Raw genomic sequence first — 57671 nt, 5'->3', positions numbered from 1 at the left:
AAATATTCACCGGAAGGCGGGACGATCCGCTTCGATGCCCATGCGACAAGGAAACAGCTGCGCGTAAGCATCAAAGATGAAGGGATCGGGATGCCGCCGGATACGGTCGATAAGATTTTCGATCGTTTCTACCGGGTCGACAAATCCCGTGCCCGGGAAATGGGCGGGACCGGTCTCGGGCTCGCTATTGCCCGGGAAATGATTGAAGCCCACCACGGGAAGATCTGGGCGGAAAGTAAAGAAGGAAAAGGGACGACAGTCCACTTTACGCTGCCGCTCATTCAGAAGCGGAGGGGACAATCGTGAAGAGAGAAACGATGAAGACCGTCGTTTTGATTATATTGATCGCTTTTAGCCTCGTACTGACCGTTGCGCTATGGAACTATCAGCCGGTGGCGGAAAGTGACGACAGTGAAAATACGCTTATCGACGACACGACACTCGACAATCTCGGTCAGGAACGGACATTATCGGAACTGATCGAACCGGAAAAGGTCGTCTTCCATGATCAGGGGAACTTCTATGCCTACAAAGAGGAGCTGGAACGCTCGTCCTTTTATAAAGATATGCAGGAGTGGACGCTCAACAACTTGAACGTCAATCCGAAGGAAATATCGGCAGACCAGCAGAAGGATGCGGTGGAAGTCATTTTCCCTGCCCAGGTACCGGTCAAAGTGATCGGGGACCTTTTCCAAGTGGATAAAGAGCAGATCGAGAACGTCCGGCAGAAGTTCGACCGTGTCTTTTTGACCGCTCCTCAAGGGGAAAAGGCACCCAGTTATCAAGTGTGGTTCGTCAATACGGAAGAACAAGCTCCTGTGCTACGGGCTACAATCAACTCCGCTGATGGTGACCGTGCCTTTCGTGAGCTGGAAGACGAGCAGAAGCTGAACAAGCAGCTACGTCTCTCCGATGCTTTTCCTAATGCGGATACTTCGGCGTATGACCATATTTATATCCCGGAGAAGCGTAAGAACATCGAAGAATATGTGCTTCAGACCGATCCTGTACCGATCGCTACACTGAGGAATGCATTGTTTCCGTCGACTTCCCTTGTATCCAGGTACAAAACAAGCAGCGGGGAACCGAGATTCCGGGCTTCCGAAGGGCGTCGCCTTGATGTATTGGACGGCGACCGGCGGATGGAATATCTCTACATGATTCCGAACTCGGTCAATTCCGGCAACTTGGACGGCTATGAGCTGCTGCGACGCAGCATTACGGACGTCAACGGCCACCTTGGCTGGACGAACCAGTTCCAGCTCGTCTCCAATTCTTCCGATATGGTCCAGTACCGGATGAAATACAATGATATTCCGGTCATGGAAGGGCAGGGGACCTATCAGCTGGCGACGATCGCCCTATCGTATGAGCAGGACGAGATCCAGCGCTACATCCGTCCACTTGTTAAATTCAAGACGATATCGGAAACGATCGGAGCGCTGGAATCCGGAGAAGAAGTCGTTCGTTATCTGCAGAACAATAACATCGACTACGCTTCCATTCAGGATATCCGGATCAGCTACACGCTGGAGGAGCGGACGAACAGGCTTGCTTATAATCTGATTCCGGAATGGTATATCCAGACGTCTTCCGGATGGCAGCCGTTATTTGAAAGGAACCAAGGTCAGAATGAAGAGATTTCTTAAGCAGGGAGGCGGAGAAGATGCAGTGGGGTCAAATTAAATTGTTATTCATTCTCAGCTTCCTTGTGCTGGACATCTTCTTGTTCACCCAGTTCCTTGATAAACAGGAAGAAACCGAGCTGAGTCAAATATCAACAGAATCCGAAAACGCGGAAGAAGAGCTTGCTTCAAACGATATCACCTTTGCCGACGATGTACTTGCGGAGGAGGTGCCTAACGTAGAAGGGCTGCAATCGCGGATTAATGACGAACTGTTGGAGGAGATCGACTCGCAGGTGGAGGAGATCGATAAAGATGAACAGTCGGTCGAGGTGGAAGATAACGTCGTCCGCGGCACCTTCAATGAACCGATCGAAGTGACGAAGGATGATATTCAAAGCAAAGTGAATGAACACATTCCCTTCGGGTCCCAGTATTCGTTCTGGGGTTGGAACGAGGAGCAGGGGGTCGCCCTGTTCTTCCAGAAGGCGAATGACAGGACCGTCTATTTCAATGAGGGCGGCTACCTGCTTGTCGACGTCTCGGGAGGAGACATGAACGGCTATGTCGCCGCCATGCTTTCGTTCGGGGAACCGGAAGCCGGAGAGGCGAGTCAGGGCGGCGACGTTATCGGACCGGTCAACGCCGTCAAGAAGTTGTATGATGCCGGTGAAATCAGCTCTGGTGATGAAATTACAGCGATGAGTATCGGTTACCACAGCAGCTTCAATCTCGAGCCCGGCGAAGACTATGGCCCGCAGATGTTTGCACCGACGTGGAAAGTGACGGTCAATGAAGAAGACAACAAGTTCTTATATGCGTATTCCGGTACGATCATCGACATATCGGAGTCGGATTTCATCGAAGGGGTCCTGTCGAGATATGATCTCAACGAAACCCCTTCAGAAGAATCAGATGGACAGGGAGATTAAGGAGAAACGAATTAAATGGAGTGTATCGAATGACATTACGTTTTAGTGTACTTGCTTCGGGCAGTACGGGGAACGCGTTTTTTATTGAATCAGGGGAAGAACGGATTCTGGTGGATGCCGGGCTGAGCGGTAAGAAGATAGAGGGTTTGTTCGATCAGGTCGGCGTCGATCCGAGTACGCTTTCGAGAATCCTCGTCACCCATGAGCACAGTGATCACATCAAGGGTCTTGGGATTATGGCACGGCGCTACAACCTGCCTGTGTATGCGAATGAAAAAACGTGGAAGGCGATGGAAGGCCATATCGGCAAGCTGTCGGTCGATCAGAAATTCGAGTTCAAGATGGAAGAGACACAGACGTTCGGCGGCTTGGATGTCGAGTCGTTCTCCGTTTCCCATGATGCGGCCGACCCGATGTTTTACACCTTTCATCAGGACGGCAGAAAAGTGGCACTCGTCACCGACCTCGGCTATGTATCCGAACGGATCAAGAAAACGGTAGAAGGTGCGGATGCTTATATTTTCGAATCGAATCATGACGTCAGCATGCTGCGGATGGGGCGCTATCCATGGAACGTGAAACGGAGGATCCTCGGGGATTCCGGCCACGTTTCGAACGAAGACTGTGCGCTTGCGTTGACGGATATCATCACAGATCAGACGAAGCGGATCTACCTGGCACACCTCAGTCTCGACAACAACATGAAGGACCTGGCACGTATGTCTGTGAAGAACGTATTGGAAGAGCGGGGATTCGAGCTTGGATCGAGAATTCAACTCCATGACACCGACCCTGAACAGGCGACTCCTATCTTTGAGGTTTAAATGGTTTGAAGTTGCGAAGAATAAGGTAACAATACTTTACAAACCCATGAGGAAAGGCCAGGTGAAGAGGTTTGGGCTATTATGATGATCATTCCCAGTCCGGGCGTGAGAAGAAGCAGCGCAGGCGCTGGGTCATGCCGACGGTCGTCGGCGGCATCCTTGGCGCGGTACTGGTCCTGCTGGCGCTGCCCGCGCTCGTTCAGACGGACTTATTGCCATATGACATCACTATTCCGGAAGATGAAAGCGGACTGGTTAACGACGACCAGGAACTGACCGGGGATACGCAGAAGAATGTCGAACTGGATGTAACGACCCAGATCACTGATATCGTCGGTAAAGTGACACCGTCGGTCGTCGGCGTTGTCAATCTGCAGTCGCAGGAGAACTTCTGGCAGCAGGAAGGCGGCCAACAGGAGGCCGGTGTCGGTTCCGGAGTCATTTATAAGAAAGCGGATGGAACGGCCTATGTCGTGACGAATAACCACGTCATCGAAGGGGCGAATGAAATCGAAGTCGTCTTATCCGATGACACCCGCATCCAGGCAGAGCTGGTCGGAAGTGATATATTCACAGACCTGGCTGTGCTGGAAATGCCGGGAGACCAAGTGGAGCATGTAGCGGAAATCGGGAGCTCGGATGCGCTGAAAGTCGGCGAACCGGCCATTGCCATCGGTAACCCGCTCGGACTCAGCTTCGCAGGATCCGTCACTCAGGGAATCATCAGTGGGAAAGAACGAGCCATTCCGCAGGATTTCGATGGAGACGGCCTGGATGACTGGCAGTCGGAAGTTATTCAGACCGATGCTGCCATTAACCCGGGGAACAGCGGAGGCGCCCTGATCAACATCGACGGTCAGCTGATCGGCATCAACTCCATGAAGATTGCGGAATCCGCTGTGGAAGGAATCGGCTTTGCCATTCCGATCGATGCGGCGAAACCGATCATCGATGAGTTGGAAGAGTTCGGACAGGTGAACCGCCCATATATCGGTGTGGAGGCTTATGGATTGAATGAAGTACCGACATCCGAATGGAGAGGCACGTTGAATCTTCCGGAGGATGTAGAAGGCGGCCTTTATATCCGCAGCATCCGTCAAATGTCTCCAGCTGCCAAAGCAGGCTTGGAGCCGCTTGATGTCATCACGGAATTGGACGGCAATGGAGTCGAGAATATCATTGACCTCCGGAAATACCTCTATGATGAGAAGGATCCGGGAGAAGAGTTGGAAGTCACGTACTATCGTGATGGAGAAAAGAATACGACAACCGTGACCTTAGGATCACAAGAGTAAAGTACCCACAATCGGGTGCTTTTCTTTTGTCATCATTCGATAATTTTCGCTTTTATTCCACAGAAACTTATCCACACCCTGTGAATACTTCTCTGGATAAGTCATATATATGGTATAAGAATCTATGTTCGCCACCATATAGCTGAGGCGCTTGTGTATATGTGGATAAAATCTGTGTATAACCTGTTTATAGTGTGGGGTTACCTGTGAATATCAGAAAATTAACAAGTTTTGTGCATAAGTCTGTGGACAAATGTGGGTAACTATTTCCGTTAGCGGAATTTTTCCACATGTGAATAATAAATTGGCTTTTTCTTTCTTGAAAAAAGAGCGGAAATTCACGGACAGACCCGCTGGATTTTGTCTAAAAGTAACGTCCCCCGATAGTAGGCCGAAAAAAACCGGACGCTCCCGCCTCTCTATGGAGAGGACGGACAAGCATCCGGTTTTTTCCGTTTATCCGATCGTTTTGTCTTCTTTCCACGTCTTCTTGATCAGCTTCGTCAATGCCAGGACGGCAATCAAGTTGGGCAGGACCATCAGAGCGTTGAAGGTGTCGGCCATTTCCCAGACGAAATCGACTTGCACAAGCGCACCGAGGACGATGCAGACAAGGACGATGGCGCGGTAGACGGGAACCCTTTTCTCCCCGAACAGGAACTTGACGTTGACTTCTCCGAAGTATGCCCAGCCGAGGATCGTCGTGAAGGCGAAGAACAGCAGGCAGACGGCGATGAACGGGACGCCGAATTCGCCTAAGCCGCGGGCGAAGCCTTCCTGAGTGATGGCGCTGCTTGCGAGACCGGAATGATGGGCATCGGTGACGAGGATGACCATCGCCGTCATCGTACAGATGATGGCTGTGTCGATGAACACACCGACCATTGCGACAAGTCCCTGCTGCGACGGCTTCTTCACATTCGCGACTGCGTGCGCGTGCGGGGTCGAACCCATTCCGGCTTCGTTGGAGAACAAGCCGCGGGCAAGGCCGTAACGAATCGCTTCTTTGATCGTTGCACCGAGAACACCGCCGCCCGCTGCTTCCGGACTGATGGCCGATTCAACGATCAGGGCGATCGTCGGCAGGACATGATCCCAATATTGGATGAGAATGACGAGACTTCCGATGATGTACAAGAGAGCCATGACGGGAACGACGTTACCTGCGAAGCTTGAGATCCGGTTGATGCCGCCGAACAGGATCAAGCCGATCAACACGGCGATGACGACGCCGATGATCAGGTTGACGAATGGCGATGTGGTCCCTGTCGCCTCGTTCATCGCTGTCGTAATGGCATTCGACTGAACCATGTTGCCGACGAATCCGAGAGCGATGATGATCGCGACCGCGAAAAAGCCGGCCAGCCACTTGCTTCCGAGTCCGTCGCGGATGTAGTAGGCAGGGCCGCCGTGCACCTGATCGCCCTTCTTCACTTTATAGAGCTGAGCGAGTACGGCCTCTGCGAAAATCGTGGCCATCCCGAAGAATGAGCTGATCCACATCCAAAAGATCGCTCCCGGACCTCCGGCTGCGATGGCTGTCGCTACACCGGCGAGGTTACCGGTTCCGACCTGGGCGGAGATGGATGTCGCAAGGGCTTTGAATGAATGGATGCCTTCCTGCTTCTCTTTCTTGAACAGGGGAGCGAACGTCTGCTTGAACCCCTCTCCGAGATACCGGACCTGGATGAAGCGGAGCTGGAGCGTGAGCCATACGCCAGTGCCAAGAAGGAAAATGAGCATGACCGGGCCCCATAAGAAACTATTTATATGAATGAATACGTCTGTTAATCGTTCCAATTTTCTGTCCCTTCCTTTTCTAATGTACGAGTATAGGGACGAGTATCGCACGTGAAAACGTTTTTCAGCAAGGATTATTTCCCGGAAATCGAACGTTGGCAGGAATTTGGAAGGGAATTCGGCAGGTTTTATGAAGAAAATGGAGGAGATGGGATAGAGAAGAAAAAAAGAAACCCGTTACGGGTTTCTTTTTGGGAGTTCTGTAAGAAGAGACGGACCTTTACAGCAAGCCATCACAGCCCTGTTTGATCGACACCATATTCTGCTTGTTCCGGAGTGAATCCGTCGAACTCCAGTTGATCGACCAATTCACTTCTTGAAAAGGACATGACGTCCAGGTATTCCTGTGCTTTCTTGCCGGCCTGTTCGTTCCAGTCGACATCCAAGCTCTCGACAGCCATGGTCGCTTCCTCATTGGAGAACCCCTCGAACTCTAATTGTTCGATCAACCCGCTCTTCGAAAAGGCCAATATGTTGATGTATTCCACGGCTTTTCCGTCCGCGTTTTCTTGGGAAACAGAGGCGTCTTCTGCTGCTGCTTCCTCCACAGGTGCTTCTTCCTGAGCAGCTTCTTCCGTCGGCTCCGTCTCGCTTGTAAGAGGTTCTTCCAAAGCAAAATCTCCCGTGTCTGTGATCAAAGACGCATCCCCTACACCAGCTGCAATTCCCCCGGCAACTGCAACAGCCATCCACAAAATCCACCAGTCCTTGTAAATGTTCATGGTTCCCCTCCAAATTATTCCTTTGTCATTTCAAGAACTATATTACCATTAAAAGGGGAAAAAGGTGTACAACGACCTATCGAATGTGTTTTTCTTTATAGGATCTACGGACCGGATCGAAGCGGGGGGAAGAGATAGACTTGCGGAAAGGGCTGACGGTGAACGCTCCGGAAAATTATTTCTTCCTATTAAAGGCTTTATCCTTAATCTTTTTGAACGTCTCGGACGATGTATCGACGGTCTTATCGAATGCTTCTGTCCCTTTCTCCGACGCTTTCTTGATGATGTTGCCGGAGGAATCAAGGGTCTTGCCGATCAAGCCGCCTTCTCCGGTGATCGATTTAATGATTTTTCCCGAGGTGTCGACGGTGTTTTGGACGACGTGGTTGGCTTCCTTGGACACGCTTTTGAAGAAGCTGTCTTTTCCTTCCGGGCCTTGTTCCTTATCCTTAGAGTTGTTGTTCGGACTCATCTGATCATCTCCTCTTTGGAATGGATGGTACCGTCTATATGTATGTGCAGGACCGGGCATTATGAGTGAAAAGAGGACCGGCGACAGGAATTCTGCCCGTCTATGTAGTATGGATAGGGATAGCACAGAAGTTCTAAGCGTACCGGGGAACTCGTACAATGAGACGAGTCTTACTTTCCAATGGAGGTGGAGAAGTGAAAAAAAAGTTTCTCACTTGGACCCTTATTCTATATGCCGTTTACGGCATCTTCCTGGCTCTTTATTTCTTTCAGTGGAGCGACATCGGCGTCCCTGCCGCCTATGAGGGGACCGCGGCGGATCCGAAAACGTTCATGAGCGATCGGGAGCTCCTGCTCAGTCAGGAATACTCGCGTTATCAGAATTTCCTTTCCTTTCTGGCCGAGCCGCTGGAGTGGATCATCTACCTCGGCGTGATGATTTTCGGTGTCTCGAAGGCCTTCAAGGAATTCGGCAGCAAGGTCTCGCGGTTCACTATCATCCGCGTGCCGTTGTTCGTACTGCTGCTTTTGACGTTGACGACGATCCTGACGTTCCCGTTCGACTACGCCAGACGCCGGCTTTCCGTCGAATACGGCATCTCGACACAGTCGTTCTCGAGCTGGATGCGGGATGAACTGATCGGTTTCTGGATCGGCTATCTCATCATGGCGCTCCTGATCACCGTCCTCTATTTCCTGATGAAAAAGTTCGAACGGCGCTGGTGGCTGATCGCCTGGTTCTTGATGATTCCGTTTCTTTTCTTCATGATGTACCTGCAGCCGGTCGTGATCGATCCGTTATATAACGATTTCAGCGAGCTGCAGAATAAGCAGCTCGAGGAAAAGATCCTCACCCTTGCCGATGATGCCGGCGTACCGGCGGAGCGGGTGTATGAAGTGAACATGTCGGAGAAGACGAACAGCATGAATGCCTACGTGAACGGCATCGGCTCCAACCTGCGGATCGTCCTGTGGGACACGACGTTGAACCGGCTGAAGGAGAACGAAGTGCTGTTCATCATGGCCCATGAAATCGGCCACTATGTGATGAACCACCTGTATTGGAATCTGGCGGGCGTCATCGTCTCCACCTTCTTCGGACTTTTGTTCACGTACCATTTAATGAAGACAGCCGTCCGCAAATGGGGCAGGAAGCTCGGCTTCGATCGAGTCTCCGACATCGCGAGCCTGCCGATGTTCTATCTGCTTCTGACGCTGCTTTCGTTCCTAGCCAATCCGATCGAACTCGCTATTTCAAGAAATGCCGAGACGGATGCGGACCGCTATGCGATCGAAATGACCGAGGATACCGAGGCGGCGATCGGTTCGTTCCAGGAACTCACCGTCAACGGACTCAGCGACGTCGATCCGCCGGCGCTCGTGAAGTACCTGCGCTACGGCCACCCGACGATGATGGAACGGATCCATATGTTGGAGACATACGGCAAGGATGTGGAGAAAACGGAATGACGGGAAGGACGCCCTGCACAAGGGTGTCCTTTTTTGAGCTGGTTCCATTTCTGAACATTTGGTAAAATTGGAAATGACGGTTATTGGAAACGCTATCAAAAACGGAGGCGGAGCAGATGCTTTCATTGGAAAACCAACGGAACCACGTATTGGAGACACTGTTCGGAAATGTCGAGCACTGTATCGTCGTTGTCGATAAGGAAGGGCTCATCTCTTATATGAACGAAAGCTACTGCCGGTTTCTCGCGGTCGATCAGGCGAAGGTCGGCGGCAGGCATGTGACGGAAGTGATCGAGAACACGCGGATGCACATCGTCGTCGAGACCGGCGAGGAGGAGATGGCGGACCTTCAGCAGATCCGCGGCGACTATATGATCGCCCACCGGATTCCGCTTTATGAAAACGGCGAGATCATTGGTGCGCTCGGCATGGTGCTTTTCCGTGATACGGATGAGTGGAAGATCATGAATTCCCATATCAAGGACCTTCTTTTGGAATTGGAGACATACCGGAGTCAGATGCAGCAGCTGAACGGGGCGAAATACTCGCTGCACGATATCATCAGCCAGTCGCCCGGGATGCTTGCGCTGAAGGAGAAGATCCGCAAGACCGCCCACAGCGACATCTCCATTCTCCTGCGCGGCGAGAGCGGAACGGGCAAGGAGCTGTTCGCCCACAGCATCCATCACTTGAGCGAACGCAGCCATAAGCCGTTCATCAAAGTGAACTGTGCCGCCATTCCGGAGCATTTGATCGAAGCGGAGCTGTTCGGCTATCAGGAAGGCGCCTTCACGGGGGCGAAAAAGGGCGGCAAGCCGGGCAAATTCCAGCTCGCGAACGGCGGGACGCTTTTTCTTGATGAGATCGGGGACATGCCGATGCATGCTCAGGTGAAAATCCTCCGCGTGCTTCAGGAAGGAGAGGTCGAAGCGGTCGGTGCCGTCCATCCGCAGGACATCGACGTCCGGATCATCGCTGCGACCAACCAGTCGCTCGAGGAGATGATCAAGAACCAGACGTTCCGGGAAGATCTCTATTACCGGATCAACGTCGTCCAGATCGATATCCCGCCGCTCCGGGCCAGAGGCGATGACCAGCGCGTCCTTGCGAAATACCTGCTGCAGAAAATCACCGCCCGGACAGGGAAGCGTATCCGGGAGTTCGATGAAGCGGTCGAAGCCTTATTCACGTCCTACCCTTGGCCCGGGAACGTCCGCGAACTCGAGAACGTCATCGAGTCCGCCGTCCACATGGCCGACGGGGAGAAAATTACGCTGATCGATCTTCCTTCCCATCTCACCAGCATGCAGGAAGGGCTCGACGGGGAGCAGTCGCTCAAGCACGTCGTCGAGCATGCGGAGAAGCAAGCCATCGCCCGCGCACTGGACGCCTGCGGCGGTGACAAGACGAAAGCCGCCGCGAGACTCCGGATCGGCAAATCAAGCTTCTATGACAAAGTGAAAAAATACGGCCTCTGATGCCTTCCACGATTCCGGAAACTGTTCCGGAATGATGGAAGGCTTCTTTTTTGCCCTTTTTGTAAGGGTTTTCATGAATATTCATTCAACTATTCCGGTATTCTGGAAAAAGGAATCTGTCGAACGGCGCAGATCCGGTGGTTCGGAAGTTGGCATGGAACTTGCATGTATAAGGGTGAAGGGAGTGGAAAACACATGAAACAAATTTATTCATCTTATCAAGAAGCGGTCAAAGACATAAAAGATAATGCCACGATCATGGTCGGAGGGTTCGGGCTCGTCGGTATTCCGGAGAACTTGATCCTCGCCCTCGTCGAATCGAACGTGAAACACCTCACCGTCATCTCGAACAACTGCGGGGTCGACGATTGGGGACTCGGGCTTCTGCTTAAAAATAAACAAATCGATAAAATGATCGGCTCCTATGTCGGGGAGAACAAGGAATTCGAACGCCAGGTGCTCGCAGGGGAGCTCGAGGTCGAGCTGACGCCGCAGGGGACGCTCGCAGAACGAATCCGTGCAGGCGGCGCGGGTATTCCGGCCTTCTACACACCGGCGGGCGTCGGAACACCGATCGCGGAAGGCAGGGAAGTGCGGACGTTTGGCGACAAGGAGTACCTCATGCAGACAGGGCTCACCGCCGATTTCAGCCTCGTGCGTGCCTGGAAGGGCGACCGCTACGGCAACCTCGTCTATAACAAGACGGCGCGTAATTTCAACCCGATGATGGCGACAGCAGGAGCCGTCACGATCGCCGAAGTCGAAACGCTCGTCGAACCGGGGGAACTCGATGCCGATCGTATCCATACGCCGGGCATTTACGTCCAAGGATTGATCGAAGGCGCACAGGAGAAGCGGATCGAACGCCGTACCGTCACACAGGCATAATACGAAGGAGGAGAAACAATGGCTGTACAACTCGATAAGAAGCAAGTGAGAGAAATGATCGCAAGACGTGCCGAACAGGAAATTGAAAGCGGTTACTATGTCAATTTAGGGATCGGGATGCCGACGATGGTCGCGAACTACATCCAGGAAGACAAAGAAGTCGTCCTCCAGTCAGAGAACGGACTGCTCGGCATCGGCCGCTTCCCGACCGAAGATGAAGTCGACCCGGACCTGATCAATGCAGGCAAGGAAACGGTCACTGCATCCGTCGGTGCATCCTACTGCAGCAGCGCCGAATCGTTCGCGATGATCCGCGGCGAGCATTTGGACTTGGCGATCCTCGGCGGCATGGAAGTCGCAGAGAACGGCGACCTCGCCAACTGGATGATCCCGGGGAAAATGATCAAAGGCATGGGCGGCGCGATGGATATCGTCCACGGCTCGAAGAAGGTCGTCATCATCATGGATCACGTCAATAAACACGGCGATCCGAAAATCCTGAAGTTCTGCAGCCTGCCCCTGACCGGTAAAGGCGTCGTCGACCGGATCATCACCGAACGTGCCGTCATGGACGTGACGGAAGAAGGGCTGAAGCTCGTCGAAATCGCCGAAGGCTGGAGCGTCGAAGAAATCCAGGCATCGACAGAAGCAGCACTCATCATCAGCGATGAGCTTGTAAAAATGACTACGTAACCCGGTAGAGGAGGAACCCCCATGGTCAACAATAAAATTGTTTTCATCACAGGAGCAGCAAGCGGAATCGGCTACCAGCTCGGTGCCGCCTTCGCAAGACAAGGAGCGAAGGTCGCCCTCAGCGACATCAACAAGGAGAAGGTCGAACAAGCGGCCGCAGGCTTGAAGGAGGAGGGACTGGAGGCGATCGGACTCGTCTGTGACGTCACGAAGGAAGAGCAGATCAAGGCAGCGGTCGATCGGACGGTCGACACATACGGCCGAATCGACGTCCTCATCAACAACGCGGGACTCCAGCACGTGGCGTCCATCGAAGATTTTCCGACGGAGAAGTTCGAGCTGATCACGAAGATCATGCTTGTCGCGCCGTTCATGGCGACGAAGCACGTCTTCCCGATCATGAAAAAGCAGGGCTTCGGCCGTATTCTCAACATGTCCTCGATCAACGGCCTGATCGGATTCGCCGGAAAATCCGCCTACAACAGCGCGAAGCACGGCGTCATCGGCCTGACCAAAGTGACGGCGCTCGAGGGGGCAGAGCATGGCATCACCGTTAACGCCATCTGCCCGGGCTATGTCGATACGCCGCTCGTCCGCAACCAGCTGGAAGATCTCGCCGCCAACCGCGGCATCGAGCTTGAAAAGGTCTTGGAAGAAGTCATTTACCCGCTCGTTCCACAGAAGCGTCTGCTTGAAGTCGAGGAGATCGCCGATTACGCGCTGTTCCTCGCAAGCGACCAGGCAAAAGGAATCACAGGCCAGGCGACCGTCATCGACGGCGGCTACACGACCCAATAAACGAAAGGAGAAGATCCTATGAAATCTGTTTATATCATCGAAGGAGCACGTACCCCGTTCGGGACATTCGGAGGTGCGCTGAAAGACGTCGATCCGACGACCCTCGGCGTCACAGCCGGTAAGGAAGCATTGAAACGGAGCGGCATCCGGGCGGAGGACATCGATTTCAGCGTCATCGGCAACGTCATCCACTCCTCCCAGAACGCCCCGTATTTAGCGAGACACATCGCCTTGAAAACAGGCATCCCGACGACGAGTCCGGCACTCGCCGTCAATCGACTGTGCGGCTCCGGCCTCCAGTCCGTCATCTCCGCTGCCCAGTCGATCCAGCTCGGTGAAGGCGACACCGCACTCGCAGGCGGCGTCGACAGCATGAGCCTCGCCCCCTATGCCTTAAGGGGAAGCCGGTTCGGGACGAAGCTGTCCGCACCGAAGGTCGACGATACGCTCTGGGCCGCGCTGACCGATGAGTACATAGGTGCCGGTATGGGCATGACCGGGGAGAACCTTGCCGATAAATATGAAATCAGCCGCGAAGCCCAGGACGAATACGCCGTCCGCAGCCACCAGCTCGCAGCCGAAGCGCGCCGGAGCGGCAGGTTCGAGGAAGAAATCGCCCCTGTCGAAGTGAAAACGAGAAAAGGCACCGTCACCATAAAAGAAGATGAACATATCCGTGAAGACACCGACGTCGAGAAGCTCAGCCGCCTGAAGCCCGCCTTCAAGAAGGACGGGAGCGTCACCGGCGGCAATGCGAGCGGCATCAACGACGGAGCGGGGGCCGTCATTTTGGCAGGCGAAGACTATGTTTCCAAGAACAGCGTCCAGCCGATCGCGAAGATCCTCTCCTGGTCCGTCGCCGGCGTCGATCCCGAATACATGGGCATCGGACCCGCGCCCGCCATCCATGATGCCGTCGAAAAAGCCGGTCTGAGCCTTGCCGATATGGACCTGATCGAAGTGAACGAAGCGTTCGCCTCGCAGTATCTCGCGGTCGAAAAAGAACTCGGCCTCGATCGAGACAAAACCAACGTCAACGGCGGCGCCATCGCCCTCGGCCATCCGGTCGGCGCGAGCGGAACCCGCGTCCTGTACACGATGATCAAAGAACTGAAGCGGAGCGGCAAGCGCTACGGCGTCGCTTCCTTGTGCATCGGAGGCGGCCAGGGAATCGCCATGGTCGTCGAAGCCCAATAACAGAAAGAGGAGGAACCCTCGATGCTAGGAATATTTCTCGGACTCGCTGTCCTGATGGCCCTCGCCTATATCGGCTGGTCGATCATCTGGGTAGCCCCGATCGCAGCAGGAGTCGTCGCCATCACCGGCGGCCTCGACCTGCTCGATGCCTATAAAGATACGTACATGGGAGGCTTCGTCGCCTTCGCCAAAGACTGGTTCCCCGTCTTCATGCTCGGAGCCATCTTCGGAAAACTGATGGAGGACACCGGCATGGCCCGCTCCGTCGCGGTCGCCCTTACGAAGCTGATCGGAACGAAACGCGCCATCCTCGGCGTCCTCGTCTCGGCAGCCGTCCTGACCTACGGAGGCGTCAGCCTGTTCGTCGTCGTCTTCGCCGTCTACCCGCTCGCTCTGTCCCTGTTCCGCGAAGCCAACATCAGCAGGAAGCTGATCCCGGCGACCGTCGCCCTCGGTGCCTTCACCTTCACGATGACGGCCCTGCCAGGTTCGCCGCAGATCCAGAACCTGATCCCGATGGAATACTTCCAGACGAGCGCCACCGCCGCACCAGCCATGGGAATCATCGCAGCCATCATTATGGCCGTCGGAGGCTACTTCTACTTAAGATGGCGGGAGAAGAAGCTCACCCAAAAAGGGGAAGTCTTCACAGAACCACAAGAGAAGAAAGAAACCGAGAAACAGACGAGAATGCCGAACTTCTTCCTGTCGCTCCTGCCGTTACTGACCGTCTTACTTACTTTGAATCTGTTGGACTGGGATATCGTTATCGCCCTTATATCAGGAATCGTACTGATCATGCTCTTGAACATCACGATGTTCAAGAAATTCATCCCGTCCATCAACGGCGGCGCATCCGGCTCCGTCATCGCCATCATCAACACGAGTGCCGCCGTCGGCTTCGGTACCGTCGTCCGTGAAGTACCCGGCTTCCAGAGCCTCACCCAGGCCCTGATGAGCATCAAAGGCAATCCGCTCATCTCCGAAGCCATCGCCGTCAACGTCCTCGCAGGCGCCACCGGCTCCGCATCCGGCGGCATGGGCATCGCCCTCGAAGCCCTCGGCTCGAAATATTACGAAATCGCCATGAACACAGGCATCAGCCCGGAAGCGTTCCACCGCGTCGCTTCCCTCTCATCCGGCGGACTCGACGCCCTGCCCCACAACGGCGCGGTGCTCACCCTGTTCGCCATCACGGGCATGACCCACAAAGACAGCTACAAAGACATCTTCGTCGTCGCTGTCCTCATTCCGGTCATCTCCGTCGCCGCCGTCATCCTTTTGAACACGATCGGCATTCTATGAAAACAATCCCCGCAGCATGCCTGCGGGGATTGTTTGTGTGATGCCCCGGTCTCTGCCCATACACCTCTCCCCGCGAATGACGAGGATTCGTGATACACTAAAGGCAGAAAAACGAGGAGACGGAGGAACACCAATGAAACTAACGATCGTAACAGTCGGAAAACTGAAAGAAAAATACTTGAAGCAGGGCATCGCCGAATACACGAAACGCCTCGGCCCCTACGCCAAAGTCGACGTCATCGAAGTCCCCGACGAAAAAGCACCCGAAAACCTGAGCGAAGCCCAAATGCTCGAAGTGAAGCAGAAGGAAGGCGAACGCATCCTTGCGAAGATCTCCCCGGACACCTACGTCATCACCCTGGAGATCGAAGGTAAACAGCTCACCTCCGAGAAGCTGGCGAAGAAAATGGACGAGCTTGCGACTTACGGGAAAAGCAAAGTGGCCTTCGTGATCGGCGGATCGCTCGGATTGAGTGATGAGGTGCTGGAGCGGAGTGATTTCGGGCTGTCGTTCTCGAATATGACCTTCCCGCACCAGTTGATGCGGTTGATGCTGGTGGAGCAGGTGTATCGGGCGTTTAAGATTAATCGGAATGAACCGTACCATAAATAGAGGCAAAAAAAGTTGAAGATAAGGTGGAATGTTGTTGTCTGAAACGGGTAGTGGAAGAAAGGTTTCATCTTCTATATTCGTTTCACGATGCAACATGTGGATTAGTGTAAATGTTTTAGATATGTCAACTTCTGTGAAATCAAAATCCAGCTCAATTTTATCAACTACTCTTGAGCGTTCCTTTAATTGTTTAATCGTGATTTTGTCTATAAGAAGTTGGAGCAAGTGCTTTTGTTTGTTCCTGGAGGCAACCTTATAAGTAATTAAAAACTTTTCCAAGAGGCTTTCTATAATTTCTGGCTGTATTACCCTTGTGTCGGTAGAACCAATTTGGAAATTAAGCTCATTTTTTCTTTGTTCCAACTCTTCCTTTTCATTCGCAACCTTGTGCAGCCTTTCCTTTAATATGTTTGTTGGGAGGGTGTTCATCTCGAAAGCCTCCATATAACGGTCTTGAAGTAATTTCTTTTCAGATAGTTTTTCTTCAGTATGTTTTAATTCATCATGAAGATTCCGTAAAGAATCTAGAGAATCTGAATTTATAGATTGAAGTGTTGAACGAAATTTTTTCTTATCATCAAGAAAAGTTTCAATCTTTTTAATTACTTTGTCTTCCGCCTCATATGCTTTGACTGCATTTGATTTACAAGCGGAAGATCCTTTATTGTGAAAGTCGGAACAAACATAATATCGATGCTTCCGCTTAGATCCATCCTTCCTTGTATAGGTAGTAATAGCTGGGACCATTCCTTGGCTACAATCCGGACAACGCAAAAGTCTACTAAGTAAAAATGGTTCATGTGACTGACGCTGCTTAAATGATTTGCTTTTTCTTCGTGCTTGAACAACTGCCCAGAGCTCGTCTGGAATAATTGCAGTGTGTTTTCCTTTAACTAATATGGGATTTGGATTCTTTCCCTTCCTTCTTTTAGTATCCCAATTCTCTACCTGTAACCAACGGATTTTCCCGTTATACACATGGTTGTCAAGAATTGTTGCTATACCGTTTATGGAGAAATGTTTATTCCGTTTAGTTCTATATCCTGACTTATTTAGGTGATTGGCAATGGCTTTTAAACCTTTCCCCTCTGCGTACATGTTGAATATATATGTAACTAATTGTGCTTCATCCGAATTCACTATCAACTCTTTTTCGATAGAATCATAGCCGAAAACAACCCCGCCATTCCAATAGCCTTCCCTGGCTCTTTGGGTCATTCCAAGTTTTACATTTTCACTTAATGTGTTTCTCTCCATTTCTGCAATGGAGGCCATTAATTGAACAACTAGTTTTCCTATGGGACTACCAGTGTCGAAGTTTTCTGAATAAGAAATGAACTTCACATTATTTTCCTCGAACATATCCAAAAGAGTTAGGGTATCAAGCATGTTTCTTGATAAACGTGATATCTTCCACACTAGGATTGCTTGAAAGTTTTGTGTTTTCACTTCTTCGATAAGTTGCTTTATCGCAGGCCGATCTTTAATGTTCTTTCCAGATATTCCTTCATCAACATATTCTCCGGCGATCTCCCATCCATACATTTGTGCATACTGGCGTAGGGTTTGTAATTGAGCGGATATACTGTATCCATCCACCGCTTGTTCTTGTGTGCTTACTCTGCAATACAAAGCTACTGATTTAATATCATCCATAAAATTCCTCCTTTAATTATGATTTTAGTCTTAAATAGAAAAAAGAGAAAGGATAATATCCTCTCTCTTAAGCACTCTTATTTATTTCGGAGATATGGTCTACAGTGAATTTGAAGTTAATTTCTCTAACTGTTCTTTCTTTTGGTTTTTTACCTGTATTTATTTGTATGCTATCAAGCATATAGTGGAGCACTTCCTTTTTATCTTTCTCCGACAAAACAGAAAAGAACGAATCTGGCTCTGCGAATATTTCTGCAATATTCTTACATAAATCAGCGTTTTTTCGTTGATTTACCTGCATGTTTAATATTTCTAGATTTTGTTTTAGATTTTCTTCTTCCGTTTTGAGTTTGCTCATCTCATTTCTAAAAGTCATTTCACTAAGTACATCATCTGTTCTCCATTCAATAAGGCTACTTCTTTTTTCTTCAAATTGACTTAGATCATTCTTTATATGACTAATTTTCTCTTCAATAGGTTCAACTTCACTTGAAAGAGTGTTTAATGTGGTGTTTAAGATGGGGGATGATAGGTTCATAGATTTCAAGGAGTTATATAGATGGTGGAATACATATTCCTCAGTATGATTCTTATTTACAAGGTTAGAAGAACACGCACGTTTTCCAGAGGCTTTATTTCGACTGCATTGATAATACTTATACTTCTTTCCACTATTACCTTGGACCATGGGGGCTCCGCATTCTGGACATTTTAACAGACCGGATAGGGGGTAATTACCAGGGTGAATCTTCTTAGGCATGTAACTTTTTATACATAGAGTTTTCTGCGTTTTTTCCCATAGCTCATCATCTATAATCCCCGTATGGTTACCTTTATGATACGTCCCTTTCCATTTTACGTACCCTATATATATTTTATTGTTTAAAATGGTTTTAACTGAAGTGACATTCCAAAGGTTCTTGTTCTTTGTTCTAATCATCTGGTCGTTTAAATTTGAAGCAATTTTTCTGTACCCCCACTTATCATTTGCATACTTTTCAAATATGTATTTTACTACTCTAGCTTCATTAGGATTTAACTGTAGTTTTTTGTTCGAAACGTCGTAACCGTAAACTGCTCCACCGTTAAAGTTTCCGTTTTTTGCGTTTTTTTCCAGTCCGGTGGATGTTCTAAACTTTATGAAATCACGTTCTAGATCTGACACAAGTGACATTAAGTGAAAGACTAGTTTTGAGTTATGGTCACGAGTATCAATGTTATCAGCAATGCATATAAGGTGCTTATTGGCGTCAGTGATCATTTTGAATAAAATCCCTGCCTCAGTTTGTTCCCTTGATATACGATCTGATTTAAAGGTAATTAGATAATCAATACCTTGCTTCGGATCAAAGAGTTCTCTATACATTTCCATGAATTTCTTTCTTTCTGTAAACGGACCAGCAGAATGGGCACCTTCATTGAAGATGTTAACGAGGGTTAGTTGATTTTGGAGGCAATATTTCTCTATTTCTTCTTTTTGTTTCTGAATTGAGGTGTTTTCTAATTGTTTGTCTGTACTTACACGTACATAGCCTACTGCTTTTGGCATCGTTAATCTACTCCTTATCCTTTAAAAGTTTTTCGAGTTCAGGCTCATATTTCAGGTACATGTCGGATAAAAAGCTGATAAAAGCATCTGCTCTATTCTTATCCAATTCTTCTTCTGTGAGTAATTGTCTTTCTAGCTCTTCTTGATAGTTAAGTATCTTGGTATTCATATAATCTTCCTTTCAGTTTTGATAATAATGAGGAGTTAACTAATTTTCAGGAGATATAACTGAGGTTATTTGTGTCTTCTAATTTTATTTTATAGAAGGTTCATTCGATAAAGCAAAGTTATTTGGTTCGAGCTATAAAAATTTTTTATTCATCCTTTATTTAACGAATGACCTTTTGTATGAGGATTAAAAAATCCTATATTTCTCTATAGTAAGGCCATTGAACACATAGAAGCCCTCAGAGCTTTTCGGCTACTCTGAGGGCGGTTTTCTTTTGGATTATTTGGAATGGGTGTTAAGTAGTCTCTTTGATCTTATGGCAACGATAAATGTCTGACTGAAGCGACAGGGGAAAAAGTTTGAAAAGAGTCAACCTCCCTCTAGGCTAAGTTAAAGCCCTTAAAGGGAGGTTGATACTCATTCTTATTTCTTGCTATTTTCTTTCCATCTTTTTCTGTTAAAAACCCATACAGAAAAGAATATAATTATAGCAGTTCCGATTGATGTAATCGTACTGTTATCAGTCAAATTAATTAAGATAATCATTAATATTATAGATAAGATAACTGATAGGGTAACTCTCATTCCATTGTCCATTTTAGTCACCTCAATTTTTTTTACTGCGGTTGTATGTCCCAAGTATGGAAAGGTGGTAATAATGCTATTTTGAAGTAAACAGCTTCAGCGATACCTTCAGCAAGAAATTCTTGAATTGAACCACCTATAATAGAACCAGCGATTGCTCCGGCTAGCTTGCCTGAAATACCTCCAATTGCTGTGCTTAATGCTGAAGAACCTATTTTTATTGTACTTTCAGCTGTGGATTTAGATATCCATACTTCAGCATAAGTCCAATGAAATTCTATATCATCTTTTCCTTCTACGCTAGCAGCTGTTACTTGAAGCCCATGATCTGTATATTTAATATCTGCGCTAACTTTTATAGTTTTATCACGTGTAACATCTGCTTTAGAGAGATCAGTTTGTTCAAGTTGTTTATTAGTAAAATTAATTTGTTCTTGAACTTTCTTGAGTTGCTCTTTACCAATCTGATTTTCAAGTTCCTTTTTATTTTCAATAACAAATTTCTTATTTTCTATTACTACGTATTCATCAGCAATATTTTTAGTTTCTTTATTCATATTTAATGCTTCGCTAGGCTGATTCTTGTCTTCTTGTGGGTCAACTAAATCAGGTTTTTCAGTCAGATCCTTATTGCTTTCAGCGAAAGCTGATAAAGGGCTTAAAAGACTAAGTAACATTGTAAAAGTAAAAAACAGCACAATCGATTTTCTTCTAGGTAAGTTATTCATAATTTTCTCCTTTCAACTATCATTTATCATTTTAATTTAGTAGGCATGGTCTCATGAATTTCAAGGAATTACAATATGCTAGAAACTGATAATGTTAAAGATATCCAAAATAAAAATAAAGTCCAGGTACAAAAATCACCTAATAAACCTGTAGAGCATTTAAAAAAGCTCTACAGGTTTATTATATTTTGATTACAAGAAATAGATGATCAGCAATACAATAAAAAAGTCACAGCATAACTTCCGAATGGAAATATTCCTTATTTATATAAGCATTGATCATGCAGCGTAAGGGACACATTTGAATAGTGGATAATCTTTGTGCTGAATTGGCGTTAATTTAGTTCTCTACAGTTAATAACAACACTCGTTAAACAATTTAAATTATTATCTGAGTGAATTGTTTACACTCTACTACTACTGAATGGGAATCTATCAACAATTCTAGGTAAGGGTGTCGACATTTTTATGTTGTGAAAAAATGTGGAGCATTTCAAAGGCTATAGCTTAAATGACATGCTCTAACCCATATGGGAGGTCGTAAAACCCAGGAGGGATTTCGGGATAATAATGTGATTAAGATGGAAGATATATGCTTTTATCGATAGATTTTCTCTATTTGCTCGTGGGGGTTTGTCTGCTGCTTGATTAATATAATCAAGCAGTTTTTTGTAACAGGAAGATATAGGTATAAAGGTTTTATGAAGGATTAAATATCTTATAGTGAATAGTTTTCCTATCAATGCATAGCATGAGGAGCATTGTAGCTTTGCAATGTGTAAAGAGTCTAATAAATAGGTTGGGCTCGGGATAAAAAATTATGCTAAGGAGATTCACTATGATACATACATTCAGTATTATGCTTACACTTACAAATCAAGAATTAGTTAACCTGTATGCTGCGTACGGACAGGATTTTCAGCGATTCGATCATTTAAAGAGTGCAGTAAAGTGGATAAATAAAAGTATTAAGGGGGTGTACTCGCCCATAACTATCAACTGGGTGAATCAATTAGCGAGTGATTCTTGGCAAATCAGTATTAAAGTAGACGCCGTAAAAATGCTTTCTCGCAGTGATATTGATGAGAATGATTACTTGGAGATAGAGAATCGTCTGCAGCAATTTTTGCTTGAGCATCAAATAGACAGTGCAGCTTATGATGACCATATACTTACACGTATTGATTACAAGTATGACGTTTGCATACCAGATGTTAAAGAGCGTGAACTGCTCTTTCATATCTTTGAAAAGCAGACACTGAACTACCGTTATAAAAAGAAATTTAAATGGGGACGTGACAAGGATGATAACCCGTTAAAATATGAAACCTCACAGTATCACAGCAACAAATCAACAGAACTCATTATCTATTCAAAGGAAGATGAACGTATCGCAAAAAACGAGAATGTCCTTGATTATGAGAAAGGTATTGTCCGCTATGAACTGAGACTGCAAAATGAGCACCTAAATACAATGAAACGTAAAGATAAAAGCACGAGGAGGCCAAAGAAGTTATGGGCCTATTTTCGAATAAGGCTGTGGGAAGAGTACATGATCAAACATGTATATCCAATCGTCCATAGAGGAGACTATTATAAGATCGCCAAGGCGGACAGAATAATAGAGGATAGTTTATTTTCCAAATACAAGAAAGCAAAATTGAGAGCATTTTTAGTTGAAATTTCCAAGTCAGATATAGATAAGCCAGCCAATAGTGTTTCTAAAGCCACATACAGGCAATATTTAAGCGACTTGGAATTATTGAATATTAATCCTATACTGATTCCAAAGAATCGTACGGACTTTCCAAACTCTCTTAAAAACCCTTTTAACATAGAAGAACATCTATCAGCTTTGTAAAAGGTGAATCTATATAGGATTTAAAAAAGAGACAGGTTTAGCCTGTCTCTTTAGCTGGTTTATAGTGGGTCATTGCATCAATTAGAGCTTGGGCCACTATATCTTGTGTTTTCATATATGGATAATGCTCTTCGCAGAATTTCGTGAAATCTTTGTAAATCTCACTGTTCATTCGAATACTCTTGTTGATGAACTTAGCATCATTTTGATAGATTTTCTTTTCTAAGACTAGATTTCCGGATTGGTGAAACCTATCAATCAATTTCTGAAGTGCCTCTCTATTTCTTTTAACAAATAAGAATTCATCACTATCCTCTGAAATCTCATGTCTAACTCTTGAATCTTCAGAACGAACGAATGGATAATACTGTTTATCTCCTTGATGATAGAGATAATCACCTTCACGCATTATCTTGCTAAAAGAACTAGACGGAACTCCAATAATCTTGCTGATTTCTTTTAAATCGTACTCTTGTAGTAGACTGTTCACTTCTTTCACTCGGTCTTTCGGCGTCATTGTCAAAAATGTGTCTTTGTTCATGTCACATCACCTTCCTAATTGTAAAGATAATGTATTATAGATGGGATTTAAAATATTATAACAACGGTAAAAAGACTAATGAGTGAACAGGTGACTTAGCTTCTCTGACGCATAACTGTATTAAATTACACAAGAATAGAAAAAGGGATATGAGGAGATAGAGATAATTAATATTGCGACTTATATAGATGATTAGGGGGATTCGAAGATGAGAAGTGAAGGTAACTCTGTTTCAAAAGCTCACTCGTTACTTTATAGGAGCAGCTCCAGTTCACAGTGAGGGGGAACTGAATTTAAAGAGAACTGCACTTTCAATGGAGTATGCATCCGATTACTTACAATTAGTTTAATAGCTGTTATAGAGGTGAATTTATTGCCAAATGGTAATTCATGAACACTTTTCATTAGAAAAACTTGCAGCAAAGTACGGAAGATGTACTTTACGAATTGCCTATAGACAATTCCAGAGGAAGAAAGAGTGCCTGTTAAGGTCTAACAGTTATCAGTGTGTTGTTCTAAACTAGTAATCAAGAAACTATTCTATGAAAGGAGCAATAGCAATGAAGTTCAAGTACTACAATGATACTGGAAGAACAGTTAACGTTCATCCTGCTACTTTTTCTCATGGGTGTAAAGGTAGTAATGTACCGATAGCGAACGGGGAGGAGAGGTTGTTCATACTGCCAAATAACACTTATCCTTGGGTGAAAATGTGGGATCATGGCGGGAATGACGGTCTGTACATTCTAATTTCTACTTTTAAGGATTAAAGTGAAGAACGATATGGGAGTCTTGTTAGAAACAAAGAATTAAATACGTAAATTAGAAGATCGGACGTTTAACTGCTCCGCTCTTTCTTTTGAAATAAAAGTTTAGCTAACAAATCAAAGGCAGATGAGGAAAAAATTACATCCACTAAATCACTCTAAAGTGTGGTAAATTTACATATGCAAATTTAAATCATACTATACATTTTGACAATAGTCAATGACTTTTGCGAAAAGATAGTGGTTGTTAAGGAGTGTCTACTTTGTCTAATAATTCTTTTGGTGATTTTTTTGGTAGCTTATTTAAAAACGCAGTACCTATTGAACCTAGAGCGTTACGGCCTTTAAAAAAGGGTGGGGGTATGTTTGAGGAGTGCGTGGAAAGATATGTTCAGTTGGAAGCACCCAAACATGGCTTTAATATTGAAAATGTAACAGTCATGTGCAGTTCTATAACAAAGAAAGAAGAGGAACTATTTAATAAGCTACTAGGGGATTTTCTGTTTAATCCAAATTATACGCATGGTAATAAATTGTATGTAATCCTAGATGAAGTCTCTGATCTGTTCTGTATGAATCATACGGATATCGTAGAGGGTCTAAATGGACTGGGGATGGCTCAAGTCAAAATTAAGAGTAAAGAGGAAGAGGGTTCCTTCCACATATCCTCTCTATTTCTTCAAAATAAAACAAATTTTTATATCGATAGTGAAGATTCTTACTATGTATTAAAGATAAATCAAGACTTTTTAAATGCTTGCTATGAAGTCAAGATGGAGATGTAACTCATATACATTCTGATAAATACTCGTGCCTTACAACAGAGCTACCTTAGACTTTTACATTCTCAGGTTGGTAACTTGAGAATGTAAAAGTGATTATATTCCCATTGATTAGAGGAAGATGGCATGTTGACTTTAAGTAAGGTGAATTACTGGTTGTTATTCATACAACACCTTAAACTTTTCATCTAACAGCTTAAAGAATATAAGTGACTTTTCTAAAGCGTTGTTAGCTTCATGAAATTCCACTTTTTCTTTACTATGAACGACTGAATTTCTTTTTTTAGCAAAACCTTTAATTTCACCAATTAACTGTATTTCCTTTTCGGTTAAATTATTCTTTAAAATCATTGGAAGCTCTATATCCATTTTATAAGCAAAAGTGATTTCAGTTTTATAGTGCTTAATTTTATTGCTGTTAATCCCTAAGTGTTCTTTATACTCTGTTATTTTTTCAGTCACATAACTTTCTATAGCTATAAATGTGTCAAGGTATGCGTATTTAGGATTCTTAAAGTAATGAAGTTCTTCAGCTGCTTTTCCAATCAATTCCTCATAGTCTGAGATAAGGAGATCAAATCTTAAACGTTCCTTGATTACTTCTGAAATTGTTTCATTTGTTTGTGAGGGACTCCATGAGTTATGTGACATTTTAATAAAGACAGGTACTTGAGTATAAGGCATATTCCCTGCTAGATTCTCAACAAATTTATTATTATCTTCTCCTTCAATATACTCTCTGTCACTTCTAAAGAATAAAATGTCCCTATCGGTAATGTTATCAATCGCTCTTATACTTGGCATTCTGGAAATATTTCTATAAAGTAGTAAAAATTCATTGAGAGCTTTGGTGGAAATTTTATTATCTTCTTTTAAGCCTTCTTCTAAATCATCGACCTCATAAGCTACAAATATATCGGTATAGACTTCATTAGTAAAAATTCGTTGAGTATCCTTACGTTCGTCGTAATCTACAATTTTATGATGGTTTTCTCCTTGTTTAATAAACATTGTAGGATTCAGAGCCCCTGCTATAGAGTGCTTTAACTCCATACGATCTACATCGTTAATTATCATTTGATTGTTAAAATCCACGATATTAACTGCATTTATGTGGTTTGCCACAATTATTCCATACTCCTTACCCTCCATATTCATGAGGTTAATATCTTTTAACTTCAAATCTAAAAATTCCGGATACAAATACCTGTCTATAATTATCCCTTTAGGCAATATTATGATCCCCTTTCTGTAATTTTTAAATATCGTAAAAGAGCTCTTCTTTAGGGACATTTAAATATTACTTTACTTCTTCTGCATTCAATTGTTCGTTTCTGAAACCCTCTTTTAGATTATCCGTTAATATCACTCCTTCAGAAACGAATTTCGACAACTAATCTAAAAAACCTCTATATATCCAAAAGCAAATCATTCTTATATGCATTTAGATTCCTTATGTGTTTGGTTTTAAATGTTAGAGAGTACTCACATACTCACCATAAAAGAAATGAAGTCACAATGAACAATATGACAATAAAAGAAAAGTTAACTCCAATTATGGAAACCTACAATACACTTAGGTTATTAAAATAACACGGGTTAGTTTAATAGAACAGTTTCGAGATAATAACTCTTAACGCAAATAAGTGTTCAGTGTATTGGTCGCCACACCGGTAAATCTCTGTATTTACCCTTTCAGTCTTCTGTGATAATTTTTTACGTTTTAAATGTGATTTAAGTTTCTTGGTGGGAATTTTACCGTCAAAATTAAACTGGTAGATGAATATATTCTTTTCAGTGGCATAAAAGTCAAAAGGGTTGGAAGATATTGGTGATATGATGCGTGCAAAAAAGGAACTGTTTTTTATTGATAAAAAGCAAATTGTTATTTTCGTAATATTCAGTATAATATTAGTGATAAAAATTAAATTAGGGAGGTTGGGCGATTTGTCGCATATAGAAACATATAGAAGGACAATTAAGAGAAAAAAGGAAGAGTTGAGGCAACTGAGGAATTCTAAAGCCACAATTGTAGGAAAAGTACCTTCACATAAGAAAAAGATTTTATCCGCAAAAGCAACCATCGGTAGAACAAAGTCAACTGCCACGATGAATTCTAAATATAAAGAAATTGAAAGGGAAGAGAAAAGATTAGCTGATTTTGATAAAAAGATTGCAGGATTTGATAAAAAGATAGCACAAGTTGAAGGAGATATAATTTCTAAAGAAAAAAAGCTGAGTAGTGAAATTGAACGAGAGCAAAAGAAAAGAGAAGCTGCCGAAAAGAAGAGGTTATCTGAAAACGAAAGGCTTATGAAAGAGGTTAGTGGAACGCTGGATAAGCATGGTGAAATGCATCAAGAGACAAGTAGGGTATTGAATGAATTGCAAAACCTACCAGAGGAAATTACTGTCTTATTTATGGCTTCTAATCCATTAGATGCACCACAATTAAGATTGGATGTAGAGGCTAGGGCCATTCAAGAGATGATCAGAAAATCAAATCATAGGGATTCGGTATCGTTCGAAACTCGTTGGGCTACTAGAGCTTTGGATGTAATACAAGCAATTAATGAGGAAAATCCTACAATTATTCACTTTAGTGGTCATGGATCTGAAGATGATGAAATCGTCTTTCAAGATAACCAAGGGAATGCTAAACTTGTCTCCAAAGAAGCAATAGTCCAAACAATGATGAGTACATCTGATGAAATTAAATTGGTGTTTTTTAATACATGCTTTTCTTTTGGACAAGCACAAGCGATGGTACAGCGTGTGGACGCAGCCATTGGAATGACGACAACAATAGGTGATGAAGCTGCAAAGGTTTTTGCTGCTCAGTTTTATTCTGCCATAGGATTTGGATTCTCACTAAAAAAGGCATTCGAACAAGGAAAAGCTGCTCTAATGCTTGAAGGTATTCCAGAAGAGGATACACCAGAATTGTATGTGAAAGATGGACTTAATCCCGACGAATTAATTATAGTGAAACCTTGATTTTAATTATATAGTGTATTTCTGGTTAAGTTGAAGAAATGATTAGACGGGAGTTATGCTTCTCCCGTCTTGTTTTTGCCTCTTAAATAACCACGGTGAACCGTACCATAAGTGATTTTTATTGAATTAATATTAGAACATCGAACCGAATATGTAAGAAGGCAATAGATAGAGGCAATCATTATAAATGTGGATAATAAGATCCGTTAACAGAAAACTAAGAATTCCCTTTTTAAGGTATTCACTTAAGTAATTAGAAATGGTAAAATTATCATGAATGAATCAAGTTTCCATTTCCCTTCTCTTATGAATAATGAGGAGGAAGTGAAAAATGCAGATTCAAGAAATCAATAATCTTACACAAATAAATCTAAACACCCAGCAAGAGGGTACAAATTTATCAACTAGTTCAGATGGAGTGGGAGTGCGTAAAGAGCAGAAGGCCTCGGAAGTAAACACTTATTCACAAGTTGTCCGTGATTTTCAGGGTATAGCAATTGGATTTAGAACAATTGCACTAACTTTGCTAGTTTGGCTTTTTGGCATGGCCATTTTAGCTTTTGCAATTAAGAATAACGATCCTTCGCTGTTGCCTATTAATTTATCTCCGGGAACTGAAATACCAGTACCGCTGGAATCAACGATTGAGAAAGAAGTAATACAACCAGAAAGAAATATGTAATGTAGTGTCATGTCAATAAGTATAGCAAAATATGCTTTGATTTTTTGAGCTTTGCCACTCAAAAATGAAAGATTCATGTTGTTTGAAGGGTTAGAGGAATGCTGTAAAGTAGCTATATTATAGGGCATAAGTAGAAAAAGGAGAATGCGTTATGGGACGCATTCTCCTTTTATTTGTTGGAATGTGCAGATGAAATCTATACATTCTCATAATAAACCTTTTTCCTTAGAGGTTTGCCGTCCTTTAAGGAGTGTACTTAATACAAATGGTACGTTTGACTTTGTTAAACACGGTTTTCATTGATTCACTTCCCACTAAATAAAATTGTTGCTAATCTTAATAATAGTTTGAGGCGAGTAAATGATGAAAATGCATTAACAATTCAAGATTATATAATCTCCACATATCTATTATAGCAGTAGATATTAGATTGTAAACGAACATAACCATCAAGTGATTATGAAAATCTGCTGAAGAGAATCAATAGTTGCTATCCGGCGTTAGTAGAAAAGAAATGGTGGACGAGCTATCTCTTGAATTAGATAGCTTAGCTAATTAAATTTTTTCATCAAACCAAATCATCTAAGCAGACAATAAAACCTTCTTTTCCCCTTCCAATTTGCGATACATAAGCGCAACCAACATAGCAGGCAGGCTGCATGCAAGCATTCCAATGAAAGCGAACCTCGGCTCTATTTCATATAAGAATCCGCCGAAAACGGTGAATACAGCGGTGCTCCAGCTGAGCGCAAAAGCGGAGTAGATCCCTTGAGCTTTCGGAATATGGGTGTGTGGGATGTTTGCTGTTAAGTACTTCATAAAGGCGTAGTGCCCCATGGCAAAGGAAAAGGCATGCAGAGTCTGTGCGAAACAAAAGACTAGGACGTTCGGAAAGGCGAATACGAGTACCCACCGCAGGGAAGATCCAGCAGCGGCCAATGCCAATAAGGTTCCGGGCGAAAAGCGGTTGAAACGCTTATCTGCAATGGAAAAGAAAATGATTTCGGCCAGGACGGCAATGTTGATGATGACTCCAATTAAATAAATGGGGGCATCAATCTCTTGTAAGAAGATATAGCCGTAGTTGTAATAGGTAGCATGGGCGGCTTGAAGCAGGACGACAATAATCAGTACGACTAAGAAATGTTTGGTGCGGAACAGGTCTAAGATGTTCACTCTTTTCGCCTGGTCGGCTTGAGGCTTCCGGATTAAAATGTCCGGAGCACGTGTGAAGCTGAGAGCTGTAAAGCAGCTGATGCCAAGCAAGAGAGCCCAGAAAATCACGTCATCGCCGAACATTCCTGTAAATACAGTTAACAGGATTCCTACAGAGACGAACCCGATCGATCCCCATTGGCGGCTTTTTCCGTAGTGTTTCAATGCCTTGCTTTGGACAAGGACACCGGCTACGCTGTCCAGGGCCGGCATTAACGTCGGATAAAAAATATGCAGAAAGACGGTTACTATGAGTAAGCTTGGGAATGAGTCAGCTGGTATGTAACAAAGGATTCCCAGCAGTGTCCCGATTGCGGCAATGTTCAACAGTGTTTTATTGCTCACTCGTTCTAATATATACGGGAAAGCGAATAATGTGGAAAGCCCCCTCACCACTAAGCCGATACTCATGATCAAGCTGGCTCCTGAAACGCTGATTCCTTTCGTCTGGATCATCCAGCCTGCCCAATAGGGTAGGAAAATCCCCCATGTCAGAAAGAAGCTGAAAAAATGTGTGCTCATCCAACGCTGTGTGTTCATACGCATCCTCCTTATTGATAATCGCATGGTATCATGGGAGTAGATACGAATAATAGGAGATATCTCATATTTTGGAGGCGCAAAGTGGAAATTTACAAAGGTGAAAAGAAGCGAATGTATATAGAGCAGCATTCCATTGCCGATCGGTTTTCTTTTCCGATGGAAGAGTTTCTTGAAGTGAGGGAGTATCAGCGGGATGAATGGATTATCAGGGAAGACAGGCGGCCGGACTTTTTATTTTATATGACAGAAGGAAAAGCGAAGATCTATGTAACGCATCAAAACGGGAAAGTTTCGCTGATCAATTTCATTAATGCGCACGATTATATCGGCGAGATGGAGCTGTTGAATGACGTGTACTATACAAAAGGGATCCAGGCCTCCACAAAAACGATTTGTTTTGCCCTGCCGTTTCTGCAGTATCGTACGAAGTTAATGGAAGACGCGAAGTTTCTTCGGGAATTGACGAAGTTCCTGAGTGTCAAAGCGACGTCCATGGCAGCTAAATATTCACAAAGCCTGGCTTTTCCTTTGGAAAACAGGCTGGCGGACTTCATTCTACAGACGGCAGACAAAGGGATATATAAAGAAAAGCACGTGATCGTTTGTGACTATTTAGGCGTTTCCTACCGCCATCTCCTGCATGTTTTGGCACAGTTTTGCGAAAAAGGGTACCTTCAAAAAGAAGGGAGAAACTATCAGATTCTGAACAAGCATGCGTTGGATGAGCTGGCAGAAGCGATCAAGAATAGATGAAGGAAGACGGGCGGTAACCCCGCCTATCCCAAACTCGTCAATAAAACCATCGTTCCATTCGTGAGGCCGTGAATAAGGACGGCAGGCCAAATGGAGTTGGTACGTTCATAGGCCAAGGCGAAAATGATCCCACTGATGAAATTCACGGGCATGACATTGTAAGTCGGGATATGGACGATGGTGAAGACGAACGAACTTAGCAGGACGGCACTCCATAACCCATAACGGGTGCGGAACCACCTGTATAAAAAACCGCGGTAAAAGATTTCTTCATAAATCGGTGAGATGATGGCAGCAGAGACGAAGGCAAGGAGGACGGTAAGAAACGTAACGTCCCGCTGGAGCGCCTCGGTCTTATTATTTTCCCACGTGTTCCCTATGAAACTGGTGAGTACGACGATGATGACAGCACCGACGAGTAATGTTATGGAATAGATGAAAATCAACTTCCAATCCTTTTTACGGAATGGTTTCACTCCTACTGCGCTCCAAGAGAGATTCTTAGGTCGAAGAGCAATGAAATAGACCCCCGAAATTAACGTGACGGCTAATGTAAGACCCACTAGCGTCCCTGCATATAAATCATCCTTCAGAAAGTCTGAATAGATAGGATGAAGAACGAATTTGATGAATATGATCCCCACAAAAAACTCGATTCCTAATAAAAATAATAATTCCTTCCCGCCCCATGGATCTCTTTCTTTCCAGCTCGTGTCTTGAGTGTTCATTCGACTACCCACTTTCTACAGATTGAATAATTCAACCATAGTAGATGACGTTACGTCACCTGCAAGGTTTTTTTAGGTACCCCTTTAAATTCTCCAAATCAGATCGATGATAGAATTAGTAGAAAAGCTATAAAAAATAGGATAGAGGGTTACTATGCAGTCAATCATCGAACAATTGCAACACTCGTTTCATAAAGGATTCATAGATAAAGAGTTTTCCGCTTCTACACGCTTCCGGCCAGAATTATTGGTGAACAGTAAGGAAGAGCGTAAAGATGTGCTTACCTCTCTGGTAGACGAACTGAAGAAATGTCGTTTCTTTATGTTTTCCGTAGCATTTATTACGGAGAGCGGGTTGGCTACACTTAAAGCACATTTACTTGATTTGAAGCGGAAAGGTGTCAGGGGCGAGATCCTTACCTCTACGTATCAAATGTTCAACAAACCAAAAGTGTTTAAGGAACTACTCAAGTTAGAGAATGTAACAGTGAGAATTGCTGACATTGAGGGATTCCACTCCAAAGGATATATCTTTCAACATGATACTCATGTTTCTCTGATCGTAGGTAGTTCGAACTTAACGACTAATGCTTTAAAAGTGAATTATGAATGGAACATTAAGCTCACTTCTCATGAGAATGGGGAAATCATTCATCACTTCAATAGTCAGTTTAGAGATATGTGGAAGAGAGCGGTCCCATTGACGCGTGAATGGATTGTTGAATATGAAGAAGGGTACGTAGCACCACCCTTATTTGAAGTTGCTGATGGTCGTCAATCCTATACAAGTAATAAGGTGCTTGATTCTTTATCTATTGAACCGAACACTATGCAAGCGGCTGCTTTGGCGGGCATACAGCAAGTGCGGGAAGCTGGAGAAGAAAAAGCGTTAATTGTCTCGGCCACTGGAACTGGGAAGACGTATTTATCAGCGTTTGATGTTCGACGGGTACGCCCTCGGAGAATGCTGTTTGTCGTTCATAGAGAGCAAATCTTATATAAGGCAATGCGAGATTTTCAGAAGGTATTGGGTGGAGATGACAGGGATTTTGGAATCTTATCAGGAACGAAAAAAGAAACCGATGCTCGTTATTTGTTTGCTACGGTACAAATGATTTCTAAGTCAAATGTTATGAGAACGTTCGATGCGAAAGCATTTGATTACATATTGATTGATGAAGTACATAAGGCTGGTGCTCAGTCTTATTTGAAAGTAATGGATTATTTTAAGCCGCAATTTTTACTTGGTATGACTGCTACTCCTGAACGAACGGATGGTTTTAATTTATTTGAGTTGTTCGATTATAACGTAGCCTATGAAATTCGCTTGCAAGAAGCATTAGAGGCGGATATGCTGACTCATTTCCATTACTTCGGAGTTACAGATTTAGCTATCGAAGGAAATGAGGTTTCGGAATATGAGGTGTTCAATCGTTTGCTTGCCAAAGAACGTGTGGATCATGTTCTTGAAAAGGTGGAGTATTACGGTTTTTCGGGTGAACGTTTGTCTGGGCTTATTTTTTGTAGCTCTAAGAAGGAAGCAAACCAGCTTTCGATCCTTATGAATGAGCGAGGGTATGATACGGTTGCACTGACGGGTGAAGATTCACAGGAAGAGCGGCAAAAACAAGTGGAACGGTTGGAAAACGGTACTTTAGATTACATATTGACGGTGGACATTTTCAACGAAGGGATCGATATCCCGTGTATCAACCAGGTAGTCATGTTACGGCAGACGCAGTCTAGCATCGTCTTTATCCAACAACTTGGCCGTGGCTTGCGGAAGCATGAGACGAAGGATTATGTCACTGTTATTGATTTTATCGGCAACTACAAGAACAACTATCTTATCCCTGTCGCGTTATCTGGGGATCAGTCGCAAAACAAGGATAATATTCGAAGAAGAGTTATTGATACGAGTTACATTCAAGGGCGATCGACGATAAACTTTGAGGAAGTAGCCAAAGAGCGCGTGTATGACGCTATTCGGACAGCATCCCTTACGAACGTTAAAGTGTTACGGGAAGCCTATACAGAGCTTAAAAACAGAATTGGTCGCATGCCGATGTTAGTGGATTTCCAAGCGAATCAGTCCATCGATCCTAAGGTATTGGTTGATAAAAAAGGGAATTACTATGACTTTTTAGTTAGCCTTAAAGAAGATGTCGGACATGTAAGCGAATATGAAAAAATGATCCTCACCATGCTTTCGCAAGAAATATTGAGCGGGAAGAGAATCCATGAAGCTGTATTATTGAAGCTCTTGCTAGATCATTCTACTATTTCGCATAATTTTTATATTGATAAATTAAAAGAAGTAAATGGAAGGGTTGATGGAGATACGCTAAGCTCAGTTGAGCGAATGCTGAATCTTCACTTCTTCAAATCCAACGATCAGAAGAAATATGGGAACAAACCAATTGTTGTATTTGGTAGGAGTGAAATTAGTTGGGGGAAAGAAGTTCAGGCGGCTTTAACTCTGAATGAAACGTTCCTTCAATTTGTGCATGATGTCGTTTCCGTTGCGATCACTAATACAAATCAATATACTTTAGATCAACCTTTTACCTTATTTCAAAAGTATTCTCGGAAAGACGCATGTAAACTTTTGAACTGGGAAAACGATGAGAGCTCTACGATTTATGGATATAAACCGAAGTTTGATACGTGCCCAATTTTTATCACGTATCATAAGGATGATGAAGTAGAAGCAAGAGTGGATTACAAAGATGAATTCCTTAATTCTGAAGTGCTGACCTGGTACACGAGAAGTAACAGATCTTTGGCATCTAATGAGGTGAAAAAGATCGTAGAGGCAGAACAGAGGGGTATTGCTATACACATCTTTGTGAAAAAAGATGACGGAGAAGGAAGTGACTTTTACTATTTAGGAGAAGCAATCCCAGATCAAAACACGGTAGAAGAAACGAGCATGGGAGATGGGGAAAAGCAACTTCCTGTCGTTCGAATGAATATGAAATTAGTTAACCAAGTGGACCAAAAAATATTTGATTATTTACATGAATAAAAGAAAGCCCCTTCTGCGCGAAGGGGCTTTCTTTACTCTTGATTCATTAATAGTTTGACAGCTGGAATATCAGCAGGTGCCCATTTCAAGGAAGATAAGTTCTCTCTTGGAAGCCATACAAGCTTGGAATGTTCCTGAGCCGTCGGTTTTCCACCTACCAGTTTCGCTTTTAAGGCTATTAATTGAATGATGAACGTGTCATATTCATGTGTATGGTCTTTGACTATATCTTGAGCTTTAATCTCACACGATAATTCTTCTTGGATCTCCCGCTCTAAAGCGGTTTGTAGATCTTCTCCATCTTCTACTTTTCCACCTGGGAACTCCCACATATTTGGAATGGACATAGTCGGTGAGCGAAGTGCGCAGAGAATTTCCTGGTCTTCGTTTTCGATTACTGCTGCTACAACTTTAACCGTTTTTTTCATGGAAGGACGTCCTTTCTATTATGTAAAATTAGAGTAGTATTTAAGAGTTCTAGTCCATGTAATTATTTCATAATTAGTATGACGAGACTAGCATGTTAATGAAATCGTATTGTCTGAATCTTTTGCACCTATGCTTTGTACAAGTAATTCTATTCTAGTAATATGATTATTATATAAATAGAAGGGATGTATGTAATATGCCTACTTACAATAAATTAGTACGAGATTTTATTCCTGAAATTATTAAAAAGAACGGTAAACAATTAAATACCTCAATATTAACGGATGAAGAATATGTAATAGAATTGAAAGCAAAATTAGAAGAAGAAGTGAAAGAATTTTTGGAAGCCGAGGGTAAAGAAGATTCCGTTGAAGAACTAGCAGACGTGTTGGAGCTTTTATATGCGCTTGCAAATCAGCTGGGTTCGTCGGCGGAAGAATTGGAACATGTAAGAGCCCAGAAAGCAAAAGATCGTGGGGCGTTCAATGATAAGGTGTATCTAATAGATGTGGAAGATTGAAGGAAAGCAGTCGAAGTTAATAACAAGTGGCCTGCAAGAAGAGTTAGTAACTTTAATTGATCGGTCAACCACGATTTATGTTCTTAGTGCTTTTCTTATGAAGTCTGGAGTGGCGTTGTTACGCCCGCATTTAGAAAAGGCTGCTAAAAGAGGAGCGGATATTAAAGTTCTAACCGGTGATTACTTGTATGTGACACAGCCGGAAGCGTTAAAAATGTTAGTTGGCTTGCCTAACGAGGTGGAGATACGTTTATGGAAGAGCAATGGAAAATCATTTCACCCGAAAGCGTTTATTTTTAGTGGTGTGGACAGCAATGATTTAATCGTAGGTTCCTCCAATATGTCTAGGTCCGCTTTAACTACTGGGATAGAGTGGAACTTGTATATAAATGGTGCATTATCCCAAGAAACGTTTGACGATGCTCAAGAAACGTATATTCAGATGTTTTATGATGATCAGACATGGCAAGTAAACGTTGAAACCATTAAGCATTATGATGACCTTTATCATCAGTTTCATCGCAAGCATCCAGATTTGGTACATACCTGGACGGATCAGGAAGAAATTGAATTAACCCTCGGTACAGAAGACCTCTCTGTCGACGTTATTAGAGAGGGAGAAGAGGGATACATTGCAAATGCTACAGTAGATCAGCCTAAACCTAAACCCCGATATGCACAGCCAGAAGCCTTAGAAAATTTAGAAGATACCTATAATGAAGGCTACTCAAAAGCCATGGTCGTAATGGCGACGGGGTTAGGTAAAACATATTTAGCCGCTTTTTTTGCTGAAAAATTTGATAAGGTGCTATTTATTGCTCACCGAGAAGAAATTTTGCACCAGGCTAGAGCCTCATTTGCGCATGTGATGCCATACAAAACGCATGGAATTTATAATGGTAGGATGAAAGATAACCATGTTGATATGCTTTTTGCATCTATCTTTACATTAAGTATTCAGGAGCACTTACTTAAATTTGATCCAACCGAATTCGACTTAATCGTAATTGATGAATTTCACCATGCGTCTTCAAAGTCCTATCAAAAGGCTATTAATTACTTTAAGCCTCAGTTCTTGATGGGCATTACAGCCACACCTGAACGTACGGATGGCAACGACATCTTTGCCATTTGTGATGGGAATGTGGCCTATGAGATGAATTTTATTCAAGCTATTCAAAAAGGGTGGTTAGCGCCTTTTCATTATTATGGTGTATCGGATGTTATTGACTACTCCCAAATTACTTGGATTGGCAATCGATATTCGGAAGAAGAGTTAGCTGAAAGGCAACTACAAGAAGATACGGCAAGCAACATTTTTGAGAAATGGATGGAGTATAGGCAAACGAGAACGTTAGGTTTTTGTTCCTCCATTAAGCAAGCGCAGTATTTAGCTGAGTACTTTAATAATAGAGGATATAAATCCATTTCTCTCCATTCCAGAACGAAGGATATCAGTCGTGAAGAAGCTATTAAACAGTTAGAGTCCACTCAGTTGGACATCATATTCACGGTAGATTTATTCAACGAAGGGATTGATATTCCTTCCGTCGATACGCTGTTATTTGTGCGCCCTACTGAATCTTTGGTTGTATTCACGCAACAGATTGGTCGGGGGCTACGTAAACATGAGGGCAAGTCTCATTGTACGATTATTGATTTAATTGGTAATTACAGAAATGCTGATGTGAAGATGCAACTCTTTGAAAAAGATGCTATAGCGAAAAAGGAGAAAAAGAGTGTATCTATTGTCCCGCGAGTCCCAGAAGGCTGCGAAATTCATATGGAAACGGAAACTATACAGTTACTAGAGGAACTGTTGAGAAAGAGAAGTCCAAGAAAAGAAAGAGCCATACAAACTTACTACCAAGTAAAACAAGACTTGGGAAGAAGACCTACATACCTGGATTTACATTTACATGGGTCCATTGAGAGTAAAGAGTATAAGCAAATATGGAAGAGCTATGCAGGGTTTTTAACTGCAATGGAAGAGCTGTCGGAGAAGGAAGTAATAGTGTACGAGAAGCACAAACAGTGGATGGAAGAAGTAGAGGGGACTTCCATGGCGAAAAGTTATAAAATGGTGGTTTTAAAGTATATGTTAAGTCGCGGGAGAGGAGCGTGGGTCGACCCAGTAACACCAGAAGAAGTAGCACCGTTCTTCCACAACTACTTAACAGAGAAGACGTATCGCAAACAAATAGATTTCTCGAACAAAAACACGAAAGCCCTGTGGGATTATGACGAATCTAAAGTAGCAAAGCTGATAGCTTCTATGCCTATGACTAAATGGAGTGGAGGAAGCAAGGGGTTAATTCAATTTAAAAATAACCTTTTCTCGCTCAATTTTACTGTTCCTCCAGAGGAAAAAGATATTTTGCTTAGGATGACAGAAGAAATATGCGACTATCGTTTGCATACGTACTTTGAGCGGAAGCATCATTCAACTAAATGAATTTTGCTTAGGAGGTTATTTAATGTCCTTAACTTCTCTTTTAAAAGGGAAAAAAGACCAAGACCGTTTAGTCCAGCAAATACTTAGAAATATAATCCCTGCTAAAAGCGATTTCTATACTTTATCAGGGAAGAATCCTTTTTCCTCTAAATATGTTATAAGAGCTCCTTATCAATTGGATAAGCCATATGATTCATCTGTTGTAGGGACAGCTTTTGATTACCTAGCTAGATTTATAATTGCTCAAAAGATAAAAGATTACCGACTGAGTGTGTTAGAAAAATTAAATGCTAGCAGGGGTTTAGACATTGTTCATGCCTACTTTCCCTCCAATATTAGAAAGAAAGTACAAGGAAAATATGAACAAGGTATAAAAAAGTTAGAGGATTTATAATGAATCATTCCTATTCAATAAGCGAAGTCGTCCCCTATGCCTCTTTTCTTGCACGGCTTGAAATAATTATGCGCTCAGGGATGCTTCCTAAAGATGTCCAAGCCAGTCTGTTAGACGATGAAAATGAGAAAATCATTTGTGATTTGGAGAATTTATGCGATGTATTTTACAAAGTTTTTATAAAATCCAACGTCATAACACCCGATAGCACTGTGATTTTTAATCCTCATTTTGGTTTAGCATCCCGTAGTTGTGGTGGTGCTGATGCGGATATTTTTATAGATGGTACGCTTTGTGATTTTAAAACTTCTAAGTCGTCAGGATATAAGTGGCAAGATGTTGCCCAATTATTAGGTTATTATTGTTTGGATAATATAGCAAAAAAATAAGTGATCAGCGCTCAAGCCTTTACAAACATAAAATAGAAAGGGTAGCTCTTTATAAAGCCCGGTTCGGAGAATTGGAGTATATAGATCTATCATATATGAACAGGGAAAATGTTGATGAAGCCGTTATTAAATTACAGGATGCACTGTATGTGTCTAACTTTAAAGAAGAGGTAAATGAGAGTTACAATCCAGTAAATCAAAAAAGAGACAGAACTACCTTGGATTTTTTTAAGAAAGTGACGATTGCTTTATTAGGTGTACTCATTCTTTTTATTCTTTATACTTAGTTGGATCTAAATAATTTTCGTTACTGTATGACAAAAAGGAGAGCCGTAGTGGCCCTCCTCTCTAAAAACTTCTATTTCATTACTAAACTGAACAACCTTTCGCTTCCTTAATGTCGCCCTCATCTGCGAATTCATCAAACAGTTCACGCTTCAGCGGTAGAGTTCTTTGTCCATCAGCTGCATATTTTTAAAGCATCAACTATTATCATAACTCCAATCTATATACTTCTTCGCCTTCTCAAAGTCTTCATCTTTCATGACGATTATTTCCAAGTCTCCGGTGCCATAATGACCTATGCTTCTAACATCACGGCTGAACCCTTGTTCTAACTCCACTTTATCAGGATTTACTTTGAGGTAGAGAAGGATTTTTCCGTTACCAGGGTGAACTTCTACGCAAGCAAAATTTTTAATGCGTTTGAATGCAATATAGTTCTTCAAGGTTTTTACTTGAACGTCATCTCCCAGAGCTGTCATATAGGATTTGATTAGCTCATATCGATCTGTAAGCTCGGTGTCTGCTTGTTCTATATAATCACTGACGGTCTTATACTTATTTGGTTTGGACTTCGTTGATATGGAGGTATAGGTTAATTGATCGGTTTGTGCGGTGGTAGCGTTGACTAAATCAAGAAGTAGATAACCTTCTTTGTAGTGCTTATATTGGTAGAGTTCGATGTTTCTGTTTATTTGTTGGACGGCATGTTCATCGTACTTCGTAAATCCACCAGCAATGCAAAGCAAGCGCGGACTGCTCCAATCAATTAGATCCGAGGCCGTTTCCCCGTATTTCTTCATGACCATTAATTCGAACTCCGCTTTATGATCAAGGAGCCAATCCAAATAGAATAACCCTTGATTAATGACATTCTCATTAACGGATCGTTTGTATTCGATGATGACGGGGGCATGGTTCTCATCAATGCCTAGGGTATCAATTCGTCCGGCGTGTTTTTTCCCTGTACTATATTCAGATGATAGAAATCGCACTCCTAAAAAGGTCTCTAAATGTTTCTCCAGCGTTTCCTGCAGAGATTTCTCCATAGCTACGGCCTGTCCTTCTAATTCTTGTACACCATCATTATGTAGTTTGAATAATTTTGTATCGCCCATGATTATTCCACCCCTTTACGTAAATCAAGTATATCAAAGCTCTTCTAGCTAGATATAAAGATAGTTGATCATCCGGTTACAAAAAACTACAATAAAGGTTATTTTTCCTTAAATGGGGGTAAATGGAACGCGGAGAGAGGAGGAAGGGAAGTGGACTGGACACTTGTCGTCATCGCTTTTATCATCATTTTCTTTGGAACATTGGCTCTGATGAGATTCAATAACAAGAAGAAATAGGAAAGTGAATGAATGAAAAAAATGCGTCGGTTCAAGTCGATATCTTTGTTGATGGTCATTCTCGCCTTGATCTTGTCCAGCTTCTCTTTCTCCACGGTCGTTACGGCTCATTCGGGTGATTTCACTGCCAATATGGAATCCAATGTCAGCCAGAAAGAATTCAACAAAATCAGGAATGATCTGAAGCATACGAAAGCGTATAAGAAGTATAAGGCGAAAACGAAAATCAATGCGGTTTCCAAGCATAACATCGTCATCAATAAGGTGGAGGGTGCAGGCGGGGATTATGCGTACATCGAATTCGTCTTCGATAAGAATCAGGCTGCGAAAAGCGGCAACCTCGTGTATGCGCAGTTCACGTATGACATGAAGAATAAAGAGGTCGTCGCGGATCAGGGATTGTTTGCGGAATCGCTCGGGACGGACGGCAGCTTTAATATGAGTGTCCTGTACGGAGTGGGCGATGAGGAAACGGAGCTTTACAACGTGGACGTCGATAAGGACGGGAATCTGACGGATACGGGCTTGCGCTTACGCAGGAGCAGGTGACGACAGACGCGAATAATAAGATCAAGGAGATGCTCGGCAAGCAGGTGGAAGGTAACGACGTACAGAGCTTGGGTTTCTGTGAGTATGCGGTCACGGCTCTCTGCGGTGCGGGAGGCAGTGTCGGTTGCTACGCCCTTGCAGGAGCGCTCGGGATCACGTCTGGTGTCGGTGGAGTAGCGCTTGCGGCAGTCTGCGGGATGATCGGAAGTCTCGGCTGCGCGGCGGCGACGGACGCGATTTGTGGATAGAGTGTAAAATAGAGTCTTCCAACACCATGGAAGGCTTTTTTCTTTTCCAATAAAAAAAGGAGAGCCGCGACGGCCCTCCTCTCTTCATCACTCTATGCCATTACTTAACCGAAAACCCTTCTGCTTCCTCCACGCCGTCTCCTGCTGCGAATTCATCCAGAAGCGCGCGCACTTCGTCGGTCGAGTTCGTGCTCATCAGCTGGTTCCGCAGCTCACTTGCGCCGCGGAAGCCGCGGACGTAGATTTTGAAGAAGCGGCGGAGCGGTTTGAAGAGACGCGGCTCCAGTTCTTCGGAATATTTGTCGTGCAGGTCGAGCTGCAGGCGGAGCAGGTCGAGCAGTTCGGCGCTCGTGTGCTCTTTCTTCTCTGTTTCGAAGGCGAACGGGTTGTGGAAGATGCCGCGCCCGATCATGATGCCGTCGACGCCGTATTTCTCGGCGAGCTCAAGACCTTTCTGGCGGTCCGGGATGTCCCCGTTGATGGTGATCAGGGTATCCGGAGCCACTTCATCGCGGAGCTTGACGATGTCCGGGATCAGCTCCCAGTGGGCATCGTAGTTGCTCATTTCCTTCTTCGTGCGAAGGTGGATGGACAGATTGACGATGTCCTGCTCGAGAAGGTGCTTGAGCCAGTCGAACCACTCGTCGACTTTCGTGTAGCCAAGGCGGGTCTTGACGCTGACGGGAAGTCCTCCCGCTTTGGCGGCTTCGATCAGCTCGGCGGCGACTTCCGGACGGCGGATCAGGCCGGAGCCTTTGCCGTTCCCGGCGACGTTCTGGACAGGACAGCCCATGTTGATGTCGATGCCCTTGAAGCCCATTTCGGCCATGCCGATGCTCATCTGGCGGAAGTATTCGGGTTTGTCGCCCCAGATGTGGGCGACGATCGGCTGTTCGTCTTCCGTGAACGTCAGGCGTCCCCGTACGCTGTCTTTCCCTTTCGGATGACAGTAGCTTTCTGTATTAGTGAATTCCGTGAAGAACACGTCCGGTCTCGCTGCTTCGGTCACGACATGACGAAAAACGACATCCGTCACAGCTTCCATCGGTGCAAGAACAAAAAACGGCCGCGGCAGCTCATGCCAAAAATTATCTTTCATCATATAGGAAACCCTTTCTTTTATGAGAATTGTTCAGTGAATGACTTCTTACTTTATCTATAACCAGTCAGACTGGATTTCAACCAGTATATACTTTAATGGTATTGGCCGAAAAGTGCAAGGGAACGGGGCTTCTCCATGTGTAGGAAATCCTTTACATCAAGGATTTTCATGTTTTATCGGCTTCTTCCGGGGTAGAAAAGTTATATTCCCATATTTGGAAGGAGTGGAGCACAGTGGACAGTGTGCTGTTGGTGAGTTTGTCCGTATTGTTCGCGATTGTCGTTTTTGTTCCGGTCGTGCTTTTGCTGCGGCTGTATATTCATGATGAGAAGCAGGAGGAGCATTCGGTCCTGCGCAATTATCCGCTGCTCGGGAAGTTCCGCTACATAATCGAGAAGATGGGTCCGGAGCTGCGGCAGTATCTGTTCCATAATGACAGGGAAGGGAAGCCGTTCAACCGCAAGGAGTTCGAATTCGTCAACAAGGCGGCGAAATACAATTCCCGGCTGATGTCGTACGGTGCGGAGCGGGATTTCACGGAAGACGGGTACTATTTGGTGAACGACATGTTCCCGGTCAAGGATGAGGAGCTGCGCAAAGAGGAAGCGGCACCGGTCGCGACGAAACTGTATGACGTCGATAAGGAGAAGTTGTTCAGCCGGCGGGAGCATGCGGAGGATGGCGAGCTAGACCCGGTCTATCTTCATGAGGACGATCGTGTCGTGTTAGGGCAGGATACGGTGACACAGCCGTTCAGGCCGAAGGGATTGATCGGCCAGTCGGCGATGAGCTTCGGGTCGCTCGGCGATCATGCGATCACGGCGCTGTCGAAAGGGCTCGGCCGTGCGGGCGGTACGTGGATGAACACGGGGGAAGGCAGTGTGTCGCCCTACCACTTGAAGGGCGACGTCGATATCATCATGCAGATCAGCCCGGGGTTGTTCGGCGTGCGCACGAAAGACGGCGATTTTTCCTGGGAGGAGTTCCGTAACCATGCCGGGACCGATCAGATCAAGGCTTTCGAGCTGAAGCTCGCCCAAGGCGCGAAGACGAGGGGCGGGCACGTCGACGGCAGGAAGGTCACCGAAGAAATCGCCGAAATCCGTAAGGTGAAGGCGGGCGAAGAGATCGACAGTCCGAACCGCTTCCCCGGGATCGATACGCCGGCACAGCTGCTTCATTTTCTCGAGGAGCTGCGGACGGTCGGGGACAAGCCGGTCGGCATGAAGATCGTCGTCGGAAGCGAGAACCAGCTGGAGCGGCTGATCACAGCGATGGAGGAGGAAAACATCGTCCCGGACTTCATCACGGTCGACGGCAGCGAGGGCGGTACGGGCGCGTCCTATTATGCCCTCGCCAATTCGGTCGGACTGCCGGCGTTCTCAGCAGTTCCGATGGTCGATGACGCCTTGAATCGGCACGGCCTGCGGGAGCGGACGAAGATTATCGCATCCGGGAAGCTGCTGACGCCGGATAAGATCGCGATGGCGCTTGCGCTCGGGGCGGATTTGATCAACATCGCCCGCGGCTTCATGATCAGCGTCGGCTGCATCATGTCGCAGGTATGCCATAAGAACACGTGCCCGGTCGGCGTCGCCACGACGGACAAGAAGCTTCAGGAGGCGTTGACGATCGAGGAGAAGGAGTACCGCGTCACCAATTACTTGATCGCGCTCCGCAAAGGGCTCTTCGACCTCGCCGCCATCGCCGGATTGAAGTCGCCGGTCGAGTTCAACCGGGAGCACATCGTCTATCATTCCGATTTCCGCAAGGCGGTGACGGAGGACCGGATGGTATGAATCAGAAAAAAAGGACGGAGCTTCGGCTCCGTCCTTTTTATGTTTCCGTCCGTTCGAAGGCCTGCTTCACGGCCTGGATGTATTCTTCCCGGGCGCGCTGGGATAAGGCTGCTTCCGGTGCGACTTGTTCGAAGCCGTGGTAGGCGCCGGGATAGAGGTGGAATTCTACGTCCACCCCTGCCTCAGCCAGCTTCGTGACATAGGTGAGCGTTTCGCTGCGGAAGGGGTCGAGCTGGCCGATGCACGTGTACGTGTACGGCAGTCCGCTGTAGTCCTCGGCCCGGGCAGGGGCGGCGTAGGCGGGGACGTCGTCCGTGTCGTGAAGAGCACCTAAGTACATCCGCCAGCCGAAGGCGTTCGTCTTGTGGTTCCAGACCATCCCTTCGGTGATTTCGTGCGCCGACGGAGTGTCGTTGCGGTCGTCGATCATCGGATAGAGCGGCATTTGGAAACAGATCGACGGGTATTGCCGGTCACGGGCAAGCAGGGCGAGTGCCGCCGTCAAACCGCCTCCGGCACTGACGCCGGCGATGCCGATCCGGTCGCGGTCGATGTTCATCGCTTCGTGATGGTCAGCAATCCACGTCAGCGCCGTATAGCAATCTTCGAGCGCAGCGGGATACGGGTGCTCCGGGGCAAGGCGGTAGTCGACGGAAACGACGACACAGCCGGCCGTCTTGACGATGTCGCTGCACAGGCCGTCGCTTTCGTCATACGCGCCGAGGATGAATCCGCCGCCATGCATCCACAACAGGACGGGCAGCGTCTCGTCGCTGTCCTTCGGCCGGTAGATTTTCCATTTCAGCGCATCGCCGTCCGGTCCTGTGATCGTCTCATCGGTCATGGAAACGGCCGGATCCGTGTACGGCTCCTTCCTTCCCGCGGAATTCGCACGGATCGCAGGCAGATAGGCTTCGTTCATGTAGTCGTCAAAGCCGGGAAACTGGTCGAGATGTTCCCGCAGCTCCGGGTTTATCCTTTTATTCACTGGTTACACTTCCCTATGGTTTTGTCCCTTCCATCATACGGGAAGAAAATTATGGGAGTCAAAACATCAAGAAGCCGCCGCGCCCATCGGGGGACAGGCGCGGCGGCTTCTATGATCATGCTTCCTGTTCGTTCTGGAACGTCTCCACGACGTCGGCAATCTCGTAGATCATCGCTTCATCGACGTTCTCCTCTCCTTCTTCCGGGTAGATGTCCCACGTCTTCTTCTCGCCGTCCGGGCTGTTGTAGACGCCCTGGACGTAGCCGGCACCTTCGTTATTCACGGTACCGACAGACAGGTCTTCCATTAGAAACGCATGGATGTGCGTCTCATCCGCTCCGAGGAAGAAAATCGGGTACGGGGACTGTTCATAAAACTCGACGTACTCGTTCCCGTCGGCCGTATCGAAGGCATCCTTCGATACGATCAAGCCGTCATAGTCGCGTTCATCGCTCTCAAGCTCTGCCAAATCGACAGGGACCAATTCCAGGTTCTCCACTTCCGGTGGTTCGTCTTCCCCTGCGTAAGCAAAGACGAGGGGCTTCCCGTCATAGGACGCTTCCTCTTCCGAAGCCCCGGTATCTTCCGTTTCGTTTCCGGATGCGGTGTCCTGGCTTTGGCATGCGACCAGAGCCAGGGCGGATAAACCGACAATCAAGCATTTGAATAGCTTCATGGTATGCACCTCTTTGGAGCCGTATTTATAGACACCTTAACAGATGGACCGATTTTGTTGAATAGGCGGATGCCTCTATTTGGTCGTTTTTTTAATAAATGGAATACGTGTCATAGTCGTAGATATAGGCGTAGTGGTTGGATGTGCTGCTGACAGAGGCTGTGCCGGACCAGACGAGGCCGCTCGCTGTCGCAGAGCCGGAGATCGTCATTTCCTGGTTGTTATAGAAATCTCCGTTCACCTTCCACCAGATGGTCGTCGAACTCGTCAATTCGGCTTTGATGCTGCCACCGAAGCCTTTCGATGTCCCATTGTAGGAGCGGTTGATATCGACATCTTCAATTTCTTCAAAAGAATAGAAGGATCCGCTACCGCATGTCCAGACATAGAGGTTCAGGGTCGGCTTGTACGAAGAACTCACATCAAGGCTGACGCCGATCCGGTGCGGGTCGACGGCTCCGCAAGAGCTTCCTTCTGTCGTCGCACGTTTGGATGCGGCGTTCTGCAGTTCATTCGATTTATCCGGGTGCTGGGCTTTCGCCTTCTCGACGGAAATACCCTCATTGGCGGCGATTTCTTCAATCATCTCATCATAGGTCAATTTTTCAATCGTAACGTTTTCGTTATCATTCAAGTTCGCAAGGTCGATCGATCCCGACTGTCCACCCGTGCCGGCGGCGAAGGATGTGATCGGGAGACTGAAACCGAAAACCAAAAGGACGACGGCCATGCCTAACAGCTGAAAGCTTTTTCTCATGCGCTCCACTCCTTTAGTTGTTTGATAACTTCCAGTTAATTCCACCGTAACATAACTGGAAAGGATTTCAACGGGTTTCGGGGGATATGTACCTATCGTTCTATGACTTTAGGGAGGGGGTTCTTGGTATAATAATAGAAAAGGGCTAGAGGAGGCGTTGGAAATGTTCCAATCTATGCAAGCTGTGCCGCTCGGGGATGTGACGGAGGCGATGAACGACGGATTTTCCGATTACGTCGTGCCGATGCAGATGACAGAAGAGCAACTCGCGAACCGTATCGAGAAGCAGGGATTATCGAAGGAGCACTCGGTCGTGTACATAGAAGAAGGGAAAATCGCCGCCGTTCTGCTGCTCGGGATCGATGTGTTCCAGGAGACGAAGCAGGCGTGGATCGGCGGCATGGCCGTCCGTCCGAAGTTCCGGGGAAGGGGCATCGCCCGCAAACTGCTGGACTTCGCTGTCAAAACCGCGGAAGAAGCGGACTGTGTCGAAGTCCTGCTTGAAGTCATCACGGAAAACACACGTGCTTGGCAGATTTATGAGGCATACGGATTCGAAACCATCAACGAACTGATGGTCGCCGGGCTTGGCGCTTTGCCGTCCCCGGATGATGGTCTTCCGGACATACGCTTTGAAAAAGAGGAGGAGGATGTGACGGAACCGTACCGCACGCCGTGGCAGAACCGCCTGGAACGGACGGGGAATGCGTACCACATCTGTCTGGACGGGGAAAGGGTCGGCTGGATATCCTTCATGCAGAGAGAAGCGAAGGCGATGGTCCTGCAGATGCAGGTGACCGATCAATCGCTGACGGCCCGCATCCCCGCAATCCTCCAGCAGTTGAAGGTGGACTTCGGAATCGAACAGCTTTCGGTTCATAATTTCATGATGGATACGAAGGAATATGAAGGGTTGGCGGATCTTGTGGCGGGGGATGTCATCCAACAGTATCAGATGAGAAAAAGCATCGGCTGAGGCTGGCTGGACAGACCGCTATGAAAGAAGCAGGACTCTATGGAGCCTTGCTTTTTTTTGTGGAGAAAATAGTTAGAAAATTTGGTAAAATGAAGGAAACCGTAAAAGGAGACCTGCAGATGGAAATGACGCACACCCGCCTTCTTGTCGATAACTACAAGGAATGCTTTCACTTCTATAAGAATGTCCTCGGCTTTTCGGTCGTTTGGGGAGATGAGGATTCGAACTATGCCGACTTCCGTTTCCAAGGCTGTACGCTCGGTCTGTTCGAGCGGAGGCAGATGATGGAGGCGGTCGGGGAGATATATAAGGAGGAAATCCCTCGGGTCGATACGGCGGCGCTGATCTTCCGGGTGGATGATGTGGAAGCGGTGTATGAGGAGATGCGGGAGAAGGTGACGTTTCTTACTACGCCGACGGAACAGAAGGATTGGGGGATCAAGGTCGCCCATTTCCGGGATCCGGCCGGTACGCTTCTGGAAATCTATGAGAGTATGAAGCTATAAAACGAATATTTATACAAAAATTCATCTTTTTATTCAAATTAATTGATTATCTCCTTGCGTTATTGATTGTTTTAATATACGATATAATGCATAAACATTCATAGAGTTGGACGTCAAAAGCGCAGTCAGAGGGAAGCTTGGATCGGAATCATTGTCACGGCATGATGGATACATACCTACTGATGCAGCAGCGGCGGGGACGCTGCTGTTTTTCGTTTACTTCCAGCTTCACGAAAAGGAGATCAGGCAGATGGCACATACTAATCAGCAAACGACACCACAACCGAATCAACCGAAGGAGAACAAGGGAATCAACATCAACGCCTTTGCGCTCATCTTCGGGGTCATCATCCTTTCCGCGGTACTGACTTATATCCTGCCGGCGGGGGAATATCAGCGGGTCGAACAGGACGGACGTACGGTCGTCGATCCTGATTCCTTCGAGTTCACGGATCAGTCGCCGGTCGGATTCTTCGACGTGTTCGGAAGCATCCATACCGGAATGGTGAACGGAGCGGGGATCATCTTCTTCGTCCTCATCATCGGCGGTGCCTTCGGAATCCTGAAGGCGACCGGGGCGCTGGATGCGCTGATTTTCACGCTTACGAAGAAGCTTGCGGATAAGGAACTGCTGCTGATACCTGTGCTGACCCTGTTCTTCGCGATCCTCGGGTCGTTGATGGGGATGGCGGAGGAGACGATCATCTACATCGCCATCGTCGCTCCGCTTGCGATTTCGCTCGGATTCGACTCGATCGTCGGCTACGCCATGGTTGCGGTCGGGGCGAACATCGGCTTCATGAGTGCGGTGATGAACCCGTTCAACGTCGCCGTCGCTCAAGGGATCGCCGAACTGCCGCTTTATTCCGGCATGGGATTCCGGATCATCCTGCTTGCGAGCTTCTATCTGGTCGCAGTCTTCTACATTTACCGCTATGCGAAAAAAGTGAAAAAGTATCCGGAGCTCCGTTATCTCGGAAATGCTCCGAAAGATAAATTCAAGACGACATCGGAAGTGAAGATGGAGACGCATCATAAATGGATCCTTCTCGTCTTCCTTGCGAACTTCGGCGTACTGATCTACGGTGTGCTACAGTTCGGCTGGTATATCAGAGAGATCGCGGCACTCTTCCTTTTGTTCGGCGTCCTCGTCGGAATCATTGCGAGAATGTCTCCGAATAAAATCGCGGACAGCCTGATGGACGGTGCCAAACAGGTGATGGCGGGTGCCCTCATCATCGGTTTCGCCCAGGCGATCATCGTCGTCTTCCAGGACGGGAAATTGATGGATTCGATCCTGTTCTATGCAGCGAGCTTCTTAGGAGAACTGACGCCTGCCTTGAACGCGATCGGCATGTTCTTCGTCCAACTGTTCCTGAACTTCCTCGTCCCGTCCGGAAGCGGACAGGCGGCGCTGACGATGCCGATCATCGCACCACTCGCCGACCTCGTCGGTGTGACGAGACAGACAGCCGTCCTCGCCTTCCAGCTTGGCGACGGTATTTCGAACTCGATTTTCCCGACATCGGGCGTCCTCGTCGCAGGACTTGCCATGGCGGGCATTCCATATACGAAGTGGGTGAAGTGGGTGTACCCGCTCATCCTTATCCAGATCGGCATGGCCATCGTCTTCCTGCTGATCGCCCAGGCCATCCAATTCGGCCCATTCTAAGCTTTATGACCAACGGAGGTAGCTGACATGATGACAACGATAGCGATAGATAAACAACTGACCCAATGGACGATCGACCAGCGGAGACACTTCCATAAGCACCCGGAACTGTCCGGTCAGGAGCACGAAACGTCCGCTTACGTAAAGAAACAGCTGGAGGAACTCGGCATCCCGGTTCTGCCTGGATTCTCGGAACCGAACGTCGTCGCCCTTTTCAAAGGGACGGAAGGGAAGAAAATGATCGCCCTCCGTGCCGATATGGACGCCCTTCCTATTCAGGAAGAAGGCGACAATCCCTATACCTCTACAGTGCCCGGCGTCATGCATGCCTGCGGCCACGACGGCCATACGGCGACGCTGCTCGGTGCGGCCAAATGGATGACGGAGCATCCGGATCAGATTAAGCACGACATCGTGTTGATTTTCCAAAGCTCGGAAGAGGAATCGCCGAGCGGCGCCCAGCAGCTCGTGAAAGACGGGGTGCTCGAAGGCGTCGATGCCATCTACGGCATCCATTACATGTCGAACGTCCCGAAAGGAAAAATCGGCTTCGCCGAGGGCTACGCGATGGCGTCCTGCAATGATTTCGACATCACGATCGAAGGAAATGGCGGCCACGGCGGCAACCCGCACGAAACGGTCGATCCGATCTATATCGCGACCCATCTGATCCAAAGCTTCCAGTCGATCATCAGCCGTAACCTGAACCCGATGCACCCGGGCGTCATCTCTTTCGGCAAGATGGAAGCGGGCCACTCCTACAACATCGTACCGGATAAAGTCCATTTGAAGGGGACGATCCGCGCCCTCACGTTCGAAGGCGCTGACATGATGCACCAGAAAACCGTAACCCTCACGGAAAAAATCAGCGACAGCTTCGGTGCCAAAGGCCACTACCAATTCATCGAAGGCACCCCGCCGCTCTATAACCATCCGGAATCCTGCAAGAAAGCGAAAGCCCTCATCGAAACGAGCTTCGGTGCGGACGCCTTCATGGAGCTGGAACCGGTGATGGGAGCGGAAGATTTCTCTTATTACTTGAAGGAGAAAGAAGGAGTGTTCATCAACGTGGGGATGCAGGGGGAGAAGAGCCGGTATCCTCACCACCATCCGAAGTTCGATTTGGATGAGGATGTGTTGGAAACGGGATTGGAGCTTGTCGTGCGGTTGGCGGTTTCTGAATGAAATAGCTTTCTATCAAAAGTGCAGCTGCCGGCTGCACTTTTTTGGTATTATTCTATATTTTCCCTTACTGTTAAGGGGAGTTGAATAATGAATCTGTGGAGGGAGAGGACAGATGAGCCATAAACTGAAGGTCGGAGAATTGAAAGCCCTCTATCTCACCGAAGAACAAATATGGCGGACGTTCACCATCGTCCTGACAGCACGATCGAAGAAGTCTGCCACCTATAAATTCGGACTGTTAAAAGCGATGATCGAGAACCTTTACCAAGTCGATGAGCAAGGTCAGGTCACCTATGATCAGCTGGCCTATTCTTTTACGAAAATCTATTGGAATCTCGTCATTCATCATCAGCTGGAGCAGGGGACGCGGGGGTCTGCGGTCGTCAATCGATTGTTGGACATACAATCACAGGGAAATATCCCGAGAGATGTAACATTCGATAAACTGGATCCTACTTTGCAGTTGAGGGCTGTAAGACAGGTGAAGTCTGTGATGAAGACAAACGTCTTCGGAGCCCTGTACGGTGATACCCATGGGGCATTCTATGCGTTCGATCATAAGACGGAGCAGTTCCGGTTCCATAAGGCTGTCCTGACGTTCATGCGGAAATACCAGCGATTAATGGTGGATTTGATCAACTACCATATGGCGAAGATGATCGAACAGCTCAATGAAGTGCCGAACGTCCATTATCTGCTGGATAAGGTGGAGAGCATAGCCAAGCGTTCGACGTTGAAGCCGTTTGAAAATGTCCTCCTGCAGTATTTTGAGCAGAGCTGCTTTTATTGTGGTCGCAGCTTAGCTAAAGGGGATGTGCAGACACATGTCGATCATTTCATTCCGTGGTCATTTGTGCAGTCGGATCATCTGTGGAACCTCGTGTTGACATGCAGAAGGTGCAACACGTCGAAAAACGATAAGATTCCTGTGCGGGATTACTTGGATGATGTGGTAGAACGGAATGAATCGCTGCTTACCTATCCGGAGCTTGTCGTCCATGACAGGGATTTGCTGCACTATAAAGAAGAGAAAATGGTCCATTTATATGAGTATTCGATTCAGAATGGGTATGAGGATATCTGGCTTCCGAGTTGACGGGAATCCTCTTTTTAAAGTAAGTCAAAGCAGGTTACTTAATGGAGTGCTTACGTTCTTCTCTCTATTCAACTACTTTTCCATCCAGCGCCTTTGCCCTCACCTTTCTCCCACGCAAGAATAGAATAATAGATAACGATTATCAAAATAGAGGTGGAAGAAGTGGGGTCGGAAATACCGTTTTTGAAAGGTCTGACAGGAGAGGTGGTCACTCCGAAGGACCCGGAATATGAAGAGGCGCGCCAGGAGTGGAACCGGGCGATCGATAAGTTTCCGCTCGTGATCGTGTACTGTGAGCGGAAAGAGGATGTGAAGAATGCGATCCGCTGGGCGCGCAGGCACCGGGTGAGCATCCGGATCCGGTCGGGCGGGCATCATTATGAGGGGTATTCGACGGGGGATTTCGTGCTGGTGATCGATATCAGCCGGTTGAATGCGCTGCGGTTGGATGAGCATCACCACCTCCTTTATATGGGGGCTGGGGCGAAGAATACCGAAGTGTACGATTTCGTCGGTTCGAAGGGCTACGTTTTTCCCGGGGGGACGTGTCCGACGGTCGGTGTCGCCGGGTTCACGCTCGGGGGCGGCTGGGGATTTTCCAGCCGGCTGCTCGGTCTTGGGTGCGACAGTCTGGTGGAGATGGAGCTCGTCAATTTCAAAGGGGAGATCGTGAAAGCGAACAAGCACCGCCATGCAGATTTGTTCTGGGCGTGCCGGGGCGCCGGGGGCGGGAATTTCGGTGTCGTCGTCGAGATGACGTTCCAGCTGCCGAAGCCGGTGAACAGTCACGTGACGCTTGTCCGTTTCTACTATGTCGGCACGACGGAGGAGAAGCAGGCGGCGGTGATGGACATTTGGCAGGAGTGGCTGCCTTGTCTCGACAAGCGGATGACGCTGGTGGCGAGCTTCTATCATGCGGCGGAAGAAGGGCTCGGCATCTTCGCTCAAGGGTTCTTCTACGGTCCGCCGGAAGAAGCACGGCTGCTGCTGGCGCCGTTTGCGGTAGTGGAAGGGTTCCGGGTGGAGCTGGAGGAGTCGCCGTTCCTTGAGGCGGTGCAGAAGGTGGAGGAGACGTATCCGCCGTCGGAGAAATTCAAATCGACGGGGCGGTTCGTCGATCGGCGATTTACGGATAAGGAGCTCGAGACGATAGCCGGGCTCGTCCAGAATCCGGCGGAAGGATCGGTGTATGCAGCGGTCTCGTTCTATGCGATGGGGGGACAGATCTCGAAGATCGATAAGCGTGATACGGCATTTTACTACCGGGATGCGCACTATATCATCGGGATTCAATCCGTATGGACAGAGGATATGTTCGCTGAGAAGAACAAGGCATGGGTCCGCGAGCGCTTCGAGTATATCAAGCGGATCACGGACGGGTCGTATGTGAATTTTCCAATCAGCGGGTTGAAGGATTATGAACGGGAATATTTCGGAGCCAATGCGAAGCGGCTGGACATGGTGAATGAACGGTATGATCCGTACAACGTGTTCCGCTTTCCACAGGGGCTTTAGGTGACAGGACATGGGAGGCGCTCCCGTGTCTGTTTTTGTGCAGAAAAGCAGGTTTCAACGAATTGTCACAAACCCTCGATTCATGGAGTTCCGTCCCCGTGAAGCCTGTCCTATCACCGTTCGGAAGGGAGGGGAAGGACGCAATGGAGGCATAATGTAAGGAATCCCCCCTCCCGTATGGATTGCGCCCGTCTATCCGAGCGATTAAGATGGAGGTAGATTCTATTAACACCTTGATTAAAGGAGATTGCACATGCTGAATACAACGATTGGAAAATTGAGAGTGACGGGATTCCTGGAAGGTTTGTCGTTTCTGTTTCTTTTGTTCATCTCGATGCCGTTGAAGTATATATGGGACATTCCGGAGTTCGTGACGTATAACGGGATGATCCACGGGGCGCTGTTCGTGTTGTATGTCCTCGTCGTCGGTTATGTCACGTATCAAGTCCGTTGGTCCAAGAAATGGATGATCGGCGCCCTCGCCGCTTCCGTGATTCCGTTCGGAAACTTCGTGCTCGACCGCAAGCTGCAGGGCAGGTTCCCGGAGCATCAGACCGAACGGGCAGCAGGATAATTTCATAGACGAAAAAAAGAGTCGAACCTCAGGACGAGGTTCGGCTCTTTTTGTGCTTTTTTACAGGAATGTATCGACGATCAAATAGGCGTTCAGCAGGATGACGATGAAAGAGATCACCCAGGCGGCCGCCGTCGTCATGCGATGGTTCTTCAATCCGCCCATGATCTCCCTGTTGCTTGTGAACATAATCAAAGGTACGAGCGCGAAGGCAATGCCAAAGGACAGCACGACCTGGCTTGCGACGAGTGCTTTCGTCGCGTTGACGCCTGAGAGGATGATTGCAAGCGGCGGGATCATCGTGATGGCACGCCTGAGGTACAGGTTGATGCTTTTTCTTATAAAGCCCTGCATGACGACGTCGCCGGACATTGTGCCGACCGATGAGCTCGAGAGTCCTGCGATCAGGAGGCCGAAGCCGAACAGGATCGCTGTGAAAGGTCCGAGCGTCGAGCCGAGTTCGTTGAACATGACGGTCAAATCGTCGATGCGCATGTCGCGGTCGAAGAACAGGGCGGCTGCGATGACGAGCATGCTCATGTTGATGGCACCGGCGATGATCATCGCAAGGACGATATCGATGAATTCGAAGCGGAAGATCTGCTTCTTCTCTTTCTCGGTCCTGCCGACGACGCGCTTGTTCGTGAGTGCCGAGTGCAGGTAGATGGCATGCGGCATCACGGTCGCGCCGAGAATGCCGGCGGCGAGGATGATGCTGTCTGTGCCTTCGAAACTCGGGACGGCGATGCCGTGGCCGACTTCGGTCCAGTCAGGGTGCGCGAAGAACGTCTGGAGCGCAAAGGCCAGAACGACCATCAGCACCATAGCGGATATCGTCGTTTCGAAGGCGCGGTACCCCCTCCGCTGCATTTCAAGGACGGCGAAGCTCGCAAGTGCCGTTATGACGGCAGACGGAACCATGCCGATGCCGAAGATCAGGTGCAGGCCGAGTGCCGCTCCGATGAATTCGGCAAGATCTGTCGCGATGATGACGAGCTCGCTCTGGATCCAGAGGAAGATCGACGTCTTTTTCGAGAAGCGGTCACGTGCCACTTCAGGGAGATTCCGGCCGGTCGCAATGCCGAGCTTCGCGGACATGGACTGGATCAGGACCGCCATCAAATTCGAGAAGGCGATCACCCATAACAATTGGTAGCCGTAGGTGGAGCCTGCGGCGATGTTCGTTGCGAAGTTCCCGGGGTCGATGTAGGCGACGGCTGCGATGAACGCGGGTCCGAGGAACGGAAGGAGACGCTTCAGCCCCTTTACATCCCCGCGCAGCACCGCTTCTGCTGCGGATGTGGTTGTGCTGGTACTACTCATGTTTCTTCACCTGTTTCTGTATATTTTGCCTTTATCATAAAAAGTTGCCTGAGGTAAAAACTTAACACACGACTATTATATTCCCACTTTTTAGGTTTGTAAACAGAATCGTTTTTCGAATTTCTTCAGAAAAAAATATTTTTTTTGTAAAAACGTGACACCAAAATGCGAGGTTCTTTCGATTATAGATTGAGAGGCTTTTTATAGTCCTCCAGAAAATGAAAGGAGTTGGAAGGATGAATTATTTGAAAGAGTTGAACGTGTTCCTGGACCGATTGGAGATGGAGGAGATGAGCGCAGGAGCAGCGATCCTCTGGGTGTCGCTCATGCATTTCAACAACAAAGCAGGGTGGAAGAAGGAGTTCGCGCTGCCATCGATGGTGCTCATGACGAAGGCACGCCTGTCGGAGACGTCCTTCAAACGGGCGCGGAAGGAGCTGAAGGAGAAGGGGTATATCAAGCACACCTTCGTTGCGAGAAACCGTGCTCCGGTGTATGAGATGATCTCGCAGCTGGGTCCGGAACAGACCGCCGGTTCGGCCGGAGGAACGGCCCTTGAGCCGGACCATGGGACGGCCCGTGGGACAGCCCCTTTATATAAACAAAAGGAAAAGAAACAAAACAAGCATGAGGAGGCGGACGCTCCTTTGATCGATCCTCATACGTTCTACGAGCAGCATATCGGCCCATTGAATCCGTTGATCATCGAACGGATCACCTACTGGTGTGAGGAGCTTTCGGACAGGCTTGTGATCGAGGCCGTCAAACGGTCCGTGGAGCAGAACAAGCATTTCTTCCGGTATTGTGAAGCGATCCTGAAACGGTGGGCGGCAGACGGTGTGAAGACGGTCGCTGATGTGGACCGCATCGACTCGATGAAGGAGAAGGCAGGCGGCGGGGAAGACCTGTTCGAAGCATTCCGAAGGGAGCGGGAGCAATGACGTATGAAGAAGCGGTGAAGGTGCTGAAGACGATCAAGGATTTCTATCCGGATAAATTCCAGCTTACTGAGAACACGATCGCCATGCTTGTCCCGGAAATCGAGAAGATGGAGTATGTACCGGTGATGAAGCGTCTCACGGCGTATGTGTGGGAGAATCCTTTTCCACCGCGGCTCGTAGATATTGCGTCGTATCCGGAAGAAGTGGAGGATCAGCTGGAAGAAGAACGGAAATGGGCACAGGAAGCGGCGGCAGTATCCATGGAAACCAAACGGAAATTCGAAGAAGCGATGAAAAATCTGATGAGGAAGGTGACGCAGGATGTTTATAAATGAAGCGGCAGAACAAGTAGTGATCGGATCGATTTTGTTGGACGGGGGATTGATGGAGGATGCGCTGTTGTTTCCGGTCCACTTCTCGAATCCCGGGCACAGACGGATTTATGAGGGGATGAAGAATATCCATGAGCGGAACGAGCCGGTCACCATCCTCACGGTCACGACAGAGCTGAAGGGAGAAATCGGCAAAGTGGGAGGCGTCGGGTATTTGGCGGAACTGGCAGGATCGATCGCGACGACCACCACGTTCCGGCACGATCAGCGGCTCGTCCTCGATGCCTATCGTCACAGGGCGTTGGGAGAGGCCTGTACCCGCTATATGAACGACCCGACAGATGACGGGATCGAAGAACTCTATCAGTTCTCGGAGAAATACCGCAAGTTGAGTCTGGACTGCACCGATAAGCAGATCGAAGAAACGCTGCTTGAAATCGTCCGTGAGATGGATGAAGCGGAGAAGGGGAAGACCGGTTATGGAACAGGTAATGAGCTGCTCGATATTAAAACCGGCGGCATTCAGCCCGGCGATTTGGTGATATTGGCGGCCCGTCCGTCGATGGGGAAGACGGCCTATGCGCTTCATCTTGCGGCCAATCATTGTGAGGGCGGAGGCAGTGTCCAGATCTTCAGCCTGGAGATGGCCGTCAAGCCGCTGCTGCAGCGGATGATTTCGGCGGATGCGTCGGTGAACGGCAGGAAATGGCGGTCGAGGATGTTCAGCGACAGCGATTATGAAGGCGTCGTGGAATCGGTCGGGCGGATTTCCGAATGGGAACTCGACATCCATACCCATGCTTCTACCTACGAGGATATCCACGCTCATACGAGAGCTTACCTTCGCAGACATAAACCTCCGCGTCCGATGATCATCATCGACTATCTCCAACTGATGTCCACGAATGACCGC

The 57671-nt window shown here is 46.7% G+C and carries 53 protein-coding genes and 1 pseudogene (2 of these 54 cut by a window edge); 36 read left to right on the top strand and 18 right to left on the bottom strand.

Going from position 1 to position 57671, the window contains the following annotated elements:
- The 5 genes from walK to AXG56_RS14410 all read left to right on the top strand — a co-directional run.
- Positions 1 to 306 carry the 3' end of a cell wall metabolism sensor histidine kinase WalK gene (gene walK / locus AXG56_RS14430; protein ID WP_008635042.1) on the top strand. 1521 nt of this gene lie to the left of the window's left edge, so 306 of the gene's 1827 nt are visible here — the last part of the coding sequence; its start codon lies beyond the left edge, outside the window; its stop codon occupies positions 304 to 306.
- Complete coding sequence (locus AXG56_RS14425) at positions 303 to 1649, top strand: YycH family regulatory protein (protein WP_062515178.1); 1347 nt, start codon at positions 303 to 305, stop codon at positions 1647 to 1649. The genes walK and AXG56_RS14425 overlap by 4 nt, the downstream gene beginning before the upstream one ends.
- A gap of 17 nt (positions 1650 to 1666) precedes the next feature.
- Entirely contained in the window at positions 1667 to 2557 is an 891-nt protein-coding gene (locus AXG56_RS14420; protein WP_062515176.1) for a two-component system regulatory protein YycI, read from the top strand.
- 29 nt (positions 2558 to 2586) lie between these two features.
- A complete protein-coding gene (locus AXG56_RS14415) occupies positions 2587 to 3381 on the top strand; it encodes an MBL fold metallo-hydrolase (RefSeq protein WP_062515174.1) in 795 nt (264 codons plus the stop codon).
- Between the two features lie 71 nt (positions 3382 to 3452).
- Positions 3453 to 4676, top strand: a complete 1224-nt coding sequence (locus AXG56_RS14410; RefSeq protein ID WP_008635051.1) for a S1C family serine protease — start codon at positions 3453 to 3455, stop codon at positions 4674 to 4676.
- Between the two features lie 456 nt (positions 4677 to 5132).
- Here AXG56_RS14410 and AXG56_RS14405 read toward each other — a convergent pair whose 3' ends face one another.
- The 3 genes from AXG56_RS14405 to AXG56_RS14390 all read right to left on the bottom strand — a co-directional run bounded on the left by AXG56_RS14405 (position 5133) and on the right by AXG56_RS14390 (position 7670).
- Entirely contained in the window at positions 5133 to 6476 is a 1344-nt protein-coding gene (locus AXG56_RS14405; RefSeq protein WP_008635053.1) for a sodium:alanine symporter family protein, read from the bottom strand.
- A 233-nt stretch (positions 6477 to 6709) separates the two neighbouring features.
- Entirely contained in the window at positions 6710 to 7198 is a 489-nt protein-coding gene (locus AXG56_RS14395) for an Ltp family lipoprotein (protein WP_062515170.1), read from the bottom strand.
- 175 nt (positions 7199 to 7373) lie between these two features.
- Positions 7374 to 7670: a hypothetical protein gene (locus AXG56_RS14390; protein WP_062515168.1), complete on the bottom strand. Its 297-nt coding sequence runs from the start codon at positions 7668 to 7670 to the stop codon at positions 7374 to 7376.
- Positions 7671 to 7864: 194 nt separating this feature from the next.
- Between AXG56_RS14390 and AXG56_RS14385 the strand changes: the two genes are divergently transcribed.
- The 8 genes from AXG56_RS14385 to rlmH all read left to right on the top strand — a co-directional run bounded on the left by AXG56_RS14385 (position 7865) and on the right by rlmH (position 16111).
- Positions 7865 to 9139 (top strand): M48 family metallopeptidase, encoded by a 1275-nt coding sequence (locus tag AXG56_RS14385; RefSeq protein WP_062515166.1) that lies wholly within the window; start codon positions 7865 to 7867, stop codon positions 9137 to 9139.
- A 116-nt stretch (positions 9140 to 9255) separates the two neighbouring features.
- Complete coding sequence (locus AXG56_RS14380; protein WP_062515164.1) at positions 9256 to 10617, top strand: sigma-54-dependent Fis family transcriptional regulator; 1362 nt, start codon at positions 9256 to 9258, stop codon at positions 10615 to 10617.
- A gap of 195 nt (positions 10618 to 10812) precedes the next feature.
- Positions 10813 to 11505 (top strand): CoA transferase subunit A, encoded by a 693-nt coding sequence (locus tag AXG56_RS14375; protein ID WP_062515162.1) that lies wholly within the window; start codon positions 10813 to 10815, stop codon positions 11503 to 11505.
- An 18-nt stretch (positions 11506 to 11523) separates the two neighbouring features.
- Positions 11524 to 12198, top strand: a complete 675-nt coding sequence (locus tag AXG56_RS14370) for a 3-oxoacid CoA-transferase subunit B (protein ID WP_062515160.1) — start codon at positions 11524 to 11526, stop codon at positions 12196 to 12198.
- Between the two features lie 21 nt (positions 12199 to 12219).
- Positions 12220 to 12996 (top strand): 3-hydroxybutyrate dehydrogenase, encoded by a 777-nt coding sequence (locus AXG56_RS14365; protein WP_062515158.1) that lies wholly within the window; start codon positions 12220 to 12222, stop codon positions 12994 to 12996.
- 18 nt (positions 12997 to 13014) lie between these two features.
- On the top strand, positions 13015 to 14193 hold the full coding sequence (locus tag AXG56_RS14360) for a thiolase family protein (RefSeq protein ID WP_062515156.1): 1179 nt from the start codon (positions 13015 to 13017) through the stop codon (positions 14191 to 14193).
- Between the two features lie 21 nt (positions 14194 to 14214).
- Positions 14215 to 15498 (top strand): GntP family permease, encoded by a 1284-nt coding sequence (locus AXG56_RS14355; RefSeq protein WP_008640472.1) that lies wholly within the window; start codon positions 14215 to 14217, stop codon positions 15496 to 15498.
- A gap of 133 nt (positions 15499 to 15631) precedes the next feature.
- Positions 15632 to 16111: a 23S rRNA (pseudouridine(1915)-N(3))-methyltransferase RlmH gene (gene rlmH / locus AXG56_RS19185; RefSeq protein ID WP_008639985.1), complete on the top strand. Its 480-nt coding sequence runs from the start codon at positions 15632 to 15634 to the stop codon at positions 16109 to 16111.
- 603 nt (positions 16112 to 16714) lie between these two features.
- On the opposite strand, the pseudogene AXG56_RS19785 reads toward rlmH, so the two are convergent.
- The 4 genes and pseudogenes from AXG56_RS19785 to AXG56_RS14340 all read right to left on the bottom strand — a co-directional run.
- Positions 16715 to 17767, bottom strand: a pseudogene (locus AXG56_RS19785) (recombinase family protein); the annotation flags it as partial.
- A gap of 67 nt (positions 17768 to 17834) precedes the next feature.
- A complete protein-coding gene (locus AXG56_RS14345) occupies positions 17835 to 19316 on the bottom strand; it encodes a recombinase family protein (protein ID WP_062515154.1) in 1482 nt (493 codons plus the stop codon).
- A 7-nt stretch (positions 19317 to 19323) separates the two neighbouring features.
- Positions 19324 to 19485, bottom strand: a complete 162-nt coding sequence (locus tag AXG56_RS19545) for a hypothetical protein (RefSeq protein ID WP_161484929.1) — start codon at positions 19483 to 19485, stop codon at positions 19324 to 19326.
- A 617-nt stretch (positions 19486 to 20102) separates the two neighbouring features.
- Positions 20103 to 20798, bottom strand: a complete 696-nt coding sequence (locus tag AXG56_RS14340; protein WP_062515152.1) for a hypothetical protein — start codon at positions 20796 to 20798, stop codon at positions 20103 to 20105.
- An 838-nt stretch (positions 20799 to 21636) separates the two neighbouring features.
- Here AXG56_RS14340 and AXG56_RS14335 point away from each other — a divergent pair.
- The gene (locus tag AXG56_RS14335) at positions 21637 to 22659 is read left to right on the top strand and encodes a hypothetical protein (RefSeq protein WP_062515150.1); all 1023 of its coding nucleotides are present in this window, start codon (positions 21637 to 21639) and stop codon (positions 22657 to 22659) included.
- 37 nt (positions 22660 to 22696) lie between these two features.
- Here AXG56_RS14335 and AXG56_RS14330 read toward each other — a convergent pair whose 3' ends face one another.
- Positions 22697 to 23200 (bottom strand): hypothetical protein, encoded by a 504-nt coding sequence (locus tag AXG56_RS14330; RefSeq protein WP_062515147.1) that lies wholly within the window; start codon positions 23198 to 23200, stop codon positions 22697 to 22699.
- Positions 23201 to 24230: 1030 nt separating this feature from the next.
- Here AXG56_RS14330 and AXG56_RS14320 point away from each other — a divergent pair.
- Positions 24231 to 24752 carry a hypothetical protein gene (locus AXG56_RS14320; RefSeq protein ID WP_062515143.1) on the top strand — a complete coding sequence of 174 codons (522 nt, stop codon included), beginning with the start codon at positions 24231 to 24233 and terminating at the stop codon, positions 24750 to 24752.
- A 156-nt stretch (positions 24753 to 24908) separates the two neighbouring features.
- On the opposite strand, the gene AXG56_RS14315 is transcribed toward AXG56_RS14320, so the two are convergent.
- Positions 24909 to 25982, bottom strand: a complete 1074-nt coding sequence (locus tag AXG56_RS14315) for a hypothetical protein (protein WP_062515141.1) — start codon at positions 25980 to 25982, stop codon at positions 24909 to 24911.
- 585 nt (positions 25983 to 26567) lie between these two features.
- On the opposite strand from AXG56_RS14315, the gene AXG56_RS14310 reads away from it, so the two are divergent.
- Together AXG56_RS14310 and AXG56_RS14305 are read left to right on the top strand one after the other, a co-directional pair.
- The gene (locus tag AXG56_RS14310) at positions 26568 to 27746 is read left to right on the top strand and encodes a CHAT domain-containing protein (RefSeq protein ID WP_235601509.1); all 1179 of its coding nucleotides are present in this window, start codon (positions 26568 to 26570) and stop codon (positions 27744 to 27746) included.
- A gap of 331 nt (positions 27747 to 28077) precedes the next feature.
- Entirely contained in the window at positions 28078 to 28428 is a 351-nt protein-coding gene (locus AXG56_RS14305) for a hypothetical protein (RefSeq protein ID WP_062515139.1), read from the top strand.
- 582 nt (positions 28429 to 29010) lie between these two features.
- Here AXG56_RS14305 and AXG56_RS14300 read toward each other — a convergent pair.
- Positions 29011 to 30183, bottom strand: coding sequence for an MFS transporter (locus AXG56_RS14300; RefSeq protein WP_062515137.1), 1173 nt, complete (start codon positions 30181 to 30183; stop codon positions 29011 to 29013).
- Positions 30184 to 30267: 84 nt separating this feature from the next.
- On the opposite strand from AXG56_RS14300, the gene yeiL reads away from it, so the two are divergent.
- Complete coding sequence (yeiL, locus tag AXG56_RS14295) at positions 30268 to 30939, top strand: transcriptional regulator YeiL (protein WP_062515135.1); 672 nt, start codon at positions 30268 to 30270, stop codon at positions 30937 to 30939.
- 23 nt (positions 30940 to 30962) lie between these two features.
- Here yeiL and AXG56_RS14290 read toward each other — a convergent pair whose 3' ends face one another.
- On the bottom strand, positions 30963 to 31667 hold the full coding sequence (locus AXG56_RS14290; protein ID WP_062515133.1) for a CPBP family intramembrane glutamic endopeptidase: 705 nt from the start codon (positions 31665 to 31667) through the stop codon (positions 30963 to 30965).
- Between the two features lie 154 nt (positions 31668 to 31821).
- Between AXG56_RS14290 and AXG56_RS14285 the strand changes: the two genes are divergently transcribed.
- Entirely contained in the window at positions 31822 to 34695 is a 2874-nt protein-coding gene (locus AXG56_RS14285; protein ID WP_062515131.1) for a DUF3427 domain-containing protein, read from the top strand.
- Positions 34696 to 34727: 32 nt separating this feature from the next.
- Here AXG56_RS14285 and AXG56_RS14280 read toward each other — a convergent pair whose 3' ends face one another.
- Entirely contained in the window at positions 34728 to 35123 is a 396-nt protein-coding gene (locus tag AXG56_RS14280; RefSeq protein ID WP_062515129.1) for a (deoxy)nucleoside triphosphate pyrophosphohydrolase, read from the bottom strand.
- 197 nt (positions 35124 to 35320) lie between these two features.
- Between AXG56_RS14280 and AXG56_RS14275 the strand changes: the two genes are divergently transcribed.
- Genes AXG56_RS14275 through AXG56_RS14260 form a run of 4 tightly spaced genes read left to right on the top strand, consistent with a single transcriptional unit; the run spans position 35321 to position 38882 of the window.
- Positions 35321 to 35644 carry a nucleoside triphosphate pyrophosphohydrolase gene (locus AXG56_RS14275; RefSeq protein ID WP_062515127.1) on the top strand — a complete coding sequence of 108 codons (324 nt, stop codon included), beginning with the start codon at positions 35321 to 35323 and terminating at the stop codon, positions 35642 to 35644.
- Positions 35631 to 38099 carry a DEAD/DEAH box helicase family protein gene (locus AXG56_RS14270; RefSeq protein WP_062515126.1) on the top strand — a complete coding sequence of 823 codons (2469 nt, stop codon included), beginning with the start codon at positions 35631 to 35633 and terminating at the stop codon, positions 38097 to 38099. Before AXG56_RS14275 ends, AXG56_RS14270 begins: the two co-directional genes overlap by 14 nt.
- A gap of 22 nt (positions 38100 to 38121) precedes the next feature.
- Positions 38122 to 38493 (top strand): hypothetical protein, encoded by a 372-nt coding sequence (locus AXG56_RS14265; protein ID WP_062515124.1) that lies wholly within the window; start codon positions 38122 to 38124, stop codon positions 38491 to 38493.
- The gene (locus tag AXG56_RS14260) at positions 38493 to 38882 is read left to right on the top strand and encodes a hypothetical protein (protein WP_062515123.1); all 390 of its coding nucleotides are present in this window, start codon (positions 38493 to 38495) and stop codon (positions 38880 to 38882) included. The genes AXG56_RS14265 and AXG56_RS14260 overlap by 1 nt, the downstream gene beginning before the upstream one ends.
- 482 nt (positions 38883 to 39364) lie before the next feature.
- Here the strand turns inward: AXG56_RS14260 and AXG56_RS14250 are convergent, their stop codons facing one another.
- A complete protein-coding gene (locus tag AXG56_RS14250; protein WP_062515119.1) occupies positions 39365 to 40282 on the bottom strand; it encodes a DUF5655 domain-containing protein in 918 nt (305 codons plus the stop codon).
- Between the two features lie 249 nt (positions 40283 to 40531).
- Between AXG56_RS14250 and AXG56_RS14245 the strand changes: the two genes are divergently transcribed.
- On the top strand, positions 40532 to 41068 hold the full coding sequence (locus AXG56_RS14245) for a hypothetical protein (RefSeq protein ID WP_062515117.1): 537 nt from the start codon (positions 40532 to 40534) through the stop codon (positions 41066 to 41068).
- Complete coding sequence (locus tag AXG56_RS14240) at positions 41065 to 41316, top strand: halocin C8-like domain-containing protein (RefSeq protein ID WP_062515115.1); 252 nt, start codon at positions 41065 to 41067, stop codon at positions 41314 to 41316. Before AXG56_RS14245 ends, AXG56_RS14240 begins: the two co-directional genes overlap by 4 nt.
- 100 nt (positions 41317 to 41416) lie before the next feature.
- Here the strand turns inward: AXG56_RS14240 and AXG56_RS14235 are convergent, their stop codons facing one another.
- Positions 41417 to 42415, bottom strand: a complete 999-nt coding sequence (locus AXG56_RS14235) for a tRNA-dihydrouridine synthase (RefSeq protein ID WP_008634350.1) — start codon at positions 42413 to 42415, stop codon at positions 41417 to 41419.
- 236 nt (positions 42416 to 42651) lie between these two features.
- Between AXG56_RS14235 and AXG56_RS14230 the strand changes: the two genes are divergently transcribed.
- Entirely contained in the window at positions 42652 to 44217 is a 1566-nt protein-coding gene (locus AXG56_RS14230) for an FMN-binding glutamate synthase family protein (RefSeq protein WP_062515113.1), read from the top strand.
- Positions 44218 to 44254: 37 nt separating this feature from the next.
- Here AXG56_RS14230 and AXG56_RS14225 read toward each other — a convergent pair whose 3' ends face one another.
- From AXG56_RS14225 to AXG56_RS14215, 3 genes are all read right to left on the bottom strand, one after another.
- Entirely contained in the window at positions 44255 to 45205 is a 951-nt protein-coding gene (locus AXG56_RS14225; RefSeq protein WP_062515111.1) for an alpha/beta hydrolase, read from the bottom strand.
- A gap of 115 nt (positions 45206 to 45320) precedes the next feature.
- Positions 45321 to 45881: a hypothetical protein gene (locus tag AXG56_RS14220; protein ID WP_008634345.1), complete on the bottom strand. Its 561-nt coding sequence runs from the start codon at positions 45879 to 45881 to the stop codon at positions 45321 to 45323.
- Between the two features lie 91 nt (positions 45882 to 45972).
- Complete coding sequence (locus tag AXG56_RS14215; RefSeq protein ID WP_026577655.1) at positions 45973 to 46638, bottom strand: hypothetical protein; 666 nt, start codon at positions 46636 to 46638, stop codon at positions 45973 to 45975.
- Between the two features lie 163 nt (positions 46639 to 46801).
- Here AXG56_RS14215 and AXG56_RS14210 point away from each other — a divergent pair, with 163 nt between their 5' ends.
- The 7 genes from AXG56_RS14210 to AXG56_RS14180 all read left to right on the top strand — a co-directional run bounded on the left by AXG56_RS14210 (position 46802) and on the right by AXG56_RS14180 (position 54162).
- Positions 46802 to 47614, top strand: a complete 813-nt coding sequence (locus tag AXG56_RS14210) for a GNAT family N-acetyltransferase (RefSeq protein WP_062515109.1) — start codon at positions 46802 to 46804, stop codon at positions 47612 to 47614.
- 119 nt (positions 47615 to 47733) lie between these two features.
- Positions 47734 to 48120, top strand: a complete 387-nt coding sequence (locus AXG56_RS14205) for a glyoxalase/bleomycin resistance/extradiol dioxygenase family protein (RefSeq protein WP_062515276.1) — start codon at positions 47734 to 47736, stop codon at positions 48118 to 48120.
- A 250-nt stretch (positions 48121 to 48370) separates the two neighbouring features.
- Positions 48371 to 49792 (top strand): YfcC family protein, encoded by a 1422-nt coding sequence (locus AXG56_RS14200; RefSeq protein ID WP_062515107.1) that lies wholly within the window; start codon positions 48371 to 48373, stop codon positions 49790 to 49792.
- 27 nt (positions 49793 to 49819) lie between these two features.
- Positions 49820 to 50977, top strand: a complete 1158-nt coding sequence (locus AXG56_RS14195) for a M20 family metallopeptidase (protein WP_062515105.1) — start codon at positions 49820 to 49822, stop codon at positions 50975 to 50977.
- Positions 50978 to 51089: 112 nt separating this feature from the next.
- Complete coding sequence (locus tag AXG56_RS14190) at positions 51090 to 52073, top strand: HNH endonuclease domain-containing protein (RefSeq protein WP_062515104.1); 984 nt, start codon at positions 51090 to 51092, stop codon at positions 52071 to 52073.
- 162 nt (positions 52074 to 52235) lie between these two features.
- Positions 52236 to 53588 carry an FAD-binding oxidoreductase gene (locus AXG56_RS14185; protein WP_062515102.1) on the top strand — a complete coding sequence of 451 codons (1353 nt, stop codon included), beginning with the start codon at positions 52236 to 52238 and terminating at the stop codon, positions 53586 to 53588.
- Positions 53589 to 53841: 253 nt separating this feature from the next.
- The gene (locus AXG56_RS14180; protein ID WP_062515100.1) at positions 53842 to 54162 is read left to right on the top strand and encodes a DUF3817 domain-containing protein; all 321 of its coding nucleotides are present in this window, start codon (positions 53842 to 53844) and stop codon (positions 54160 to 54162) included.
- 60 nt (positions 54163 to 54222) lie between these two features.
- Here the strand turns inward: AXG56_RS14180 and AXG56_RS14175 are convergent, their stop codons facing one another.
- Positions 54223 to 55485, bottom strand: coding sequence for an Nramp family divalent metal transporter (locus AXG56_RS14175; protein WP_062515098.1), 1263 nt, complete (start codon positions 55483 to 55485; stop codon positions 54223 to 54225).
- 236 nt (positions 55486 to 55721) lie between these two features.
- On the opposite strand from AXG56_RS14175, the gene AXG56_RS14170 reads away from it, so the two are divergent.
- The 3 genes in view from AXG56_RS14170 to AXG56_RS14160 are tightly spaced (each overlapping or abutting the next) and all read left to right on the top strand, a layout consistent with a single transcriptional unit that may run on beyond the window.
- On the top strand, positions 55722 to 56426 hold the full coding sequence (locus AXG56_RS14170) for a DnaD domain protein (protein WP_026577680.1): 705 nt from the start codon (positions 55722 to 55724) through the stop codon (positions 56424 to 56426).
- Complete coding sequence (locus AXG56_RS14165; protein ID WP_008634321.1) at positions 56423 to 56761, top strand: hypothetical protein; 339 nt, start codon at positions 56423 to 56425, stop codon at positions 56759 to 56761. The genes AXG56_RS14170 and AXG56_RS14165 overlap by 4 nt, the downstream gene beginning before the upstream one ends.
- Positions 56748 to 57671, top strand: partial view of a replicative DNA helicase gene (locus AXG56_RS14160; protein WP_035388106.1) — the 5' portion only. 408 nt of this gene lie beyond the right edge of the window; the window shows 924 of its 1332 coding nt (coding positions 1-924); the start codon lies at positions 56748 to 56750; its stop codon lies off the right edge, out of view. Before AXG56_RS14165 ends, AXG56_RS14160 begins: the two co-directional genes overlap by 14 nt.

This window comes from Halobacillus sp. KGW1, assembly GCF_001592845.1.
In the GTDB taxonomy this organism is placed as follows: Bacteria; Bacillota; Bacilli; order Bacillales; family Halobacillaceae; genus Halobacillus.
Note: the sequence above shows the minus strand (reverse complement) of the source record. Positions and strands in the feature narration are given on the sequence as shown.

Bases quoted from the DNA above. Each gene is read 5' to 3' on its own strand.
- AXG56_RS14245 (WP_062515117.1), top strand. From the start codon at position 40,532: ATGAAAAAAATGCGTCGGTTCAAGTCGATATCTTTGTTGATGGTCATT.
- AXG56_RS14235 (WP_008634350.1), bottom strand. From the start codon at position 42,415: ATGAAAGATAATTTTTGGCATGAGCTGCCGCGGCCGTTTTTTGTTCTT.
- AXG56_RS14415 (WP_062515174.1), top strand. From the start codon at position 2,587: ATGACATTACGTTTTAGTGTACTTGCTTCGGGCAGTACGGGGAACGCG.
- AXG56_RS14180 (WP_062515100.1), top strand. From the start codon at position 53,842: ATGCTGAATACAACGATTGGAAAATTGAGAGTGACGGGATTCCTGGAA.
- AXG56_RS14260 (WP_062515123.1), top strand. From the start codon at position 38,493: ATGAATCATTCCTATTCAATAAGCGAAGTCGTCCCCTATGCCTCTTTT.
- AXG56_RS14215 (WP_026577655.1), bottom strand. From the start codon at position 46,638: ATGAGAAAAAGCTTTCAGCTGTTAGGCATGGCCGTCGTCCTTTTGGTT.
- AXG56_RS14355 (WP_008640472.1), top strand. From the start codon at position 14,215: ATGCTAGGAATATTTCTCGGACTCGCTGTCCTGATGGCCCTCGCCTAT.
- AXG56_RS14340 (WP_062515152.1), bottom strand. From the start codon at position 20,798: ATGAATAACTTACCTAGAAGAAAATCGATTGTGCTGTTTTTTACTTTT.
- rlmH (WP_008639985.1), top strand. From the start codon at position 15,632: ATGAAACTAACGATCGTAACAGTCGGAAAACTGAAAGAAAAATACTTG.
- AXG56_RS14345 (WP_062515154.1), bottom strand. From the start codon at position 19,316: ATGCCAAAAGCAGTAGGCTATGTACGTGTAAGTACAGACAAACAATTA.
- AXG56_RS14390 (WP_062515168.1), bottom strand. From the start codon at position 7,670: ATGAGTCCGAACAACAACTCTAAGGATAAGGAACAAGGCCCGGAAGGA.
- AXG56_RS14195 (WP_062515105.1), top strand. From the start codon at position 49,820: ATGATGACAACGATAGCGATAGATAAACAACTGACCCAATGGACGATC.
- AXG56_RS14300 (WP_062515137.1), bottom strand. From the start codon at position 30,183: ATGAACACACAGCGTTGGATGAGCACACATTTTTTCAGCTTCTTTCTG.
- AXG56_RS14305 (WP_062515139.1), top strand. From the start codon at position 28,078: ATGCAGATTCAAGAAATCAATAATCTTACACAAATAAATCTAAACACC.
- AXG56_RS14165 (WP_008634321.1), top strand. From the start codon at position 56,423: ATGACGTATGAAGAAGCGGTGAAGGTGCTGAAGACGATCAAGGATTTC.
- AXG56_RS14275 (WP_062515127.1), top strand. From the start codon at position 35,321: ATGCCTACTTACAATAAATTAGTACGAGATTTTATTCCTGAAATTATT.
- AXG56_RS14420 (WP_062515176.1), top strand. From the start codon at position 1,667: ATGCAGTGGGGTCAAATTAAATTGTTATTCATTCTCAGCTTCCTTGTG.
- AXG56_RS14330 (WP_062515147.1), bottom strand. From the start codon at position 23,200: ATGAACAAAGACACATTTTTGACAATGACGCCGAAAGACCGAGTGAAA.
- AXG56_RS14175 (WP_062515098.1), bottom strand. From the start codon at position 55,485: ATGAGTAGTACCAGCACAACCACATCCGCAGCAGAAGCGGTGCTGCGC.
- AXG56_RS14170 (WP_026577680.1), top strand. From the start codon at position 55,722: ATGAATTATTTGAAAGAGTTGAACGTGTTCCTGGACCGATTGGAGATG.
- AXG56_RS14205 (WP_062515276.1), top strand. From the start codon at position 47,734: ATGGAAATGACGCACACCCGCCTTCTTGTCGATAACTACAAGGAATGC.
- AXG56_RS14210 (WP_062515109.1), top strand. From the start codon at position 46,802: ATGTTCCAATCTATGCAAGCTGTGCCGCTCGGGGATGTGACGGAGGCG.
- AXG56_RS14380 (WP_062515164.1), top strand. From the start codon at position 9,256: ATGCTTTCATTGGAAAACCAACGGAACCACGTATTGGAGACACTGTTC.
- AXG56_RS14285 (WP_062515131.1), top strand. From the start codon at position 31,822: ATGCAGTCAATCATCGAACAATTGCAACACTCGTTTCATAAAGGATTC.
- AXG56_RS14335 (WP_062515150.1), top strand. From the start codon at position 21,637: ATGATACATACATTCAGTATTATGCTTACACTTACAAATCAAGAATTA.
- AXG56_RS14250 (WP_062515119.1), bottom strand. From the start codon at position 40,282: ATGGGCGATACAAAATTATTCAAACTACATAATGATGGTGTACAAGAA.
- AXG56_RS14365 (WP_062515158.1), top strand. From the start codon at position 12,220: ATGGTCAACAATAAAATTGTTTTCATCACAGGAGCAGCAAGCGGAATC.
- AXG56_RS14360 (WP_062515156.1), top strand. From the start codon at position 13,015: ATGAAATCTGTTTATATCATCGAAGGAGCACGTACCCCGTTCGGGACA.
- AXG56_RS14270 (WP_062515126.1), top strand. From the start codon at position 35,631: ATGTGGAAGATTGAAGGAAAGCAGTCGAAGTTAATAACAAGTGGCCTG.
- AXG56_RS14220 (WP_008634345.1), bottom strand. From the start codon at position 45,881: ATGAAGCTATTCAAATGCTTGATTGTCGGTTTATCCGCCCTGGCTCTG.
- AXG56_RS14375 (WP_062515162.1), top strand. From the start codon at position 10,813: ATGAAACAAATTTATTCATCTTATCAAGAAGCGGTCAAAGACATAAAA.
- AXG56_RS14190 (WP_062515104.1), top strand. From the start codon at position 51,090: ATGAGCCATAAACTGAAGGTCGGAGAATTGAAAGCCCTCTATCTCACC.
- AXG56_RS14370 (WP_062515160.1), top strand. From the start codon at position 11,524: ATGGCTGTACAACTCGATAAGAAGCAAGTGAGAGAAATGATCGCAAGA.
- AXG56_RS14290 (WP_062515133.1), bottom strand. From the start codon at position 31,667: ATGAACACTCAAGACACGAGCTGGAAAGAAAGAGATCCATGGGGCGGG.
- AXG56_RS14265 (WP_062515124.1), top strand. From the start codon at position 38,122: ATGTCCTTAACTTCTCTTTTAAAAGGGAAAAAAGACCAAGACCGTTTA.
- AXG56_RS14200 (WP_062515107.1), top strand. From the start codon at position 48,371: ATGGCACATACTAATCAGCAAACGACACCACAACCGAATCAACCGAAG.
- AXG56_RS14395 (WP_062515170.1), bottom strand. From the start codon at position 7,198: ATGAACATTTACAAGGACTGGTGGATTTTGTGGATGGCTGTTGCAGTT.
- AXG56_RS14280 (WP_062515129.1), bottom strand. From the start codon at position 35,123: ATGAAAAAAACGGTTAAAGTTGTAGCAGCAGTAATCGAAAACGAAGAC.
- AXG56_RS19545 (WP_161484929.1), bottom strand. From the start codon at position 19,485: ATGAATACCAAGATACTTAACTATCAAGAAGAGCTAGAAAGACAATTA.